Here is a 46,103-nt window from a genome sequence, read left to right as displayed (position 1 = left end):
CGCTGGTCCTCAGCGCGTCGACATCGGTGGTGAGGCGGAGGGAGCGGCGCTCCGGCCGGTCGGCGCGGCGCGGCCCGGTTGCGTGGCGCGGCCCGGCTGCGGGGTGCGACCGGACTGCGGGGTGCGGCCCGACCGTGCGGTCCGCGACGGGCCCCCGCCGGAGCCGTTCCCTTCCGAGGGGCGGGGACGGGGCTCGCGGGAGGGGCGCCGTTCGGCGGACTGCTCGGGGCGCTCCGCGGGCGGCGTCGGGTGGACCGTGCCGGGACGCGGTCGGGGCGTGGTGGGGCGGCGTGCCATCAGGCGCGTTCCCCGGGGTCCGCCTCGAGCGCGGCGAGCAGCGCCGGGGTCGTCTCGACGATGTCTCCGGCGCCCAGCATCAGCAGCAGGTCGCCGGGGCGGGCCGCGGCCGGGACCAGGTCGAGGACCTGCGCGTCGGCGTCGAGGGGGACCACGGCCTCGCCCGCGTGGCCGGTGATGGTCCGGGCGGTGGTGGCGAGGTCGGGGTCCTCGCGGGCGGCGTAGACGGGCATCACCCAGGCGAGGTCCGCGGCCTCGAGCGCGGCGGCGAAGTCCGCGGCGAAGTCGCGGGTGCGGGAGAAGAGGTGGGGCTGGAAGACGGCGAGGACGCGGCCCGGCGTCTCCTGCGCCTCGACGATCCCGCGGGCGGCGTCCAGGGTCGCGGCGACCTCGCGGGGGTGGTGGGCGTAGTCGTCCACGACGGTCACTCCCCCGGCGGTGCCCGCCACGTCGAAGCGGCGGGAGGCGCCGGTGAAGGTGCCCAGGCCCGCGGCGAGGCGGGCGGGGTCCAGGGACGGGTCCGCGGCGACGGTCGCGGCGAGGGCGCCGACGGCGTTGAGGACGTTGTGGTGGCCGGTGACGGCGAGGGACAGGGTCAGCGGGCCGGCGGGGCCCTCGATCTCGACCTCGGCGCCGCGGGCCCCGCTGCGCTCGGCGCGCAGCGTCCACGCGGTGGACTCGGCGGTGCCGTAGCCCTGGACGGCGACGCCCCGGGCCCGGGCCCTCTCGCCGAGGGCGGCGGCGCCGGGGTCGTCCTCGCAGACGACGAGGGTGCCGCCCGGTCGCAGCCGGTCCACGAGCGCGTCGAAGGCGGCGGTCAGGGTCTCGGCGTCGCCGTGGAAGTCGAGGTGGTCGGGCTCGAGGTTGGTCACGACGATCGAGAGCGGGGCGAAGGCGAGGAAGGAGCCGTCGGACTCGTCGGCCTCCACGACGGCGGGGCTGTCCGTGCCGCTGCCGCCGGGCTGCGCCCCGAAGCCGGCGTTGCGGCCCAGATCGGGCACGGCCGCACCGAGCGCCCAGGCCGGGTCCTGCCCGGCGCCGCGCAGCGCGGCGACGGCCATGCCGGTGGTGGTGGTCTTGCCGTGGGTGCCGGCGACGGCGATCAGGTCCCGCTCCCCGAGCAGACCCGCCAGCGCCGCGGCGCGGTGGATCACCGGGATGCCGCGCTCGTGGGCGGCGACGACCTCGGGGTTGTCGGCGCGCACGGCGGTCGAGACGATGACGAGGTCGCAGTCCTCGGCGAGCAGCGCGGCGTCGAAGCCGATCCCGATCCGCGCGCCGGCCTCGCGCAGCGGGGCGATGAACTGGCCGTCCTGGGAGTCCGACCCGCTCACGGCGAGCCCGGCCTCGAGGGCGAGGCGGGCCACGGCGCTCATGCCGGCGCCGCCGATCCGCACCACGTGCACCGAGCGGATGCTCTCCCCCGCCGGCCAGTCCGGCCGGGTGATCACGTCGCCGGGGCGCAGGATCGTGCGGGGTGCGGGGCCGTGAGGGGAGGCGGGAGTCATGGGGTCACGGTATCCGGGCGCTCGGCGCTGCCGGGTCAGGCTCGGCGTGCGACGCCGATCACGACGTCCGCCATCACCTCGGCCGCATCCGTGATGCCGAAGGCGCGCGCGGCCTCGGCCATCGCGCCGCGCCGCTGCTCGTCCAGCAGCAGCGGCAGCACCTCGCTGCGCAGGTGCTGCGCGTCGAGCTCGGCGTCGGGGACCATCAGCGCGCCGCCGGCGGCGACGACCTCCTCCCCGTTCAGCGCCTGTTCACCGTTGCCGATCGGGAGCGGGACCAGCACGGCGGGCAGCCCGACGACCGTCAGCTCGCTGACGGTGCCGGCGCCCGAGCGGGTGAGGGCGAGGTCGGAGGCCGCATAGGCGTCCTCCATGGCGGAGACGTACTCCAGCACCCGGTAGCCGTCCCTCTCGGCGAGGCCGTCGGCCTTGCCGCGGCCGGTGACGTGGAGGATCTGCGCGCCAGCGGCGGTGAAGGCCTCGGCGGCCTCGCCGACGGCGGCGTTCAGACGCTGGGCGCCGAGCGACCCGCCGGTGGCCAGCAGCACGGGGCGCGACGGGTCCAGCCCGTAGCCGCCGACGGCCTCCGCGCGGCGGGCGGCGCGGTCGAGATGGGCGATCTTCTCGCGCATGGGCATGCCGATGCGGCGGGCACCGGGGAGGGTGGAGCCCTCGAAGGCGGTGAGCACGGCGGCGGCGCGGCGGGCGCCGAGGCGGTTCGCGAGCCCCGGGCGACGGTTCGCCTCGTGGATCACGACGGGCAGGCGCTGGGCGGCCGCGGCGAGATAGGCGGGCGGGCAGACGTAGCCGCCGTAGCCGGCGACCACGTCGATCCGTCGCTCGCGCAGGAGGGTGCGCACGGCCTTCAGCGTGCCGGCGAAGCGACCGGGGAAGCGCAGCGCGGCCCCGTTCGGGCGGCGCGGGAAGGGGACCTTCTCGATGGTGACGAGCTCGAGCCCGGCGGCGGGGACGAGGTCCGTCTCGAGCCCCTGGGCGGTGCCGAGCACGATGATCTCGGACTCGGGGCTGCGGCGGCGGATCTGCGCGGCGGTGGCCAGCAGCGGCGAGACGTGTCCGGCGCTGCCGCCGCCGGCCAGGAGGATGCGGGGCGGGGTGGCGGTCATCGGGTCCTCCGGGAGGGACTGGAGGCGCCGCGGCGGCGGCGCGAGGCGGAGCGTCCCGAGCGCGAGGAGCGCCCGGCCTTCGCGGCGCGACCGGCCTTCCCGCGGCGTCCGGCCTTCGCAGGGCGAGCGGCAGGGGCGCTGTCGCGCGGGGCTGGCTGGACGCTGACGGAGCGGCGCACCGCCCCGAAGCGGGCGCTGATCGCCTCCTGCGCACCCGGCTCGCGCCGGGCGAAGGAGAGCAGCAGTCCGAGCGCGGTCATCGAGGCGAGCAGCGCCGAGCCGCCCGAGGAGATGAACGGCAGGGGCACGCCGATCACGGGCAGCAGCCCGGTGACCACCATCATGTTCACGACGGCCTGGCCGAGCAGCCAGGCGCTGATGCCCGCGACGGTGATCTGCATGAAGTGATCCTCGAGCCGGGTGATCATGCGGAACATGATCAGGGCGAGCGCGGTGAACAGCGCGAGCACGCCGAGGGTGCCGATCAGGCCGAGCTCCTCGCCGATGATCGCGAAGATGTAGTCGTCCTGGGCGGCGGGCAGACGTCCCCACTTCTGCCGCGACTCCCCGAGGCCGACGCCCCACCAGCCGCCCTCGGCCAGGCCCATCAGGCCCTGGTCCGACTGATAGCAGGAGTCGCCCTCGCAGATCCCGTGGATCCAGTTCGTGATGCGAGCCATGCGGTTGGCGCTGGTGACGGTGAGGTAGATGATCCCGATGACCCCTGCGGCGCCGGCGAGGGCGAACCACCGACGCGGGATGCCGGCCACCCACATCGCTCCGGCGACCAGCATGGCCATGATCATCATGGTCCCGAGGTCGTGCCCGAGCATCACGAGACCGAGTGCCAGGAGGGCACCGGGAACCAGCGGGAACAGCAGATGCGCGGGGCGGTGGAGCAGCGGCCGTTTGACCGACAGCAGCGCCCCGAGCCACACGGCGAGGGCGAGCTTGAGGAACTCCGAGGGCTGCAGCGTCTGACCGCCGATCATGATCCAGTTCTGGTTGCCGTCCACCGCGACGCCGAGGCCGGGGACGAAGACCAGGCACTGCAGCAGGAGCCCGAGGCCCAGCAGCGGCCAGGCGGCGCGCCGGTAGAAGCCCGGCGGCAGCACCGCGGCGATGATCAGCAGCACGAGCCCCATCCCGGCGAAGGTCCCCTGGCGGACCAGGCCGGCGTAGCCGGAGTTGCCGCGGGAGATGTTCAGGACCGCGGAGGAGGACAGCACCATCACCAGGCCGATGCCGACCAGCATCGCGCCGACGACGATCAGGCCGTAGAAGTCCAGCGCCGGGGAGCGCAGCCAGCTGCCGACGCCCTCGCGGACGCGGCCGGAGATGTTCCCCAGGGGCTGGTCCTCGTCGGGCCGGACGACGGAGGTGGAGCGGTCCGCGGGACGGGTGCCGGGGGCGGACGGGCGGGAGTCGGTGCTGCGACGTGCGTCGCGCCGGGTGTCCTCCATCGTCATGCGTGCTCTCCTGGCAGTCGGGTCACGGCCGCGGCGAACAGATCCCCCCGTTCCGCGTAGTCACGGAACTGGTCGATGGAGGCGGCGGCCGGGGCCAGCAGCACCACGTCCCCTGCGGCGGCGAGGGAGCGTGCGGCCTGCACCGCGTCCTCCATCAGCCGGGTGCGCGCGGCGACGTCGTCAGTCTCGCCCGGATCGATGCGCCGGACGGGGACCTCGGGGGCGTGTCGGCTGAGCGCCTCGGTGAAGGGCGCGGGGTCCAGGCCCAGCAGCACGACGCCGACCAGGCGGTCCGCGGCGGCGGCGACGAGCGGGCCGAGATCGGCGCCCTTGACGTCACCGCCGGCGATCCAGACCACGCGCTCGGCCGCCTGGAGGGAGGCCGCGGCGGCGGCGGGGTTGGTGGCCTTGGTGTCGTCGACGAAGCCGATGCCGTCGACGGTGGCGAGGTGCTGGGCGCGGTGGGCGCCCATGCGGTAAGCGCGCAGGCCGTCGCGGACGGCATGGGCCGGGACGCCGTGCGCGCGGGCGAGCGCGGCCGCGGCGAGGGCGTCCAGGAGCACGTGGGGGCCGGCGCCCTGGGGGCCCAGGTGGGCGAGGTCGGAGAGGGTGGCGAGCTCGGCAGCGGAGCTGCGGCGCTCAGGGTGGAAGGCGCGGTCGACGAGGATGCCGTCGATGATCCCGAGCTCGGACAGTCCCGGGGCGCCCAGCGAGATGCCGACGGCGCGGGCGCCCTCGACGACGTCCGCCTCCTCGACCAGGTGCAGGGTGGTCTCATCGGCGGTGTTGTAGACGCAGGCGGTGCGGACGCCCTCGAAGATGCGTCCCTTGGCGCGGGCGTACTCCTCGGCGCCGCCGTGCCAGTCGAGGTGGTCGGCGCTCACGTTCAGCACCACCGCGGCCTCGCAGTCCAGGTGCTCGGTCCAGTGCAGCTGGAAGCTGGACAGCTCCAGCGCGAGCACGTCGAAGCCCTCGGGGTCCAGGGCCGCCTCGATCACGGGCAGGCCCACGTTCCCGCAGGCGACGGCGCGCAGGCCCGCGGCGCGCAGGATCGACTCGAGCATGGTGACGGTCGTGGTCTTGCCGTTGGTGCCGGTGATGCCGAGCCAGGCGGGGCCGTCGGCGGGCTGCATGCGGCGGGCGAGCTCGACCTCGCCCCACACGGGGATGCCGCGGGCGGCCGCGGCGGCGAGCAGGGGCTGGTCGGGGCGCCAGCCGGGCGAGGTGACCACGAGGTCGATCTCGCGGTCCTCGGGCAGGGCGCGGGTGTGCTCGGCGCCGAGGCGGAACTCCACCCCGAGCACCTCGAGGATCTGGGCGCGCTCGCGGATCTCGGGGGTGTCCGCCCCGTCGACGACGAGCACACGGGCGCCGCGCTGCATGGTCTGGTCGGCGATCGCGTAGCCGGAGACGCCGAAGCCGGTGACGAGGATCCGCAGCCCGGCCACGTCCATCCCCGGCCAGGGGCGCTCCTCGGCGGGGAGGGAGGGGGCGCCGCCCGCCGGGGCGGTCATGAGGCGAGCCTCGGCAGGGCGTCGAGGTAGAACAGGCCCAGCCCCACGCCGGCGAGGATCCCGGCGACGATCCAGAAGCGGACCACGATGGTGACCTCGTTCCAGCCCTTGAGCTCGAAGTGGTGCTGCAGGGGCGCCATCCTGAACACGCGCTTGCCGGTCAGCTTGAAGCTCGTCACCTGGATGATCACGGACAGCGAGATGACCACGAAGAGGCCGCCGATGATCGCGCCGAGGATCTCGGTGCGGGTGACGATGGTCAGGCCGGCGATCGCGCCGCCGAGGGCGAGGGAGCCGGTGTCGCCCATGAAGATCTTCGCGGGCGAGGTGTTCCACCACAGGAAGCCGACGCAGGCGCCGATGATCGCCGCGCACAGCACCGCGATGTCCAGCGGGTCGCGGGTGTCGTAGCAGTGCACCAGCCCCCCGGCGTCGAGGTCGACGCTGCACACCTGCCGCCACTGCCAGAAGCTGATGATCAGGTAGGCGGCGGTGAACAGGATGGTCGCGCCGCTGGCCAGGCCGTCGAGGCCGTCGGTGAGGTTCACGCCGTTGGACCAGGCGGCGACCAGGAAGTTCGCCCAGATCGCGAACAGCAGGAAGCCGACGACCGAGCCGAGGAAGGCGAGGTCGAGCCAGGGGATGTCGCGGACGAAGGAGATGTGCGTGGAGGCGGGAGCGTTGCCGTTCTCGTCGGGGAACAGCAGCGCCATCACGGCGAAGCCGGTCGCGACCAGGAACTGGCCCACCAGCTTGTAGCGGGGGCGCAGGCCCGTGGAGTCCTGCTGGGAGATCTTGAGGTAGTCGTCGAGGAAGCCGACGACGCCGAGGCCCACCATCAGGAAGAGCACCAGCACCACGGAGACGCTCGGCGAGGTCCACAGCACGAGGTGGGTGAGGAAGTAGGCCAGGACCACCGCGAGGATGAGCGCGACGCCGCCCATGGTGGGCGTGCCGCGCTTGGTCGCGTGGGAGGTGGGGCCGTCGTCGCGGACGAACTGTCCGTAGCCGCGGCGCTCGAGCACCTTGATGAACAGCGGCGTCCCGAAGATGGACATGGCCAGGGCGAGCGCCCCCGCGATGATGATCGCGATCATGCATCGTCTCCCGTCTGGTCGGTCCCGGCGTGCCGGTCGAGCGCCTCCACGAGCGGCTGGGCGAGCCAGCGCAGGCCCGCGTCGCGGGAGGACTTCAGCAGCACCGCGTCACCGGGACGCACGGTCCGTTCTAGCACAGCGAGCGCCTCGTCCACGGTGTCGACGTACTCGGACTCACCGCCGAAGCTGCCCTCGAGGCTCGCCCCGTGATGGATCGGTGCCGCGCCGTCGCCGACGACGTAGAGCTGGGAGATGTTCAGCCGCACCGCGAGGCGGCCGATCTCGTCGTGGAGCCGCGCCGCGTCCGGGCCGAGCTCGAGCATCTCGCCGAGCACGGCGATGGTGCGGCGGGTGCGGCCGAGGTGCGCGAGGGTCTTCAGCGCGTGTCGCATCGAGTCGGGGTTGGCGTTGTAGGCGTCGTTGATGACGAGCGCGCCGCCGGCCTCGAGGACCTCCATGCGGTGGCCGGAGGCGAGCGTCGCCCCGTCGAGCGAGGCGGCCGCCGCCGCGGGGTCGACGCCCGCGGCCAGCGCCCCGGCGAGGGCCGCCAGCACGTTCGCGGCCTGGTGATCGCCGAGCAGGTCGGGGCGGACGGGGAAGGTGCCGGAGGGGATCGGGGTGCCGTCGAGGGCGGTCAGCCCGTCGGGGACGACGAGGTCGAAGCCGATGCGGGCACGGTCGTCCAGGGTGAGGTCGGTGCCGCGCACCGTCCCCTCGTGGAAGCCCCAGGTGAGGACCGGGGCGGCGGAGCGCTCGGCCATCCCGGCGACGAGCCGGTCCTCGGCGCTCAGGATCGCGCGGCCTCCGGGGGCGAGCGCCTCGACCAGTTCGCCCTTGGCCGTCGCGATCGCCTCGACGCTGCCGAACTCGCCGAGATGCGCGGAGCCGACGTTCAGGACGAGCGAGATGTCGGGGCGTGCGATGGCGGTGAGCTGGGCGATGTGGCCGATGCCGCGCGCACCCATCTCCAGCACGAGGAAGCGGGTGGATGCGGTCAGGCGCAGCACGGTCAGCGGCAGGCCGAGCTCGTTGTTGAACGTGCCGGCGGGGGCGATGGTCTCCCCGGCGGGGGCGAGGATCGTGCCGAGCAGGTCCTTGGTGCCGGTCTTGCCGGCGCTGCCGGTGACGGCGAGGACGACGAGCTCGGGGTTCTCGGTGCGGGCGCGCTCGAGCTGGGCGCGGGCGAGATCGGACAGGGCGGCGCGCACGTCGGCGACCTGGACGGCGGGCACCCCGCGGTCCTCGGTGACGAGCGCGGCGGCGGCGCCGGCGGTGCGGGCGGCCGCGAGGTAGTCGTGGCCGTCGACGTGCTCGCCGGGGAAGGCGGCGAACAGGTCGCCGGGGGCCGCCTCGCGGGAGTCGATGCGTGCGGTGCCGGTGACGGTCTCGTCACCGGTCGCGCCGCCCACGAGGGTCCCGCCGGTGATCTCGGCGATCTCCCGTGTCGTGATCTGGAGCATGCTCAGCGTCCTTCGTCCATGTCGTCGGCATCGACCCGTCGGGGCGTCGACCGTGCCGTGTGCAGCGCGTCGCGCAGCCGGAGGCGGTCGTCGAACGGATGGACGATACCCCCGATCTGCTGGCCCGTCTCGGCTCCCTTGCCCGCCACCAGGATGGTGTCGGACACGTCGGCCAGGGAGGCGGCCAGCTCGATCGCGGCGCCGCGCCCATCCACCTCGCGGACCTGCGCGTTCGTGTCCTCGGGGATGCCGGCGAGGACCTCGTCGCGGATGCTCGCGGGGTCCTCGGTGCGGGGGTTGTCGTCCGTGACGATGACCACGTCGGCAAGGCGGGCGGCGACCTCGCCCATCCGGGGCCGCTTGGTGCGGTCGCGGTCCCCGCCGGCGCCCATGACGACCACGAGGCGGCGCGTGCCGGGCACGGCGCGCAGGGTGGTCAGGGCCTGCTCGAGGGCGTCGGCGGTGTGGGAGTAGTCCACGATCCCGCGCACCCCGTCGTCGGCGACGAGCTCCATCCGGCCGGGGACGGTGCCCTCGGTCGCGAGGGCCTCCACGACCTCCGGGCCGGAGCGCCCGATCGCGGCGAGCAGCAGTTCCGCGGCGAGGGTGTTGGCGACGTAGTGACGGCCGGGCAGCGCGGCGTGCAGGGTGCGCTCCCCGTCGGGGCCGTGCACGGTGACGGTGCTGCCGTAGCCCTCGGAGCGCGCGGCGACGGCGCGATGGTCCGCCTCGACGCCCGGCAGGGTCGCGTAGGTGGTGACGGGGATCGTCGCCTCGCGGGCGAGGCGACGGCCCCACTCGTCGTCCACGCAGACGATCCCGCGCCGGGCGTGCTCGGGGGTGAACAGCAGGCGCTTGGCCCTGTAGTACTCCTCCATCGTGCCGTGGAAGTCGAGGTGGTCCTGGGTGAGGTTGGTGAAGCAGGCGACGTCGAAGACCACCTCGTCGGCGCGGTGGAGGACGAGCGCGTGGCTGGAGACCTCCATCGAGGCGACGGCGACCTCGTCCTCGGCCATGCGGGCGAGGATCCCGTGCAGCTCGGGCGCCTCGGGGGTGGTGCGCACGGTCGCCACCGTGTGGTCCGCGCCGCGGGCGTCGCGGTAGCTGGTGCCGCTCGTGCCGATCACCCCAGCAGGAACGCCGAGGGCGAGCAGCGTGCGGGTGATCGCGGTGGTGATCGAGGTCTTGCCGTTGGTGCCGGTCACGCCGACGGTCGCGAGACGCTCCGCGGGCCGGCCCTGGACCAGGGCGGCGGCGGTCGCGGTGGCCGCACGGGGGTCGGGGACGACGAGGGCGGGCAGGCCCGCCTCGGCGCAGAGCGCGCTGCCGTCCTCGTCGGTCAGGGCGAGGGCGGCGCCCCGCTCGACCGCCTGGGCGGCGAACCGGGCGCCGTGGGTGACCTGGCCGGGCAGCGCGCTCCACAGATCTCCGGGCTCCACGGAGCGGGAGTCGAGGGTGACTCCGGTCAGGCGCAGGGCGTCATCACCGGGGTCGTGCGGCGCGGCGCCCAGGGCGGAGGCGAGCTCGCCGACGCTCGCGCCGCGGGGGCGGCGCGGGCGGGCAGGCTCGTGCTGGGGCACAGGGGTCTCGCTCATCGGTGTCCTCACCACTCGTTCTCGAGCTGACGGGCGGGCACGCCCGTCGGGGCGATGCCCTGGTTCTGGAGGGCGAAGGTGGTCAGCTCGGAGAACGCCGGCGCGGCCGCCGTCGAGCCGGAGATGAACGTGTTCAGTCCGAAGAGGAACACACCGACCACGATCTCGGGGTCGTCCGCCGGGGCGAAGCCGATGAACGAGGCGGTGTAGGTGCCGTCGGGGACCTGGGCGGTGCCGGTCTTGCCGGCGACCGCGTAGCCGCTCACCGCGGCGCTCGAGGTCTCGTCGTCCACGGCGTTGTCCATCAGCGCCTGCATCGTGGCCGCGGTCTCGCTCGAGACGACACGGGTGCTCTCGGGCTCGCCGAGGGGGCGCACCGAGCCGTCGGCCTCCTTGACGCCGGAGATCAGCGAGGGCTGGACGCGCACGCCGTCGTTCGCGAAGGTGCCCACGGCGGAGACCATCTGGAGGGCGTTGACGCTGTAGCCCTGGCCGAAGGAGGTGGTGTAGCGGGTGCGGCCGGTCCAGTCCGAGGCGGGGTGGACGATGCCGGCGGACTCGCCGGGCAGCTCCACGCCGGTCTTCTCCCCCAGCCCGAAGGCGAGGAGGTAGTCGTGGCGCACCTCGGGGGTGAGCGTCTCCGAGATCTGCACGGTGCCGACGTTGGAGCTGTTCTTCAGCACACCGGCGAGGGTGAGGCGCTGGTCGGGATGGCTGTGCGAGTCCTTGATGCGCTCGCCCTCGAAGTACTTCTCGTAGGGGACGTCGTACTGGGACTCGGGCGTGACGGTGCCCTCCTCGATCGCGGCCGCGATGGTGAAGAGCTTGCCGGTGGAGCCCGGTTCGAAGACGCTCGAGATCGCGCGGTTGCCGAGGTCCTCCGCATCGGCGTCGCCCGGCGAGTTCGGGTCGTAGGTCGGGGACTCCGCCAGGGCCAGCACCTCGCCGGTGCGGGCGTTGTAGGCCACGGCGCTGCCCCCGGTGGCGCCCCACTGCTCGACGGAGCTGGCGATGACCTGCTGCGCCTTCCACTGCAGGTCGCGATCGATGGTGAGCACCACGTCGCTGCCGTCGACGGCGGGGGTCGTCTCCTGCTTGCCGGTGGGGATGATCTGCCCCTGGGCGCCGCGCTCGTAGGTGGTCTTGCCGTCGGTGCCGGCGAGCTCGTCGTCGAAGGAGAGCTCGGTGCCGGCCAGGGCCGTGCCGTCGGCGCCGACGAAGCCGAGCACGTTGCCCGCCACGGAGCCGGCGGGGTAGATCCTATCCGCGACCGGGTCCGCGCCGATGCCGGGGATGCCCAGGGCGATCGCGGCGTCCCGCACGGCGGGCTCCACGTTCTTGCGGAGGTACGCGAAGCCGGCCTCGCCGGTCAGCGCCTCCTCGGTCTCGCTCACGCTCCAGCCGAGCACCGGCGCGAGCTCCCGCGCGGCGGCCTCCACGCCGGTGACCTCGGCGGTCTTCGAGTTCGCGAGGTAGTCGTCGACCTGGGTCTGGTTGACCCAGAGGTCGTAGCGCTGCACGGAGCTGGCCAGCACTGTGCCGTCGCGGTCGGTGATGTCGCCGCGCAGCGCGGGGATCGACCGGGTGACGGTGCGCTGGGCGATCGCCTCCTCGGCCCGGGCGCTCGCGTCCAGTCCCTGCACCCAGACCAGGCGGCCGGAGAGGGCGAGCACGGCGACCAGGACCAGGCTGATCAGGAGGCGGTGACGGGTGGAGGGGTCACCCACGCGCGCCCGCGGGAGCCGGATCGCGCCGCCTCCGGGGCGTGGACGACCAGCACCTCCCGCGGAGCGGGAGGTGCTGGACCGGCCGTTCCTGCGCGATGGCGACATGTGTCAGGCCCCTTCGTTGCCCATGCCGTGGTACTCGGTGGGCTCGTCGTAGATCTGCGCCGGCGGGACCGCCACCTCGGCGGGCACGTCCGCCAGCTCCGGCGTCCCCACAGTCTGCTCCGCCGGGGCCGTCTCGCCGATGATCTGGCCCGTGTCGAGGTCGATGTATGCCGGATCCGACACCGGGACCATCCCGATCTCGCGCGCCTGGCGCTCGAGCTCCTGCGGGGTGCCGAGGCGCTCGTTGGTCTCCTGGAGGCCCTGGCTCTCCTCGGTCAGCCGCTGCGACTGGCCCTGGAGCCGGGTGATCTCGTAGCTCGCATCGGACATCTGGATGTTCATGAACAGCAGCGCGGCGAGGGTCGCGGTGACGATGAGCGTGCACAGCAACGCGAACGGCATCGAGCTGCCGCCGGCCTTCGGCGTGGAGACGACGGTGAGGCGGGGCCGGGCGGTCTGGGCGGTGCGCGTTCCGCGAGCAGGGCGGATCGCGGGCGCATGAACGGCGGACGTGCTGGCCATCTCAGTGTGCTCTCTCGGCGGAACGGGTACGGGTCAATGCTCGCAGTCGGACGGACGCGGCACGGGTATTGCCACTCCGTTCGTCCTCGTCGGCCTGGAGCGCGCCGCGGACGAGCGGGGTGAAGCTGGGCTTGTGCTCCTCGAGCTCGACCGGGAGTCCGGGCGGGGCCGAGGAACGGGTGCGGCGGGTGAAGGCCGTCTTGACGAGACGGTCCTCGCCGGAGTGGTAGGACTCCACCACGATGCGGCCGCCGACGTGGAGGCAGTCCAGCGCCGCCTCGATCGCGGAGGCGAGGATCTCGAGCTCCTCGTTGACGGCGATGCGCAGGGCCTGGAAGGTGCGCTTGGCGGGGTGGCCTCCGCTGGCCTTCGAGGCAGCGGGGATCGCCTTCTCCAGCAGCTCGACGAGCTCGCCGGAGCGGGCCAGCGGCGCGGTCTCGCGCTGCTCGACGATGCGGCGGGCGATCCGGCGGGCGAAGCGCTCGTCGCCGAGGTCGTGGAGGATGCGGGCGATCTCGGCCTCGGGCAGCTCGCGCAGCAGGTCCGCGGCGGTGGGGCCGTCGGAGGTGGCGTCCATGCGCATGTCCAGCGGCGCGTCGACGGAGTAGGAGAAGCCTCGCTCCGCGGTGTCGATCTGGAAGCTGGAGAGCCCCAGGTCCATCATCACGCCGTGGGCACCGGGCAGGTCGAGCTCGGCGAGCACGTCGGGGATCTCGTCGTAGGTGGCGTGGACGAGGGTGGCGCGGTCGCCGACGCCTTCGCGGTCCAGACGCTCCCGGGCCAGCGCGAGCGCCTGCGGGTCGCGGTCGATGCCGACCAGCCGGGCCTTCGGTGCGGCGTGCAGCACGGCGGCGGCGTGGCCGCCCATGCCGAGGGTCGCGTCGATGTGGACCGACCCGGGCTCCTGCAGCGCCGGGGCGAGCAGCTGGACCGAGGTCTCGAGCAGGACCGGAAGGTGCCTCTGCTCGGCCGGCAGGTCGCCGTGCGTGGTGTCGTCCATCTCGCCCCTCCCCTCGGGTCGTGCTCTCGTGCGATGTGCTGCGGTCTCGGTCCGGATGCCGGCCGGCGCCCCCTGGGCGCTGCCGTCCTGTCAGATTCCCCGTCGTTCCCGACCCGCCACCGGGGAAGTTGCGTCGGGGCGGGAACGACGAGAGGTCTCACAGGACGGATGTCCTCGTGGCCGGGCTCAGAACAGGCCGGGGATCACCTCCTCGGAGGTCTCGGCGAAGCCCTCCTCCTTCTGCTCGAGGTAGGTCTCCCAGGCCGGGAGCGACCAGATCTCGAGCCGGTCGAGCGCGCCGATCACGGCGCACTCCCGATCCAGCCCCGCGTAGGTGCGCAGATGGCTCGGGATGGTGATGCGGCCCTGCTTGTCCGGGATGACGTCCTCCGCACCGGACATCAGCACTCGCAGGTAGTCGCGGGTGCGTCGGTCGGTCGTGGGCGCCCGACGGGCCTCCTCGAGCTTCTGGCGGAACTCCATGAGCGGGTACACGGCGATGCAGTGCTCCTGTCCACGAGTCATGACCAGTCCCGAGGCGAGCTCGTCGCGGAACTTGGCCGGGAAGATCAGTCGGCTCTTCTCGTCGAGCTTGGGCGTGAAGGTGCCGAGGAACATCCGCAGCCTCCTTCAGTCGCCGTGACTCGCGATCAGATCTCCATCTCCTCCCAACACGCTCCACTTTACCCCACTAACCCCCACTCGTTGCCACAGGAACGGAGGAATCGGGGCACGAGTGCTGGGTCACTGCAGGTCAGGAGGGTGGAGCGAGGTGGGGGGAATCTCGCGTCCGGGCGTGGTGCGAGGGCGCTGCGGGGTGCAGGATCCCGGCCGACAGCGCGCCCCTCCCCCGCCGCTCCACGACATCTGCGCAGGTCAGCGAGTCGAAGCCTTCGGGGCGGGCGCCCCGGGACCCCGGGTGGAGGGAGATGGAGGACGCCAGTGGAGCGATGTGGGGAGTCGCCGGGAGCGGGGTGGGGACGGGGCCGCGGGAGCGCCGGGGAGCAGGGTGGGGATCGACCGGGCGGCCGGGCCGGGTCTCACCGCGACAGCGCGGTGGAGCGAGGTGGGGGCCGACCGGGCGGTCAGCCGGGGCACCTCGCGACAGGGCTGTGGAGCGAGGTGGGGACCGTCCGCGCGGTCGACGGAGCGGCGGCGGCGCCGATCCCGGGAACGACGAAGCCCCGGCTCGAGGAGCCGGGGCTTCGGGGGATCAGGGGCGGACCGTGGGGTGCCGCAGGACGGTGCGGAGGGGCGGGGCGACCGCGGCCCGGGGCCGGACCGTCAGAGGCGCGGGTCATCCCCCGCGCGCTTCTCCCAGCGCTCCTCCATCTTGCGCATGAAGCTGCCGCCGTCGCCGGTGCCGGGAGCCGTCGGCCCCTGACCGCCGCCGGGACCGCCTCCCGAGCTGCCGGTGCCGGAGGAGGTGCCGCTGGGGCCGGTGATGGCGTAGACCGCACCGGCCACCATGCCGATGAAGGCGATCACGCCGAGCCAGATCGCGGGAAGGGCCACGGCCAGGACGAGCAGGGCGAGGCCCAGCACGACGGCTCCGAGGCCGATCAGGATGCGGCGACCGTTGCGTCGCGGCGGCGCCTTGGGCGCGAAGGCACGTGCGAGGCGCGGATCGTCGGCGAAGAGCTGACGCTCCATCTCGTCGAGCATCTTCTGCTCGTGTTCAGACAGCGGCATGGTCCCGCTCCTTGTCCCCGTCCTCTCGCGCCCTGCGGCGCCCGGTGCACCCGCCGGAGGCCAACAGCCCCGTCGGCGGTTCATCCAGTTTAGAGCGTCTTCCTGAGTTATGGGAACCATCTGTGCGAGGCGCCTCCGCTCACCGTCCCGCCGAAGACTCCCCCGGCGCGGGCGACTCCGTCGGCGGTGCCTCGGCACGCCCCGGCCCGAGGGTGGACCCCCTGCTCAGGCTCGCGCTGCCGAAGCGGTCGCGGGCACGGTCCATCGCGGCCTCCAGATCGGTCCAGCCCGCCGGCCTCGCGCTGAGCTCCGACTGCAGGGACACCCCGGCGGCGGGCTCGAGCTGGGTCGCGCGGACCCCGGCGAGCCGCACCCTGCGCATCGTCGGGCGCTCCCTCTCCCAGAGCGCGACCACGTGCTCCCTCAGTCGTTCGCCGCTCGCGGTGGGCTGGTCGAAGGTGGAGGAGCGGGAGAGCGTCGTGCCGTCGGGGGCGCGGAGCTTGAGCACGACGGTGCGGGAGACGAAGCCCGAGCGGCGCAGCTGCCGGGAGACCTCGTCGGCCATCATCGTGATGCGCCGCCGCACCTCAGCGGGGTCGGTGAGGTCCTCGTCCCAGGTCCGCTCCGTGCCGAGCGACCGGTCCTTCGTGCGGTGGCCGAGCCCGGTGCGGTCGCTGCCGTCGGCGAGCGCGAGGATCTCGGGGGTGCGCGGGCCGAGCGCACGGGCGAGGGTGCTGGTGGGGACCTCCCGCAGCTGTCCGATGGTGCGCACGCCGAGCCGTTCGAGGGCCGCCTGGGCCTTGGGGCCGACGCCGGAGATCGCGCCGACGGGCAGGGGGGCGAGGAACTCGGCCGTCCGGTCGGCGGGGACGATCAGCATCCCGTCGGGCTTCGCCCGGGCGGAGGCGATCTTCGCGACGGCCCGGGAGACCGAGCCGCCCACCGAGCTGGGCAGCGCGAGCTCCTCACGGATGCGTCGCCGCAGCAGGTCGGCGATCTCGACGGGCTCGCCGAAGAGCCGGCGCGCACCGCGCACGTCGAGGAAGGCCTCGTCGACGCTGATCTGCTCGATGTTCGCCACCACGTCCCCGAGGATCCCCATGACCTGGGAGGAGACCTCGCGGTAGTGCGCGATCCGGGGAGGGACGATCACGAGGTCGGGGGCGAGGCGGCGGGCGCTCGCCATGGGCATCGCCGAGCGGATGCCGCGGGCGCGGGCGGGATAGCTCGCCGCGGCGACGACTCCCCGAGCGCCGGCGCCTCCGACGACGACGGGCAGGCCGCGCAGCGACGGATCGTCGCGCACCTCGATGGAGGCGAAGAAGGCGTCCATGTCCAGGTGGAGGATCCCGGGGATCTCCTCCGGTCCGTCCGCCGCGCGGACGGTGCGCGCACCCGTTCCCATCGCCACCTCCCTCGCCGAGGACTGTACCGGGGCGGGCGCGGGGACGCTCAGCCCTCGGACAGCTCCGCGAGCGGGGCGGGCAGGCCCTCGAGGAGCTTCTCGGCGACGCGGTCGAGATGGGCCGCGGTCCCCTCCAGGTGCTGGGCGAGCAGCTCGGGCTCCGGCAGCGCCGAGGCGTCCCGGTCCAGCCGGGTGCGCTCGGCGACCAGGGGGCCGAGCGTCTCCGCACGCCGGGCCTCCTCCCCTCCCAGCCGCTCCAGCGCGATCCACACGTTCAGCGGCAGCGCCCGCCGGCGCTCGCGGTTCGCGCGGGCGACGAGCACCCCGGCGCCGCGGAGCGCGGCGCGGTGCACGAGCTCGAAGGCTTCGCGAGGGGCGACGGGGGCGAGCTCCCGTCCCTGCTGGAGCAGCTGCCGCGCGCGCTCGAGATCGGCCTGGTCCTGGTCGAGACGGGCGAGGAGCAGCCTCAGGGAGCGGGCGTCCGAGCGCAGGACCGTCTCGGGGTGCCGCCCTCCGCTGCGTGCCGTGGTGGTGCCCATCGCGCTCCTCCTCCTGCTCGGTGCTGTTGTCGGTGCCGCCCGTCGCGCGGGGTCCGGCGCCGGCCGGTATCGTCCCGACCTCGTGCCCAGCACGCTAGGCGGAGGGTGTGACGGACGACGCCCGCGACGGCCTGGATGGGGACGGGCGGGGGCTGTGGAGGAGAGGTGGGCCGCACGATCCTCCGCGGCGGAGTCTCCTAGAGTGGTGCGATGCCCCGCCGTGATCGCGCCCCGCGCGCCCCCTTCGACCGCCTCGGCCCGCTGGACACGGCGATCCCCATCTCCACCGGCACCGCGCGGCTCACGGTCGAGACCGACGGCTCGGTGCTGCTGGACGTCAACGGCGTCCCCTCCTCGCACCTGCATCCCGATCCGGAGCACCTGGTGTTCGAGTACATGCGCTGGATGCTGCAGGTGATCGACCTCCATCTCGAGGAGTCCGGCGAGGAGCGCGCCGCACAGCTCGCCCATCTCGGAGGCGGCGGCTGCTCCCTCCCCCGCGCCGTCGCGTCCCGCCACCCCCGTGCACGGCAGATCGTGGTGGAGCTCGACGCTCTGCTGGCCGAGCGGGTGCGGGAGTGGTTCGACCTGCCGCGCTCGCCCCGGCTGCGGCTGCGGGTCGACGATGCGCGCACTGCCCTAGAGGACTGGCGGGAGGACCGCTTCGACGTGCTGGTCAGGGACGTCTTCGCCGGCTCCGTCACTCCGCCCGAGCTGACCGGGCTCGCGGCGGTCCGTGATGCGGCGCGGGTGCTGCGCCCCGGGGGCATCTATCTCGTCAACTGCGCCGCACCGCCCGGGACGCGGCTGCTGGCCGACGAGGTCGCGACGCTCTCGGCGGTCTTCTCGCACGTCGGCGTCATCGCCGAGCCGGCACATCTGACCGGCAAGCGCCGCGGGAACTGCGTGCTCCTGGCCTCGCAGCGACCGCTGCCCGACGGCATCGACCGGGCCCTGCGCTCGGACGCGGTCTCGGTGCGGCTCGCCCGGCGGGACCGGGTGCTCGCCCTGGCCCGGGCCGGGACGGTGCTGGGCGGCGACTGACCCGTCGGCGCGGGTCCCGGCACGGCTGCGGCGCGAGGGCCGCACCGCGAGGGCCGCACGCCACGGGGGACTGCGCGGCGCCGTGCCGTCGACCGCGCCGTCGGACGTGCGGATCATCCCCCGACGACGACGGACCGGGCAGGAGCGCGATGCTCCTGCCCGGTCCGTGGGTTCACGGGCGTTCCGTGGTCAGAGCGGGCGGACCTGCTCGGCCTGCGGGCCCTTGTCCCCCTGGCTGACCTCGAACTCCACACGCTGACCCTCGTCGAGGGCGCGGTAGCCGTCCATGTCGATCTTGCTGTGATGCACGAAGACGTCTGCGCCGCCTCCGTCGATCTCGATGAATCCGTAGCCCTTTTCGGCGTTGAACCACTTGACCGAGCCCTGTGCCATACCTGTCACCTTCTGTGTCGTCCATCATCGATCGCACGACGCGATCGCGGTGCCGCGTGAAGCCGTCCCCCGCCGGAGCGGGTGGCGCAATGGTGCGTGCCGTACTGCTGTGCCGGAGGCACCGTCGACGGACTGTCCTGCTGGAACTGCATCACCGCAACGCGCCCATTCTGACACGACCGTGGCCCGCTTCACACGTCGATGGCGAACACCTGGTCACGAAGACATAACGAACTGTGATCGACGGCCCCCTCGCGAAGGCCCGCGAGGTTCATCCCTCCCGCGTCCCGTCGCCCGGGTCGTCCTCGTGGTCCGCGAGAAAGCGCTCGAAGTGCTCCCCGATCTCCTCGGCCGTGGGCAGGTCCAGCGTGGTCGCCAGAGGAGAGCGGTCCTCCCCCTCGCTCATCGCGTCGTACTGCTCCTCGAGGGCGCTGACGATCTGGTGGACCTCGCCGTTCTGGGCGAGGGTGCCCTGCAGCGCGACGGTCGCGGCATCGGTGAGGTCGCCGAGGTGAACGAGCGGGAGGTCGAGCTCGGCGGCCTCGCTCACCCGACGCAGCAGCGCGAGAGCACCGGCGGGGAAGTCGGTGCGAGTGAGGTAGTGCGGGATCTGGGCGGCGTAGCCCATCGCCGGGTGCCCGGCCCGCCCCAGCCGGTTCTCGAGCAGCGAGCTGAAGGCGGCGGGGATCACGAGCTCGGAGGCGCCCTCCTCGCCCTCGGAGGGATCGGTGCCCGGCGCCGGCGTGGGGCGCGTGCCGGGCCGACCCAGCAGCGAGGGGTCGTTGGCGTGCGCGAACAGACCGATCGGCCGGGTGTGCGGGACCGCCATCGGCACGGCCTGCATGCCCACCACCCGCTCGACCTCGAAGTACTCCACGAGGTCGATGAGCGCCTCGGCGAGCCGCTTCCACTGCAGGTCAGGCTCCGGACCGTCGAGGAAGAGGAAGGGGCGGTCGCTCTCGTCGTACATCAGCCAGAGTGTGATCTCCGGGATCGCCACCTCGGAGAAGGAGGTGCCGTCGAAGGTGGCCTGCGGGCGGGAGCCGCGGTAGTCCAGCAGCTCGTCGGTCTCGAAGGAGACCAGGCGCAGGTGGCGCAGCTCGTCGCGGAGGTAGTCGGCGGCGATGCGGCAGGCGTTGCCGGCGTCGACCATGCCGGGCAGGGCGTGGACGAGCGTGAGTCCGGAACGGGGCACCGCCTCGAGGACCTCGGTCGACTCGAAGCGGTACAGATCTCGGGGATCGCGCATCGGGCTCTCCTCCCTCGCTGCCGTGGAGATGTCGGTGACCTGATGGCACACGCATCCAGGCGGGTCCACCATAATGGACCACCGTGCCTCGCCGACCCCGGGTCCGCCCGGGAGGGCGCGACACGTGGAGCAGCGAACGGAGGGGGCAGACCAGTGGACGGGACCGAGGAGCAGATCGCCCGCGAGGCCGAGGAGCAGGTCGCACGGGAGATCGCACGGGAGCAGGAGTACGCCGATCTCCTCTACGCCCGGGTCGACGAGCTGATCACCCACGTCGAGCGGAACCTCGACCGGATCCAGGGGTCGCAGCAGGCTTCGACCCACCAGAACCGCTCCGAGCGCGACTCCTTCATGGCCCTCTACGAGGACCGCCTGGCCCTGCTGCGCTCCGTGTCCCGCAGCGTCGTCTTCGGACGCCTGGACATGGACGACGCCGCACGCCACTACATAGGCCGGATCGGCCTGTTCACCCCCGAGCGCGAACAGCTGCTGGTGGACTGGCGCGCCCCGGCCGCCGCCGCCTTCTACCGCGCGACCAGCACCGAGCGCCTCGATGTGCGCCTGCGTCGGCACCTGATCAGCCGCGGCCGCACCGTCGTCGGCCTCGAGGACGACGTGCTGGACCAGAGCGTGCTCGAGGACGGGGAGCACGACGTGGTCCTCCAGGGCGAGGGGGCGCTGCTCGCCGCCGTCTCCGGCACGCGCACCGGCCGGATGGGCGACATCGTCGCGACCATCCAGGCCGAGCAGGACCGGATCATCCGCTCCGAGAACCGCGGCGTGCTCGTGGTCCAGGGCGGACCGGGCACCGGCAAGACCGCCGTGGCCCTGCACCGCGCCGCCTACCTCCTGTACACCCACCGCCGACGGCTCGAGCACACGGGCGTGCTGATCATGGCGCCAACCCCCGGGTTCCTGCGCTACATCGAACGCGTCCTGCCCAGCCTCGGCGAGTCCGGCGTCGTGATGATGACGCCGGGAGAGATGTTCCCCGGGGTCGAGACGTTCTCCCACGACGTCGACGACGTGGCGCGCCTCAAGGGCGACGCCGCGATGGCGGAGCTGCTCTTGCGCGCGGTCAAGCAGCGACAGGCGGTCCCCGAGAAGGACGTGAGGCTGCGGATCGACGGCACGCCGCTCGTGCTCACCCGGGACATGCTCCGCGCCGCCCGGCGCGAGGCCCGCGCCACGCACAAGCCCCACAACGCGGCCCGCGCCGTGTTCGTCCGCGCGGCGATGGACCGCCTGGTCGAGGCGTACGAGCGCGCGCTCGTCGCGCAGGGCTCCACGATCGTGCCGGAGGACCGACCGGACCTGCTCTCCGACCTCCGCCACGACCCCGAGGTGAAGCGGCAGCTGAACCTGGCCTGGCTCCCCTACACCCCGCAGGGCTTCCTGCGGATCCTGTTCGCGCGTCCCGACCGTCTGCGGGCAGCGGCGCCGCGCTCCCTCGCCAGTCGGGTCGACCTGCTGGTGCGCCCCAAGGACTCGCCCTGGACGGTCGAGGACGTGCCGCTGCTGGACGAGGTGGCAGAGCTCCTCGGCGAGGACGCCGCCCCGGCCGAGGCGAAGGCCAGGGACGACGCCGAGCGACGCCGGGCGGACGTGGAGTACGCCCGCAAGGTCATCGAGAACATCGACACCTCCGGCATCGTCCGGGCGGAGGACCTCGCCGATCAGGTCGGGCAGATCCGCGACGGCCGCACCCTTGCCGAGCGCGCCTCCTCCGAGCGCTCCTGGACCTACGGCCATGTCGTGGTCGACGAGGCGCAGGAGCACTCCCCGATGAGCTGGCGGGCGCTCATGCGCCGCGTCCCCACCAAGTCCTTCACCGTGGTGGGCGACGTCGCGCAGACCTCCTCCGCCGGCGGCACCGATTCCTGGACCGCGGCACTGTCCCCCTACATCCAGGACCGGCTCCAGGTGGAGCACCTGACCGTCAACTACCGCACCCCGCGCCGGATCATGGACCGCGCGGTCGCGATGGCACAGGCCCGCTCGCTGCCGGTCACCGAGGTCAGCTCGGTCCGGGACGGCGAGGAGGACCCGCTGCTCGAGCAGGCCTCCCCCGCCGAGCTCACCGCGCGCAGCGCCGAGGCGGTGCGCCGCGTGCACGATCGCCTCCCGGGACGGATCGCCGTCATCGCCGCGGCCGAGCGCCTCCACGATCTCGCCGCCGCGATCGACTCCCTCGAGTCCGTGCCGTCGGTAGGCGTCGGCTCGGCGGGCGTCGACGACGAGGTCGCCGTGATGACGGCACAGGACGCGAAGGGCCTGGAGTTCGACATCGTGGTGATCGTGGAGCCGGCGGAGCTGATCGACGCGCACGGCGCGGGCGACCTCTACGTCGCGATGTCGCGCTCCACGCAGCACCTCGGGGTGGTCCACGCCCGGGAGCTCCCGGCCGGCATGGCGGGCTGAGCCCTCCGCCGACGCCCCCGGGTCCTCAGGGTCCCGGGACGGCGATCGGCGGCCGTGGCTTCCCCTCCACGACCGCCGATCTGGTGTGCACCTGGTCGGTGCACGAGGAATATCTTAAGCACAGTCCGACCCCCTCCTGCACCATGTCCAGGAATGTCTCCGGATCCGCGCAGACGGCGGACGGCGCTCAGCCCGTCGCGCCGCCCCCGGTGGTTGCTCCCTGCACCTGGGAGCCCTCGGCGCGCAGCCGCGCGATCGCGGCCTCGAAGTCGTCGAGGGAGTCGAAGTCCTGGTAGACGCTCGCGAAGCGCAGGTAGGCCACGAGGTCCAGCTCCTGGAGCGGCTGCAGGATCGACAGGCCCACCTGATGGGCGTCGATCTCCGCCTGCCCGCTGAGCCGGATGCTCTCCTCGACCCGCTGGGCGAGCAGGGCCAGCTGGTCGTCGCTGACCGGACGGCCCTGGCACGCCTTGCGGACGCCGGAGATGACCTTCGCCCGGCTGAAGGGCTCGCTCACTCCGGACCGCTTGAGGACCGACAGCGAAGCGGTCTCCGAGGTGGAGAAGCGGCGCGAGCAGCTGGGGCACTGACGGCGGCGCCGGATCGTCGCGCCGTCGTCGGACGTGCGCGAGTCGACGACGCGCGAATCGGGGTGGCGGCAGAACGGACAGTGCATCCGCTCAGGGTACCGGCACGACCCCCGCTCAGCGCGAGGCACCCTCCAGCACGGGCAGCTCGAGCTGCTGACCGGCCGTGATCCGGCCGGTGGGCAGGTGGTTGAGGCTGCGGACCTCGTTGACGAACTCGGCCTCGCCAACGCCCTCGGGGGCATGCTCGGCAGCGTAGTCCCAGAGGGTGTCGCCCGCCTCGACCGTGATCACGGCGGGCTGGGCGGGCTCGGTGCCCGCGAGGGCGGCGGGGAGGTCGAGCGCGAGGAGGGCGATCGCGGCGACCGCGAGGCCGAGCAGGAAGGCGACACCCGTGAGGAGGCGCCGGCCGCGGCGGGTCGGCTCGAGTCGAACACGCGGTCGAGCGACGGACTCGCAGGCCTGCTCGTCCTGCCGCGGGAAGGGAAGAACCGTGGCGGTGTGGGTACTCATCTCCGAACTCCTGTTCGATCGAATCTCTGTGCGACTGTAGCCCGCGCCGCTCGCGACACGCAAGAGGAACATCGAACACATGTTTGGCATCCCTCGCGTGCCGCCCTACGCTGGGCCACGAGGACAACGGAACCCGATGGGTCCGACAGACGACGCCAGGAGGCCGCACGATGACGCCGAGCACCCCCAAGCCGACCAGGGCCCGCGGCGATGCGCCGGCCGACGAGCGCACGGCCGGCCTGACGCGTCGCCAACGCCTCGTGCTCGAGACGATCAGCGAGGCCGTCGCCGCGCGCGGCTACCCGCCGTCGATGCGCGAGATCGGCGATGCCGTGGGCCTGACCTCCTCGTCCTCCGTCGCCCACCAGCTGCAGACCCTCGAGCGCAAGGGCTTCCTGCGCCGTGACCCCAAGCGTCCGCGCGCGATGGAGGTCGTGATGCCTGAGGCCGACGACGTCCCCGCCCCGCCCGTGGAGATCGAGCCCGGCGGCAGCTCGGTGAACGTCCCGCTGGTGGGCCGGATCGCCGCCGGCATCCCGATCACCGCCGAGGAGCAGGTCGAGGACGTCTTCACCCTTCCCGAGCGCCTGGTCGGCGGCGGGGACCTCTTCCTGCTGCAGGTGGTCGGCGACTCGATGATCGACGCCGCGATCTGCGACGGGGACTGGGTGGTGGTCCGCTCGCAGAGCACCGCGGAGAAGGGCGATATCGTCGCGGCGATGATCGACGGCGAGGCGACGGTGAAGACCTTCGTGCAGCGCGACGACCACGTGTGGCTGATGCCACACAACCCGGCCTTCGCCCCGATCCTCGGCGACCATGCCGAGATCCTCGGCAAGGTCGTCGCGGTGCTGCGCTCCGTCTGAGCTCCCGGGCTCGCGCTCCGCTGGAGCCCGCGGCGCGTTTCAGGAGCCCGCTGCGAGCCTCCGGAGCGCGCCGAGGGCGACCTCGGGGTCGACCGTCGGCCACAGCGGCGGCATCGATTCGCGCAGGAACGAGCCGTACCGTGCGGTCGACAGACGCGGATCGAGCACGGCGACCATCCCGCGATCCGTCTCTCGCCGGATCAGCCGCCCCGCCCCCTGGGCCAGCAGCAGCGCGGCGTGCTGGCCGGCGACGGCCATGAAGCCGTTGCCGCCGTGCTGGGCGATCCGCTCCTGGCGGGCCGACATCAGCGGGTCGTCCGGTCGGGGGAACGGGATCCGGTCGATGGTGACCAGACGCAGCGAGCGGCCGGAGACGTCCACGCCCTGCCACAGCGTGAGCGTGCCGAACAGGCTCGCGTCCTCGTCCTCGCGGAAGGTGCGCACGAGGTTCGCCATGGAGTCCTCGCCCTGCACCGCGACGGTCAGGTCCAGCCGTGCGCGGACGTGCTCGGCGGCGAGCTCCGCGCCACGGCGCGAGGAGAACAGGCACAGCGCTCCCCCGCGCGAGGCCTCCACCAGCTCGGTGAGGTGATCCAGCATCGCGGGCGAGGGGCCGTCGCGGCCCGGCTGCGGGAGGTGGCGGGCGGTGTAGAGGATGCCCTGGCGCCGGTAGTCGAAGGGGCTGCCCACGTCGATCCCCGCCCAGGCCCCGGAGTCCTCGGCGGCGGGGATCTCGTCCTCGGCGACCCGTCCCCGGCGGGCGAGGCCCACCTCCCCGGCGGCCGGCTCGAAGCGACCGCCGAGAGCGAGCGTCGCGGAGGTCAGCACCGCGGTGCGGTCCTCGAGGATCGCACCGCGCATCGCCGCGGCCACGCTCAGCGGCGCGACCTGCAGCGAGGCGCGGCCGGTCGCCTGCCCGCGGGAGACGGAGACGACGTCGTCCTCGCCCGGGTCGCTCAGGCGCTCGCACACGTCGATGATCTCCTGCAGGTTCGCCCGCACCGTCTTCCGCGCCCCGGCGGAGGAGTCGTCGCCGGCGTCCCTCGCGTCCGAGTGGGCGGTGCGCGCCTCGACGCGGACGTGGCCGACGGCATCGGCGAGCTGATCGGGCAGGTCGCCGAGCACGCGCCCGTCGGGGGCGAGCTCGAGCGCGGCGCGAAGCTCCTCCCCCGCATCGTCCAGCGCGGTCGCCGCGACGCCGAGACCGCGCAGGTCCCGCACCGCGCCGCGCAGCATGCCGGGGTTGAGGACCTCGGTGACGGCGCTGGTGACCCGGGCGGTGAGGTCATGGGCCTCGTCGAAGACGACGACGTCGTGCTCGGGGATGATGCCGTGGCGGTCGAAGGAGTCGATCGCGAGCAGCGCATGGTTCGTCACGACCACGTCCACCTCGCGCGCGACCTCGCGGCTGCGCTCGGCGAAGCAGTCCTGGATCATCGGGCAGGAGGTGCCGATGCACTGGTTCCCGGTGACGGACACCTGACGCCAGGCACGGTCCGAGACGGCGTCCTCGAGCGAGTCCCGATCCCCGGTATCGGTCTCCTCCGCCCACTCCCGCAGACGCTTGACCTGGGTCCCGAGCTTCTCGCCGCCGGTGCGGGAGGGGTCCGAGGACGCCTCGGAGAACAGAGCGCCGGGCTCGATGTCGACCGGATAGCCGCCGGCGATCTTGTGCTTGCACAGGTAGTTCGCGCGCCCCTTGAGCAGCGCGAAGGTCGGGGTGCGCGGCAGATGCGGGGCGAGCGCCTCGGCGAGCCGCGGCAGGTCCTTGCGCACGATCTGGGTCTGCAGCGCGATCGTCGCCGTGGAGATGACCACGGGGCGCCCGGTGACGAGCGCGTGCCGCATCGCGGGCACCAGATATCCCAGCGACTTGCCGGTGCCGGTGCCCGCCTGGACCAGGAGGTGCCGGCCGCCGGACATCGCCAGGTCGACCGCCTCCGCCATCGTCTGCTGGCCGGGGCGGGGCGAGCCCCCGACGGCGGAGACCGCGGCATCCATCAGGTCCGACAGCGGGACGTCGGCCGCCGCCGGGGCGACGGGATGCTCGGGTGCGGTGGTCATCGGATCAGCGTATCCGCGCGGGCACCGGGACCCGCCGAGGCGCACCCCGGTGTGCCCGATCTCCCGATGCCCGGGGCCTCGGTATCCCCGCGGCACCCGCGGCACCGGATCGTCGGGGCTCCGGGGACATCCGTCCCACCGCGGCCTCAGGACGAGGTGCGCATCTCCGCGGCGAGGGTCTCGTCCACGAGGGCGTGCACGCGGGTGCCCTCCATGAGGTGCTCCTCGGCAAGGACCTCCCCGGTGGTGTGGGCTCGGAAGACGAGGTCGCCGCGGGAGTACGGCACGACCAGGTCGACCTCGACCGCAGGGCGGGGCAGACGCTCGGCGATCAGCTCGCGCAGCTCCTCGATCCCCTCCCCCGTGCGGGCGGAGACCACGGCGCTGACCTCGACCTGGCTGCGCAGGCGCGCGATGGTCTCGGGCGCGGCGAGATCGGCCTTGTTCAGCACGACGATCTCGGGGACGTCGAAGCCCTCGATCTCGCCGAGCACGGTGCGGACCGCGGTGACCTGCCCCTCGGGGTCGGGATGGGAGGCGTCCACGACGTGCAGGAGCAGGTCCGAGTCGCCCACCTCCTCGAGCGTCGAGCGGAACGCCTCGACCAGCTGCGTGGGCAGGTGGCGCACGAAGCCGACGGTGTCGGCGAAGGTGAACTCGCGCCCGTCCGGGGTGGTGGCGCGGCGGACGGTCGGGTCCAGGGTCGCGAACAGCGCGTTCTCGACCAGCGCCCCGGCGCCGGTGAGCCGGTTCAGCAGGGAGGACTTGCCAGCGTTGGTGTAGCCGGCGATCGCGACGGCCGGCACCTGGTGGCGGCGGCGGTCGGCGCGCTGCGCCTCGCGTCCGGGGGCCATGAGCCGGATCTCGCGGCGCAGCTTCGCCATCCGGTCTCGGATGCGACGGCGGTCCAGCTCGATCTTCGTCTCGCCCGGGCCGCGAGAGCCCATGCCGGCGCCGGCGCCGCCCACCTGGCCGCCGGCCTGACGGGACATGGACTCGCCCCAGCCGCGCAGACGCGGCAGGAGGTACTCGAGCTGGGCGAGCTCGACCTGGGCCTTGCCCTCCCGGGACTTCGCGTGCTGGGCGAAGATGTCCAGGATCAGGGCGGTGCGGTCGATGACCTTGACCTTGACGATGTCCTCGAGGGCGCGGCGCTGGCCGGGAGCGAGCTCGCCGTCGGCGATCACGGTGTCCGCCCCGGACTCGGCGACGATGTCGGCGAGCTCGGCGGCCTTGCCCTTGCCGAGGAAGGTCGCGGGGTCGGGGTGGGCACGGCGCTGGAGGATCCCGTCGAGCACCTCGGAGCCGGCGGTCTCGGCGAGCGCGGCGAGCTCGCGCAGGCTCGTCTCGGCCTCGTCGGAGTTGCCGGAGGTGTACAGACCCGCGAGGACCACGCGCTCCAGACGCAGCTGGCGGTACTCGACCTCGGAGACGTCCTCGAGCTCGGTGGAGAGCCCGGCGACGCGGCGCAGCGCCTGGCGGTCGGCGAGGTCGTACTGCTCGCCGTCGGCCTCCGAGGAGAAGGTGGTGCCCTGGACGGAGGCGTCGCCGCGGGAGAGGATCCGCTCGGTGAGCGGGTCGCGACGGGGACCGACGGGCGCGGGGTCCTCCGCTGCGGGAGAGTGCTCGACGGCCCCGGTCCTTCCCGTGCTGGTCCCGTCGACGTCGCGGTCGGAATCGGGTTCGGGATGGAAGGCGATGGGCACGATCGGGGCACTCCTCTGGGTCGGGTGAAGCGGTCGTCCCAGAATCCCACGTCCTCTCGTCCGGGTCGAGGGATTTTGCGCTGGGCGGAGCCGGATCACGGTCGGATCACGCCCCGAACGCGGGGGACGGCCAGGATCAGGGCACGGGCCGCTCCGTGCGTCGCCGTGAGGGGCCGGGGCTCCGTATCCTGCGGGGGTGGACGAGCACTACTTCACCGCGAACCCCTCCGCCCCGGACCGTCGATTCCCGCTGCCTGTGCGTCTGGCCGGGCGGGACCTGGACCTCGTCTCCTCCTCCGCCGTGTTCAGCGGGCACGGGCTCGACAAGGCGACGGCGGTGCTGCTGGACCGCCTCGACGAGGTCGCGGAGCCCCCGGAGGGCGGCACGCTCGTGGACCTCGGGTGCGGATGGGGGCCGATCGCCCTGACGGCGGCGCTGCGGCATCCCGGGGTCGAGGTGTGGGCGGTGGACGTCAGCGAGCGCGCCCGCGAGCTGACCGCCGAGAACGCTCGTCGTGCGGGCGTGGAGAACCTGCGGGTTCTCGCGCCGGAGGAGATCCCCGGGGATCTCGCCGTGGACACCCTGTGGTCGAATCCGCCGATCCGCATCGGGAAGCCGGCGCTGCACGAGCTCCTGCGCGAGTGGACGGCGCGTCTGCGGCCGACGGGCACCGCCGCGCTGGTGGTGGGGAAGAACCTCGGCGCCGACCCGCTCGCGCGCTGGCTCGGCGAGCTGCTGCCCGCGCGGGAGGTCGGCAAGGCGGCGAGCGCGAAGGGCTTCCGGGTGCTGGAGATCGGTCCCGAGAGCTGACGGGGCGGCGGCAGCGCTCCCGCTCCGCCGGCGCTCAGGCGTTCAGGCGCTCAGCAGGGTCGTCCCGTCGGCGACCAGCTGGGCGGGGCCGCTGAGCGTGACCTCCCCCTCCTCGGTCCAGCCCACCTCGAGCCGCCCGCCGGGCACGTCCACCGTCCACGGCGTGCGGGACTCGTCCGCGGCGCGCAGCGCCGCGGCGACCGCGACGGCGGCGACGCCGGTGCCGCAGGACCGGGTCTCCCCCACCCCGCGCTCGTGGACGCGCATCGCGACGTGGTGCGGACCGCGCTCGCTGACCAGCTCGATGTTCGCCCCGTCCACCGGCTCCGGGTCCAGGGCGGGTCGGCGTGAGAGGTCGAGGCCGTCGAGGTCCATGTCCGCGGGCAGGAAGGCGACGGCGTGAGGATTGCCCATGTCGACGTCGGTCGCGTCTAGGCGCAGCTCGGCGATCTCGACCGTGCGCGCCTCGAAGGCCGTGCGGGAGGCGCCCATGCCGACGCGGACCTGCCAGGCAGCGCCAGGGCCCGTCGGCCGCTCGAGGATCTCGACGCCGCGCACACCGGCGCGGGTGAGGATCGTGAAGCGGTCCTCGCGGACGTGCCCGGCCCGCTGGAGGTGCGCGGCCAGGACGCGGACCCCGTTGCCGCACATCTCCGCGATCGAGCCGTCGGCGTTGCGGTAGTCCATGAACCATTCGGGGGCGTCGTCAGGGGCATCGATCCCGGCGGCGCGGGAGCGGACGGCGCGGATCACGCCGTCGCCGCCGATCCCGGCACGGCGGTCGGCGAGCGCGGCGACGCGGGCGGCGTCCAGCTCGAGCCGGCCGTCGGGGTCGTCGAGGATCACGAAGTCGTTCTCGGTGCCGTGGCCCTTGGTGAAGGCGAGGGGTGCGCTCATGGCGGAAGCCTACGGCCGGGACCCGACGGCCGCTGTGTCCTGCGCCTCGAGGACGGCGAGCGCTCGCGTGAGGAGGGGGGTGCCGTCCGCGTCCTCGTCCGCGTCGAGCCAGTGCACCCGCGCATCGCGGCGGAACCAGGTGTCCTGCTTGCGGACCAGCCGGCGGGTGCCGGTGACCGTGTCCTGGATCGCCTGGGCGCAGTCGAGGGCGCCGTCGAGCACGGCCAGGCCCTGCTCGTAGCCGATCGCGCGGCGTGCGGTGAGGCCGCGGTCGAGCCCCTGCTCCCGCAGCGCGCGGATCTCCTCGAGCAGTCCGGCCTCGACCATGCGGTCCACGCGCACGGCGATCCGTTCGTGGAGCAGGGCGCGGTCGCGGCGCAGCCCGATCTGCACCGTGGAGGCGTCGGCGTACAGGGGGCGGGGCAGGAAGGCGGTGAAGGGCCGCCCGGTGAGGGCGCCGACCTCGAGGGCGCGCACGATCCGGCGCGCGTCGCGGGGGCCGATGATCCCTGCGGCCTCGGGGTCGCTCGCGGCGAGCTCGCGGTGCAGCGCCTCCGTCCCCTCCTGCGCGATGCGCTGCTCGAGGCGCTCGCGCAGGGCGGCGTCGGTGGGCGGGAACTCGATGTCGTCGAGCACGGCGCGCACGTACAGCCCGGAGCCGCCGACCAGGATCGGGGTCCTGCGCCGGGACCGGATCGCGGCGATCGCCTCACGCGCGTCGCGCTGATAGGCGGAGACGCTGGCCTCCTCGGTGACCTCGAGGACGTCCAGCAGGTGATGAGGCACCCCGGCGCGCTCCTCGGGGGTGACCTTCGCGGTGCCGATGTCCATGCCGCGGTACAGCTGGAGGGCGTCGGCGTTGATCACCTCGCCGTCGAGCTGCCGGGCCAGGGCGATCGCGAGGTCCGACTTGCCCGTCGCGGTCGCGCCCACCACGGCGATCAGCGGCGTGTCCGCCGAGGCGGGGGCGGGGTCCTGCGCGCTGTGCTCCACAGCCCGCACTGTAGTCGTGTGGGAGGTGTCACCGGGCTCCCGGGGGCACGGGCCCTGCCCGGTTCCCCGGTGGAGGGAGTAGGGTGATCGGCGATCCTGGCACGGACACGCCTGCCAGGCCCTACGTCCAACGCCCGAGGTGGGAAGTGACTGCACCGAACGAGTCCCCTGTCAGGACGGACTCGGCCACTGGTCTGGCCCCTGTGAGCATGGCGAGGCTCGAGGAGAGCCTCACGCGCCATGGCTATGCCTTCGTCGAGGACGACGAGCACGCGGAGATCGTCCGCGCGCGCTTCGACGACTACCGCTTCCAGTTCATGCTCACCGGAGAGGGCCTCGGCGTGCTGCAGACCCGCGGCCGCTGGAGCCATTCGGTGGACGTCTCGCGCAAGGTCGAGATGATCAAGCTCTGCAACGAGTGGAACATGAACCGCATCTGGCCGAAGGTCTACGTGCGCCGCGAGTCCGAGGGTCTCCTCGGCGTGTACGGCGAGCTGGCCGCGGACTTCCGCGCCGGCGCCCTCGACTCCCAGATCGACAGCGCGATCAAGTGCGGGCTCAGCACCGTGATCGCCTTCTTCCACAGCCTGGAGGAGCGTCTCGGCGCCGAGCTCGACGACCTCGACACCTGATCCCCGCCTCCGGCGGACCACGGGCCGGGGCCCTTGCGAGCGATCGCGAGGGCCCCGGCTCGTCCCTGTGCGGAGGGTGCGGCCGACGACGGGACCTCGCGCCGACGGCTCAGCGGCGGCGCAGGCTCGGCATCCCGAGGGTGACTGGGCCGGCCGGTGCCGCTCCCTCGTGGCCGGTGCCGCAGGAGCCGCCTGCGTCCAGTCCCTGCACGCCCGCCTCCCAGGCATCGCCGGATCGGGTGCGGCGCACCGAGAAGCGCGGATCCCCCGCGCGCAGGGGCGTGCCCGCCTCGAGGGCGCTGTCGGCGATGAGGTAGTGCGGCGCGGCATGGGTGACCGTCGCGGTGACGAGGTCGCCGGGCCGCGGCCGCTGCGCCTCGGGCAGGTCCGTGGGCAGGGAGAAGTGCACCAGGCGGTGGTCGCGGGCGCGGCCGGAGAGCCGGCGGGTCTCGGCGTCGCGGTCCCCCTCCCCCTCGGCGACGAGGATCTCCACGCCGCGCCCCTCCTGGGCCAGGTTCTCCTCGTGCGCGATGCGGTCCTGGAGGGCGACGAGCCGCTCGAAGCGCTCCTGGACGACCTCCTTGGGGATCTGGTCCTCCATGGTCGCGGCGGGGGTGCCGGGGCGGATGGAGTACTGGAAGGTGAAGGCGCTGGAGAAGCGGGAGGCCTCGACCACCTCGAGGGTGCGCTGGAAGTCGTCCTCGGTCTCGCCGGGGAAGCCGACGATGATGTCGGTGGTGATCGCGGCCTCGGGGATCCGCTCCCGGACGCGGTCGAGGATGCCGAGGAACTTCTTGGAGCGGTAGGAGCGCTTCATCCGGCGCAGCACGTCGTCGGAGCCGGACTGCAGCGGCATGTGCAGCTGGGGCATGACGTTGTCCGTCTCGGCCATCGCGTCGATGACGTCGTCGGTGAACATCGCCGGGTGCGGGGAGGTGAAGCGCACCCGCTCGAGCCCCTCGACGTCGCCGCAGGCGCGCAGCAGCTTCGCGAAGGCGCCGCGGTCCCCGAACTCCACGCCGTAGGAGTTCACGTTCTGGCCCAGCAGGGTCACCTCGATCGCGCCGGAGTCGACCGCGTCGCGCACCTCGGCGAGGACGTCGCCGGGCCGGCGGTCCTTCTCCTTGCCGCGCAGGGAGGGGACGATGCAGAAGGTGCAGGTGTTGTTGCAGCCCACGGAGATCGACACCCACGCCGCGTAGGCGGACTCGCGCCGCGTGGGCAGCGTGGAGGGGAAGACGTCCAGGGACTCGAGGATCTCGACCTGGGCCTCCGCATTGTGGCGGGCGCGGTCCAGCAGCACCGGCAGCGAGCCGATGTTGTGGGTGCCGAAGACGACGTCGACCCACGGGGCGCGCTCGACGATCGCGGCGCGGTCCTTCTGCGCCAGGCAGCCGCCGACGGCGATCTGCATGCCCGGGTTCGCGTCCTTGCCGGGGCGGAGCCCTCCGAGAGTGCCGTACAGCTTGTTGTCCGCGTTCTCCCGCACCGCGCAGGTGTTGAACACGATCACGTCGACCTCGCCGCGGCGCGGGTCCGCTCCCGAAGGGGCGGCGCTGTAGCCGGAGTCCTCGAGCATGCCGGTGAGGCGCTCGGAATCGTGCACGTTCATCTGGCAGCCGAAGGTGCGCACCTGGTAGGTGCCGCGCTGCGGGGCGGGAGCGGTGAGAGGCATAGTGGTCCCAGGGTACGGCGCTCGGGGCGGGCGGGCCCTCAGGTCACAGGGCGGAAACGATCGCCGTGAAGTGACCGTCCCCACTCCGGATCCACCTAAGGTGATCATGACCTGCGGGGAAGCCGACGAGACACAGCTGTCCGCCCGGTGCTCGTTCCCCGGTGACGACCTTGACGAGGAGTAGACATGCGAATGCGACGACGCAGCTTTGCCGCCCTGGGCGCTTCGATCCTGGGAGCCGGTGTGCTCGCCGCCTGCGGCGACGACGGCGGGAGCGGCGGGGGCGAGGGCGGTGCACCCGCAGAGGGCGGCGAGGGCGACTTCGTCACCGACCTGACCTTCGGCACCGGCGGCACCGCCGGCGTGTACTACCCGCTCGGGGGCGAGTACGCGAGCATCTACCAGGACAACATCGAGGGCATCACCGTCAACTACACAGACTCCGGCGCCTCGGTGGAGAACATCGGGATGATCTTCCAGCAGGAGTGGCAGCTCGGGATCGCGCAGTCCGACACCGCGAACGCCGCGGTCACCGGCTCCGCCGACTTCGAGGGGGCGCAGGTCGACAACCTCGGCTGGATCGCCGCGCTCTATCCGGAGGCCGCGCACATGGTAACGCTGACCGAGGCCGGTTTCACGTCCGTGGCGGACCTCAAGGGCAAGCGCATCGCCGTGGGCGACGTCGGCTCGGGCACCCGTGCGGTCTCCGACGCGATCCTGGCCGCCTATGGGATCGCCGAGGGCGACTACGAGCCCTTCGAGCAGGACTTCTCCAGCTCGCTGGATCTCCTGCGCGACGGCAACATCGACGCCTCGATCTTCGTGGTGGGCACCCCGACCGGCTCGCTCGGCGACCTCTCCGCCACCAACGACGTCACGCTGCTCTCGCTCGAGGAGGACACGGCGCAGGAGATCGCCGACGGCTCCCTGTACGAGGTCTACACGATCGAGCCCGGCGCCTACGAGTTCGTCACCGAGCCGCTGACCACGCTGTCCGTCGCCGCGGCCCTGGTCGCGTCGACCACGCAGGTCAGCCCCGAGGTGGCCTACGAGATCACGGCGGCGACCTTCGAGTTCGCCGATCAGATCACTCTCCCGCAGAGCGAACTGATCACACACGACTACGCCCTGTTCGGCCAGGGGGACGTCCCCTTCCACCCCGGCGCCGAGAAGTACTACCAGGAGCAGGGGCTCCTCTGAGATGAGCACTGCCGACACGCCGTCCGCTCCTCGGCGCGAGGACTCCGCGCTCGACGCACCGTTCGATGCGGAGTCCGTGAAGGAGGCCGAGGAGCAGACGGAGGCGCTGCTGAGGGAGCACGACAGCGCGAGCCGCTTTCGCACCGGGCTCGGGGCCTGGGTGTGGATCGTGGGCGGTCTCTCGATCGCGCTGACGCTGTTCCACCTCTACACCGGGGTCTTCGGATCGCGCCCCTCCCTCATCCAGGGCGCGATCCACCTCGGCGGCGCGACCTCCATCATCTTTCTGCTCTACCCGATCAACAGGCGTGTGAGCCTGACCGACGGGGTGCCCTGGTACGACGCCGTCCTGGCGATCCTCTCCCTCGGCGCGAACCTGTACATCGTCATCGAGTACCGGCACCTGACCAGCAACCTGGTGCAGATCATGGGGTTCCGGGAGGTCGACTACATCGTCGCCGCCCTGGGGATCCTGCTGGTCCTGGAGGCCACGAGGCGCTGCGTGGGGCTGCCGATCGTGATCATCGCGTCCCTCGCGATCGCGTATTCGATCTTCGTGTACGGGATGAGCTGGCAGAACTACGCGGTCGGCACGTTCTTCACGGCGCGCTCGGGCGTGTTCGGCACCCCGATCCAGGTCTCCTCGACCTTCATCTTCCTGTTCCTGCTGTTCGCGGTGGTGCTGATCCGCACGAACATCGGCGCCTTCTTCAACGACCTCGCGTTCCGCGTCGCGGGGCGCTTCACCGGCGGTCCGGCCAAGGCCGCGGTCGCCGCCAGCGGTCTGCAGGGCATGATCTCCGGATCCTCGGTCGCCAACACGGTGGCCTCGGGGTCCTTCACGATCCCGATCATGAAGAAGGCCGGGTTCAAGCCGCACGTCGCCGGGGCCACCGAGGCCACCGCGTCCACCGGAGGCCAGTTCATGCCGCCGATCATGGGCGCGGCCGCGTTCATCATGGCGGAGTACACCGGCGTGCCCTATGCGGAGATCATCGTCATCGCGATCATCCCCGCGCTGCTGTACTTCCTCGGCGTCATGCTCTCTGTCCACTTCGATGCCAAGCGCAACGGGCTCGGCGGTCTGCCCGCGTCGATGCTCCCGTCCTGGAAGTCGCTTGCGAAACGGGCGGACCTGATCATTCCGCTGGTGATCATCGTGTGGATGATGCTGGACGGCTTCTCCCCGGCCCGTGCGGCGCTGTGGGGCATCGGCGCGGCCTTCGTGCTGAGTTTCCTGAGGAAGTCGACCAGGCTGGGCTTCGTCGGGATCGTGAAGATGCTGGAGGCGGGCGCTCGCACTGCACTGCCGGTGATCGCCGCCTGCGCCACGGCGGGAATCGTCGCCGGCACCGTGACCAGCACGGGGCTGGGCAGCCGCCTCGGCGGTTCGATCATCGACATCGCCCAGGGCAGCTTCCTGCTGGTGCTGCTGATGACGATGATCGTCTGCGTGATCCTGGGCATGGGTCTGCCGACGACGGCGAACTACGTGGTCACCGCGACCATCGCGGCGCCGATCCTGATCAACAACTTCGAGGTGCCGGTGATCGCGGCGCACATGTTCGTGTTCTTCTTCGGCATCCTCGCCGACATCACTCCGCCGGTGTGCCTCGCGGCCTATGCCGGTGCAGGGATCGCAGGTGCGAATCCGATGAAGACCGGGGTCACGGCGGTCAAGCTGGCGATCGCGGCGTTCCTGATCCCCTTCGTGTTCGTCCTGGAGCCGTCCCTGCTGCTCCAGGGAACGATCGCCGAGCTGGTCCCGGCGCTGGCCACCCTGGTCCTGGGGATGATGGTGATCGCGGCCGGGCTCGCGGGGTACTTCTTCGGGCGGACCAGCGCCCTGGAGCGGGCTCTGCTCCTCATCGGCGGCGTGCTGATGGTCTATCCGCACGTGGTCGTCTCCGTGGCGGGCCTCGTGCTCGCGGTGATCGCCGTGGTCCTGCAGCTCATCAGGCGCCGCGGATCCCGCGGTGACAGCCCCTCGGTGGCTGATCGGGAGGACGCCTCCGACGGGGCGGCCTCGACGGGCTGAGACGGGCTGATCCGGGCCCACGTCCTGCGCGGCGGCGCGCCGTGCGGCGCCCGCCTGCTCAGGCGGCGGGGTCCTCGGCCGCGGCGCGCAGCTCGCCCGCGATCACGTGGACGGCGAGGTCGCCGGGGTAGCCCTTGCGGGTCAGGAGCGCGTCGAGTCGGCGCGAGAGCCTCCGGCGGTGGCTGCCGTCGCGCTCCTCGCGCAGCCGTTCCCGGTCGCGGTGGTCGAGGCGGGAGCGGATCAGCTCGCGGCAGCGCTGCTCTTCGTCGCTCTGCCCGTCCGCGAGAGCGGCCTCGATCAGCTCGGCGTCGACGCGCCGGGCCCCGAGCTCGCGGCGCAGCGCCTCGTCGCCGAGGGCGCGCAACGAGCGGCGCTGCTGGACCCACTCGCGGGCGAAGGCGGCGTCGTCGATCAGGTCGGCGCGGGCGATGCGGGCCATCGTCTCGTGGGCGATGTCCGCGGGGACCTCCCGCTCGGCGAGCCGCTGACGCATCTCCCCCTCGGAGCGACGCCGCGTGGACAGCAGGCGCATCAGGTACCGGCACTCGTGCACGACCTGCTTCTCCCGCGCGCGCTCCTCCTCGCTCTGTTCGACACGCGGCCGCTCGAGGATCTCCCGGGTGCGGGTGGCGAGCTGCTCGGTCACCTGCTGCGCGGGGCTCGTGCGCCGGGCAGGGGCCGCCCCTGGGGAGCTCTGCCGCGGGGAGGCGGTCGCGGACCGGTCCGCGTGCGGTGCTGTGTCCGGGGGCCGCGCAGGGACGTCGTCGGCGCCGACGACCTGCTGGTCGCCGGCGCCGCCGGGGTGGTGCCGAGGAGTCATCGCTCAGATGGTGGCGGGGACGTCCTCGTCGAGGAACTCGTCCTCGCCCAGCACGTCCTCGGCTCCGATCTCGGTCTCGGGGGCGGACTGCTCTGCGGCGTACTTGCCGACTCCGAGGGTGCGCAGGATCTTCTCCTCGATCTCCGCGGCGAGGTCCGGGTTGTCCTTGAGGAACTGGCGGGAGTTCTCCTTGCCCTGCCCCAGCTGGTCGCCCTCGTAGGTGAACCAGGCGCCGGATTTGCGGACCACGCCGTGCTCCACGCCGAGATCGATCAGGCCGCCCTCGCGGGAGATGCCCTCGCCGTAGAGGATGTCGAACTCGGCCTGCTTGAAGGGCGGGGCCATCTTGTTCTTGACGACCTTGACGCGGGTGCGGTTGCCGACGGCGTCGGAGCCGGACTTCAGGGTCTCGATGCGGCGGATGTCCATGCGGACCGAGGCGTAGAACTTCAGCGCCTTGCCGCCGGTGGTGGTCTCGGGGCTGCCGAAGAAGACGCCGATCTTCTCGCGCAGCTGGTTGATGAAGATCGCGGTGGTGCCCGAGGAGGACAGCGCGCCGGTGAGCTTGCGCAGCGCCTGCGACATGAGGCGGGCCTGGAGGCCGACGTGGGAGTCGCCCATCTCGCCCTCGATCTCGGCCTTGGGCACGAGCGCGGCGACGGAGTCGACCACGACGATGTCCAGTGCGCCGGAGCGGATCAGCATGTCGGTGATCTCGAGGGCCTGCTCGCCGGTGTCCGGCTGGGAGACCAGCAGGGCGTCGGTGTCCACGCCGAGCTTCTTGGCGTACTCGGGGTCCAGCGCGTGCTCGGCGTCGATGAACGCGGCGATGCCGCCGTTGCGCTGCGCGTTGGCGACCGCGTGGAGAGCGACGGTGGTCTTGCCCGAGGACTCCGGACCGTAGATCTCGACGATGCGGCCGCGGGGCAGGCCGCCGACCCCGAGGGCGGCGTCCAGCGCGACAGATCCGGTGGGGATGACCTCGACGGGCGGGCGGGTGTCGTCGCCGAGCCGCATGATCGATCCCTTGCCGAACTGGCGGTCGATCTGGGCGAGGGCGTTGTCGAGGGAGGAGCCGCGATCCTTCGCGGTGGACTTGGGGGCGGACTTCGATGCAGCCATGGGGTGTTCCTTCCTGAGGGCCGGGTGGGCCGACGTGGTGACCTTGCGGCCACAGTAGGCGCCGACCCCGACATTCGCCGTTGCCCCGGTGCCCCTGTGGATGACGGGGCGCTGGGGAGGAGAGGTGCTGAGGCGGGCACGATGCCCGGGGACCGACGGACACAGACTACCGAACAGACGTTCGAACTCAAGTCGGCCGCGGGCGTGTCGCGCCGCGTGTTCCGCAGCGATCCTGCGGGGCCGGCGGCGGCGCCGGCCCCGGGGGACGTCAGCGTCGTCGCTGCTCGACAGGGATCTCCCAGCGGGCGGACTCGGGGACCTCCATCGCCTCGCACAGCGCGGTCCACACCGCACGCACGGCGACCCCGCGCTCGAGTGCCTCGGCGGCGGTCAGGCCGCCGACCTCCTCGAGCACGAGGTCGTGGGTGTAGGTGCGGGCCAGCGTCGAGCCGAACACGTGATCGGCCAGCTCCGCGAACTCGCTGCGGCGCACCTCAGCTGGCGCCGACCAGCGGCGCGGTGCCGTCGGCGAGCCCCTCGGGGACCGTGTCCGGGATCGTCACGCGCTCGGCGACCGCGATGCGATCGGAGACCTCGCGCAGGACGAAGGACAGCGGGAGACCGAGGGCGTCGGTCACGGAGACGAGCAGCTCGCTGGAGGCCTCCTTCTGCCCGCGCTCGATCTCGCTGAGATAGCCCAGCGAGACGCGCGCGTCGGAGGACACCTGCCGCAGCGTGCGGCCCTGGGCACGGCGCGCATCGCGCAGCACGTCCCCCAGCTCCTGGCGGTACAGGATCATGGACCTTCCTCCCTTCCTCTGACTCTGGATGAACTTCTCATGCACCTCTGGGATGCGGTACGTCGTCGTCATCACGTAGAGCCCAACGCGTCCTCCCGCGAGGGTGTTCCCCAGAGTGTAGTGGGCCACGTCCGAGGGTTCGCTGAAGATGTGCACGGTGGACGTCGGGGAGGAGAGGACCGCGTCGTCCCCGGCTGATCAGGACTCGGACGGATCGGCGAGCTCGACGGCGAGCTCGTCGAGGGCCGCCTGGACGGCGAGGGCCCGGATCTCGGCTCTCCCGCCGCAGAGACGGACCTCACGGGTGCGGGCGGGACCGCCGCGTCGGGCGATCCCGAGGTGCACCGTGCCCTCCGGCACACCCCGCGCGTCGGGGCCGGGGCCGGCCACTCCGGTCGTGGACACGGCGAGGTCGGCGTCGTACAGCCGCTGCGCGCCCTCGGCCATCGCGGCGGCGACCTGCGCGGTCACCGCGCCGGTGCGCTCGAGCAGCCCGGCGTCCACGCCGAGCACTCGGCTCTTCGCCGCGTAGGAGTAGCAGGCCGCTCCCCCGGCGACGACATCGCTCGCACCGGGCACGTCGACCAGTCGGGCCACGACCGCGCCGGCCGTGAGCGACTCGGCGGTCGCGAGGGACCAGCCGCGCTCGCGCGCCGCGTCGATCACCGCGGCGGCGTCGATCACCGCGGCGGGGGTCCCGCTCATGCCTGCGCGGTCCCCGCCGAGAGCGCCTCACGGCGCAGGCGCAGGCCGTCCTTGAGGTTCACCAGGCCGGACCACACGGTCAGCACCACGGCCAGCAGCACCAGGGCCAGGCCGATCCAGCGCGCCGGGGACCACCACAGCTCGAAGGGGATGAGGCAGAAGGTGATCGCGATGGACTGCACCATCGTCTTCGCCTTGCCGGCCATGTTCGCCGGCAGCGCCCCGTACTTCAGGATGGTGAAGCGCATGACGGTGATGCCGATCTCGCGCACCAGGATCAGCACGGTCATCCACCAGGGGACGTACTCCCACACGGAGAGCATGATCAGCGCCGCGCCCGTGATCGCCTTGTCCGCGATCGGGTCCATGATCTTGCCGAAGTCGGTGATCAGGTTGCGGCTGCGGGCGAGGTGCCCGTCGACGAAGTCGGTGATCATCGCCAGGACGAACACCGCGGCGACGAGCAGACGCCCGCCGACCGAGTCGGGATAGAGGATCGCGAGCACCACCAGCAGCGGCACCATGACGCAGCGCAGCATGGTGAGGATGTTGGCGATGTTCCACAGCGGGACCTCGGCCTCGGGCTTCGTGGTCATCGGTGCTCCTGGGGTGCGGCGGGACGGGATACGAGGGCGGGACGGGGGCGGGACGCTCAGCGGCCGGTGAGGCTCCAGGCGTCCTCGCTCTCCTCGTCGTCCTCGTCGTAGTAGTCGACGGCGGGCTCGGTGCCGTCGTCGGCGAGCGGGTCGCTGCCGTACCGGTCGGCGCTCCCCTCGCCCACGGGCTCGGTCGGCTCGGGGTCGAGGTCGACGGCCTGGTCGGCGCCGTAGGGCTCGTCGCCCTCCCCGCTCGGGGCCTCCTCCCCGCGGATGCGGGCGATTGCGGTGCCGAGCTCGTCGGGGTGGACGAGCACGTCGCGGGCCTTCGAGCCCTCGGAGGGGCCGACGATCTCGCGGGACTCGAGCAGGTCCATCAGCCGGCCCGCCTTCGCGAAGCCGACGCGCAGCTTGCGCTGCAGCATGGAGGTCGAGCCGAACTGCGTGGTGACCACGAGCTCCGCGGCCTGCAGCAGCACCTCGAGATCGTCACCGATGTCGTCGTCGATCTGCTTCTTCTCCGCGACGACGGTGACGTCCTCGCGGTAGTTCGGCGTCATCTGCGTCTTGACGTGGTCGACGACCTTGTGGATCTCCGACTCGTTGACCCAGGCGCCCTGGACGCGCATCGGCTTCGCCTTGCCCATCGGGTGGAACAGGGCGTCACCCTGGCCGATGAGCTTCTCCGCACCGGGCGTGTCGAGGATGACGCGGGAGTCCTGCAGGGAGGAGGTCGAGAAGGCGAGGCGGCTGGGCACGTTCGCCTTGATGATGCCGGTGACGACGTCGACCGACGGGCGCTGCGTGGCGAGGATCAGGTGGATCCCCGCGGCACGGGCGAGCTGGGTGATGCGCTGGATCGAGGCCTCGACGTCGCGGGGGGCGACCATCATGAGGTCCGCGAGCTCGTCGACGACCACCAGCAGGTACGGGTAGGGGGCCAGGCGCCGCTCGCTGCCGGCGGGGACCTGCACCTCCCCGGCGCGCACTGCCTTGTTGAAGTCGTCGATGTGCTTGAACCCGAAGGCGGCGAGGTCGTCGTAGCGGGCGTCCATCTCCTTGACGACCCACTCGAGCGCCTCGGCGGCCTTCTTCGGGTTGGTGATGATCGGGGTGATCAGGTGCGGGATGCCCTCGTAGATGGTGAGCTCCACGCGCTTGGGGTCCACCAGCACCATCCGCACCTCCTCCGGGGTGGCGCGCATGAGGATCGAGGTGATCATCGAGTTGACGAAGCTGGACTTGCCGGCGCCGGTGGCGCCCGCGACCAGCAGGTGCGGCATCTTGGCGAGGTTCGCGACGACGAACCCGCCCTCGACGTCCTTGCCCACGCCCATCACCAGCGGGTGCTCGTTGCGGCGGGCGACCTGGCTGCGCAGCACGTCGCCGAGCGCGACGGTCTCGCGGTCGGTGTTGGGGATCTCGATGCCGATCGCCTTCTTGCCGGGGATCGGCGAGAGGATGCGCACGTCCGAGCTCGCGACGGCGTAGGCGATGTTCTTGTCCAGCGCCGTGACCTTCTCGACCTTGGTGCCGGGCTCGAGCTCGACCTCGTAGCGGGTGACCGTCGGGCCGCGGGAGAAGCCCACCACCTCGGCGGCGACCTTGAACTGCTCGAAGACCTCCTCGAGCGCCCTGACCACCTGGTCGTTGGCCTCGGAGCGGGACTTGTGCGGGGGGCCCTCGAGCAGGAAGGAGGACTCCGGCAGGGTGTAGACCACGTCGCCGGCGAGCTCGAGCTGCTCGCCCGCGCGGGGCAGGTCGCCCATCGGCGGATGCACCAGCTCCGCGGCGTCCTCGGTCTTCTCCGGGGCCGCCGCCGCGGCGGCCGGCACCTTCTTCGCGGGCACGGGGGTGGTGCGGTCCCCGCCGCGGGCCCCCTTGGCGGGCAGCGCCGCGGTGGGCGCCTCGTCGCCGGTGGGGAAGGTCTTGGCGCGCTGGTTCTCGTCCTCGACCACGTCGAAGACCTCGGTCGCGTCCTCCCGGGCGCCGCGGCGGGGGCCGGCGGGACCGGTCTTCGCGGACTTCGCGCCCTTGCCGGCGCGACCCGGCTTCTTCGCGCCGGGTCGGCCCTCCTCGGCCACGCCCTGCTCGAAGGCCTCGTCGCCGACGTAGCCGAACGCCTCGTGGTCCCGCTCGGCCTCCGCGGCCTCCGCCTTCTCCTTGCGGGTGCGGCGACGGGTGCGGACGGCGGGCTGGGCCGCGGTCTCCTGCTCGTGCACGGCCGGGTCGACGCGGCGCGGACGCAGGCCGAAGGCGATGCGCTCCTCGTCCTCCTCCTCGCTGCGGCCGACCATCACGTCGTACACGCCGCGCAGGCGGGAGGGGATCGACTCGACCGGCGTCGCGGTGAGCACGAGGATGCCGAAGGCGATCAGGGCGGAGTGGATGATCACGACGGCCAGCGGCGGCAGCAGCGCCTCGAGCGGCGCGGCCGCGAGATAGCCGAGCACGCCGCCGCCGCGGGCGAGGGCGTCGATGCCGTCGGCCGGGGCGGGCAGGCGCGCCGAGACCGAGGCGATGGCGGAGATCGCGGTGAGCAGCACGGCGATCCCGATCGAGATGCGGGTGTTGGCGCGCACCTGGTCGGGGCGGCGGAACATGCGCATCGACCAGCCGGCGGCCAGCAGCGGGATCACCATTGAGGAGATCCCGAAGGTGCCGGCGACCACGGTGTGCACGGCGCCGAGCACGGGGCCGCTGGACTGCCACCACTCGACCACGGCGACGAGCACCGCGATGAGCATCAGCAACAGCGCGTAGCCGTCGCGCCGCTGCTCGGGCTCGACCTCCCAGCGCTGCACCCCGATGCCGCGGACCATGCCGCCGACCATGCGGGCGATCGCCAGATAGCCGGAGCGCACTGCGCGCACCGGCAGAGGGAGCGTCGAGGGGTCGTTCGCCGCGGCTCCGCGGGTCCGGGAGCTGCCGGAGGCCGAGGAGCGGGACGAGCCTTTCGACGCACGTGCGGGGGAAGACGTACGTGTCGCCATGGTCCCGATGGTACATTCCGGCCCCCGCTCGGCCCGGGAGGCGACCCGCGCGATCCGGTCCCGCGGGGTGCGGATCCCGCCGCCGACAGGGGTTCCGCCCCCGGCGCGCGCCGCGGGCACGTGTCCGGCTCGGCGGGAGGCGGGAGGCTCAGGCCTCGACGACCACCGGGATGATCATGGGGCGCCGGCGCAGCCGCTGGCCGACGTAGCGGCCGACGACCCGCCGCATGACCTGCTGCAGCTGGTACGTGTCGCGGCGGTCGGCCTGGTCGGCGACCGCCTGCTCGAGTGCCTTGACGATGTCGGGCCGGAGCCGGTCGAAGACCGCGTCGTCCTCGGCGACGCCGCGGGCGTGGATCTCGGGTCCCGCGATCAGCGCCCCGGTCTCGGAGTTCACGACCGCGAACAGGGAGATGAACCCCTCGTCGCCGAGGATGCGGCGGTCCTTGAGGTCGGCCTCGGAGATCTCGCCGACGCTCGAGCCGTCCACGTACACGTAACCGTTGGGGATCTCCCCGACCACCTCGGCGATCCCGTCCTTCAGGTCCACGACCTGGCCGTCGCGGGCGAGGACCACGCGCTCGCGCGGCACGCCGGTGGCCTCGGCGATGCGGCCGTTGGCGATGAGGTGGCGGACCTCGCCGTGGATCGGCATGACGTTCCTCGGCCGCACGATGTTGTAGCAGTACAGCAGCTCGCCCTCGCTGGCGTGCCCGGAGGTGTGGACCTTGGCGCTGCCCTTGTGGACCACCTCGGCGCCGAGCGCCACGAGACCGTTGACCACGCGGAAGACCGCGTTCTCGTTGCCGGGGATGAGGGAGGAGGCGAGAATGACCACGTCGCCGGGGCCGACGGAGACGCGGTGGTCGCGGTTCGCGATCCGGCCCAGCGCCGCCATCGGCTCGCCCTGGCTGCCGGTGCACATCAGCACCACCTGCTCGTCGGGCAGGGAGTCGATCCGCTTGACGTCGACGAGCGTGTCCTCGGGGACGCGGAGGTAGCCCATCTCCGCGGCGATGCCCATGTTCCGCACCATCGAGCGGCCCACGAAGGCGACCTTCCGCCCGTGCGCCGCGGCGGCGTCGAGCACCTGCTGGACGCGGTGGACGTGGCTGGAGAAGGAGGCCACGACGATCTTCTGGCGTGCGCGGGCGAAGATCCCCTCCAGCACCGGACCGATCTCCTGCTCGCCGACGGTGAAGCCGGGGACCTCGGCGTTGGTGGAGTCGGTCATGAACAGGTCCACCCCGGCCTCGCCGAGGCGGGCGAAGGCGCGCAGGTCGGTGATCCGGCCGTCGAGCGGGAGCTGGTCCATCTTGAAGTCGCCGGTGTGCAGGACGGTCCCGGCTGGGGTGCTCACGTGCACCGCGAGCGCGTCGGGGATCGAGTGGTTCACGGCCACGAACTCGCACTCGAAGGGGCCGAAGCTCTCGGTCTGTCCCTCCGCGACGGCGAGGGTGAAGGGACGGATGCGGTGCTCGCGCAGCTTCGCCTCGATGAAGGCGAGGGTCAGCTGGCTTCCCACCAGCGGGATGTCGGGCTTGCGCCGCAGCAGGTAGGGCACGGCGCCGATGTGGTCCTCGTGCCCGTGGGTGAGCACGATCGCGGCGACGTCGTCGAGCCGGTTCTCGAGCATGTCGAAGTCCGGCAGGATCAGGTCCACGCCGGGCTGGGACTCCTCGGGGAAGAGCACCCCGCAGTCGACGATCAGCAGGCGGCCCTCGTACTCGAGGACGGTCATGTTGCGGCCCACGTCGCCGAGGCCGCCCAGCGGCGTGATCCGCAGCGTGCCCGGGGCGAGCTCGGGCGGTGCGGGGAGACGGTCGGTGAAGGCGGCGGTCATCGGGGTCTCCTCGGCACTCGGGCGGATCGGGTCAGAGCAGGCCGGCGGCGTCCAGCGCGGCGGAGAGCTCGCGCAGCTGGGTGGCGTCGGCGGGCAGGTGCGGCCCGCGCATCGCGGCGTGCGGCAGCACGCCCTGCAGGTGCAGCGCGGCCTTCGCGGCGACAGCTCCGGGCATCCGGTTCATGACCGCCTCGACCACGGGCACCAGCCGGCGATGGGCCTGGAGGGCGGCGGGCAGGTCGGAGCGGTCCACCGCCTCGACCATCTCCCGCTCGATGTCGCCGGCGATCTGGCTGACCACGGAGACCATGCCGGCCGCGCCGAGCGTCAGCCAGGGCAGGTTCAGCGCGTCCTCGCCGGAGTAGTAGACGAGGTCGGTCTGCGCCATGACGAGCGAGGCCTGCTGGAGGTCGGCCTTGGCGTCCTTCACCGCGACGATGCGCGGGTTCTCCGCCAGGCGCAGCAGGGTCTCCAGCGCCAGCGGGATCCCGGCGCGGCCGGGGATGTCGTAGAGCATCACCGGCAGGTCGGTGGAGTCCGCGATCGCGGTGGTGTGCGAGACGACCCCGGCCTGGGAGGGCTTGGAGTAGTAGGGCGTGACCACGAGCAGCCCGTCGACGCCGACCTCGGCGTGCGCGCGGGCGAGGTCGATCGAGTGGGCGGTGTCGTAGGTGCCGACGCCGGCGACCACGGTCGCCTCGTCGCCGACGGCCTCGACCACGGCGCGGGCCAGGTCGATCTTCTCGACGTCGGTGAGGGTGGGCGCCTCCCCCGTCGTGCCGGAGACGACGACGAGGTCGTGGCCGTGCTCGACGACGTGGGCGGCGAGCGACTGGGCCGCGTCGAGGTCGACGCGGTGGCCGTCCGCGCTCAGCGGGGTGACCATCGCGGTCCCCACCGCGCCGAACGGTCGCGCAGGGCGCTGGTCGGTGCTGCTCATGGTCTCCTCCAGGGGAAGTGCTGCTGCCCGGATCCTAGTGCAGGGGCGGGCCGTGCCCCGTGCCGTCCCGGCACGCGGCGGGTCCGTCGGCGCCGTGCCGCGGCGGGCTCCGACGGCGCGGCCGGCGGCGGCGGGGCGAGG

39 protein-coding genes are annotated in these 46,103 nt (G+C 72.9%); 7 read left to right on the top strand and 32 right to left on the bottom strand.

The window, feature by feature from the left end; translation table 11 throughout:
* Window positions 1-296: 296 nt before the first annotated feature.
* From murC to L3K22_RS13030, 14 genes are all read right to left on the bottom strand, one after another.
* Window positions 297-1,805, bottom strand: a complete 1,509-nt coding sequence (gene murC, locus L3K22_RS13095) for a UDP-N-acetylmuramate--L-alanine ligase (protein WP_263311761.1) — start codon at window positions 1,803-1,805, stop codon at window positions 297-299.
* 35 nt (window positions 1,806-1,840) lie between these two features.
* The gene (gene murG / locus L3K22_RS13090) at window positions 1,841-2,929 is read right to left on the bottom strand and encodes an undecaprenyldiphospho-muramoylpentapeptide beta-N-acetylglucosaminyltransferase (RefSeq protein ID WP_263311760.1); all 1,089 of its coding nucleotides are present in this window, start codon (window positions 2,927-2,929) and stop codon (window positions 1,841-1,843) included.
* A complete protein-coding gene (ftsW, locus tag L3K22_RS13085; RefSeq protein ID WP_263311759.1) occupies window positions 2,926-4,398 on the bottom strand; it encodes a putative lipid II flippase FtsW in 1,473 nt (490 codons plus the stop codon). Before ftsW ends, murG begins: the two co-directional genes overlap by 4 nt.
* A complete protein-coding gene (gene murD / locus L3K22_RS13080) occupies window positions 4,395-5,912 on the bottom strand; it encodes a UDP-N-acetylmuramoyl-L-alanine--D-glutamate ligase (protein ID WP_263311758.1) in 1,518 nt (505 codons plus the stop codon). The genes ftsW and murD overlap by 4 nt, the downstream gene beginning before the upstream one ends.
* Entirely contained in the window at window positions 5,909-7,009 is a 1,101-nt protein-coding gene (gene mraY, locus L3K22_RS13075; RefSeq protein WP_263311757.1) for a phospho-N-acetylmuramoyl-pentapeptide-transferase, read from the bottom strand. Before mraY ends, murD begins: the two co-directional genes overlap by 4 nt.
* Window positions 7,006-8,469, bottom strand: coding sequence for a UDP-N-acetylmuramoyl-tripeptide--D-alanyl-D-alanine ligase (locus L3K22_RS13070; RefSeq protein WP_263311756.1), 1,464 nt, complete (start codon window positions 8,467-8,469; stop codon window positions 7,006-7,008). Before L3K22_RS13070 ends, mraY begins: the two co-directional genes overlap by 4 nt.
* 2 nt (window positions 8,470-8,471) lie before the next feature.
* Window positions 8,472-10,064, bottom strand: a complete 1,593-nt coding sequence (locus L3K22_RS13065) for a UDP-N-acetylmuramoyl-L-alanyl-D-glutamate--2,6-diaminopimelate ligase (protein WP_263311755.1) — start codon at window positions 10,062-10,064, stop codon at window positions 8,472-8,474.
* Between the two features lie 8 nt (window positions 10,065-10,072).
* Entirely contained in the window at window positions 10,073-11,791 is a 1,719-nt protein-coding gene (locus L3K22_RS13060) for a peptidoglycan D,D-transpeptidase FtsI family protein (RefSeq protein WP_263311754.1), read from the bottom strand.
* Window positions 11,792-11,899: 108 nt separating this feature from the next.
* On the bottom strand, window positions 11,900-12,418 hold the full coding sequence (gene ftsL / locus L3K22_RS13055; protein WP_263311753.1) for a cell division protein FtsL: 519 nt from the start codon (window positions 12,416-12,418) through the stop codon (window positions 11,900-11,902).
* Window position 12,419: 1 nt separating this feature from the next.
* Window positions 12,420-13,418, bottom strand: coding sequence for a 16S rRNA (cytosine(1402)-N(4))-methyltransferase RsmH (gene rsmH / locus L3K22_RS13050; protein ID WP_263311752.1), 999 nt, complete (start codon window positions 13,416-13,418; stop codon window positions 12,420-12,422).
* Between the two features lie 186 nt (window positions 13,419-13,604).
* Window positions 13,605-14,036, bottom strand: a complete 432-nt coding sequence (mraZ, locus tag L3K22_RS13045; protein WP_010551419.1) for a division/cell wall cluster transcriptional repressor MraZ — start codon at window positions 14,034-14,036, stop codon at window positions 13,605-13,607.
* 666 nt (window positions 14,037-14,702) lie between these two features.
* Window positions 14,703-15,110 carry an SCO2097 family morphological protein gene (locus L3K22_RS13040; RefSeq protein WP_010551418.1) on the bottom strand — a complete coding sequence of 136 codons (408 nt, stop codon included), beginning with the start codon at window positions 15,108-15,110 and terminating at the stop codon, window positions 14,703-14,705.
* A 139-nt stretch (window positions 15,111-15,249) separates the two neighbouring features.
* Entirely contained in the window at window positions 15,250-16,515 is a 1,266-nt protein-coding gene (dinB, locus tag L3K22_RS13035; RefSeq protein WP_263311751.1) for a DNA polymerase IV, read from the bottom strand.
* A gap of 47 nt (window positions 16,516-16,562) precedes the next feature.
* Window positions 16,563-17,054, bottom strand: a complete 492-nt coding sequence (locus tag L3K22_RS13030) for a hypothetical protein (RefSeq protein WP_263311750.1) — start codon at window positions 17,052-17,054, stop codon at window positions 16,563-16,565.
* Window positions 17,055-17,264: 210 nt separating this feature from the next.
* On the opposite strand from L3K22_RS13030, the gene L3K22_RS13025 reads away from it, so the two are divergent.
* Window positions 17,265-18,098 carry a spermidine synthase gene (locus tag L3K22_RS13025; RefSeq protein WP_263311749.1) on the top strand — a complete coding sequence of 278 codons (834 nt, stop codon included), beginning with the start codon at window positions 17,265-17,267 and terminating at the stop codon, window positions 18,096-18,098.
* 189 nt (window positions 18,099-18,287) lie between these two features.
* Here the strand turns inward: L3K22_RS13025 and L3K22_RS13020 are convergent, their stop codons facing one another.
* Window positions 18,288-18,491, bottom strand: a complete 204-nt coding sequence (locus L3K22_RS13020) for a cold-shock protein (RefSeq protein ID WP_010551414.1) — start codon at window positions 18,489-18,491, stop codon at window positions 18,288-18,290.
* Window positions 18,492-18,762: 271 nt separating this feature from the next.
* On the bottom strand, window positions 18,763-19,740 hold the full coding sequence (locus L3K22_RS13015) for a proteasome assembly chaperone family protein (RefSeq protein WP_062949248.1): 978 nt from the start codon (window positions 19,738-19,740) through the stop codon (window positions 18,763-18,765).
* A 153-nt stretch (window positions 19,741-19,893) separates the two neighbouring features.
* Between L3K22_RS13015 and L3K22_RS13010 the strand changes: the two genes are divergently transcribed.
* Window positions 19,894-22,161: a HelD family protein gene (locus tag L3K22_RS13010; protein ID WP_263311748.1), complete on the top strand. Its 2,268-nt coding sequence runs from the start codon at window positions 19,894-19,896 to the stop codon at window positions 22,159-22,161.
* Window positions 22,162-22,348: 187 nt separating this feature from the next.
* On the opposite strand, the gene nrdR is transcribed toward L3K22_RS13010, so the two are convergent.
* Window positions 22,349-22,837 carry a transcriptional regulator NrdR gene (nrdR, locus tag L3K22_RS13005; RefSeq protein WP_263311747.1) on the bottom strand — a complete coding sequence of 163 codons (489 nt, stop codon included), beginning with the start codon at window positions 22,835-22,837 and terminating at the stop codon, window positions 22,349-22,351.
* A gap of 28 nt (window positions 22,838-22,865) precedes the next feature.
* The gene (locus L3K22_RS13000) at window positions 22,866-23,261 is read right to left on the bottom strand and encodes a LysM peptidoglycan-binding domain-containing protein (protein ID WP_263311746.1); all 396 of its coding nucleotides are present in this window, start codon (window positions 23,259-23,261) and stop codon (window positions 22,866-22,868) included.
* A gap of 170 nt (window positions 23,262-23,431) precedes the next feature.
* Here L3K22_RS13000 and lexA point away from each other — a divergent pair, with 170 nt between their 5' ends.
* Window positions 23,432-24,127 (top strand): transcriptional repressor LexA, encoded by a 696-nt coding sequence (gene lexA / locus L3K22_RS12995; protein ID WP_263311745.1) that lies wholly within the window; start codon window positions 23,432-23,434, stop codon window positions 24,125-24,127.
* Between the two features lie 39 nt (window positions 24,128-24,166).
* Here the strand turns inward: lexA and L3K22_RS12990 are convergent, their stop codons facing one another.
* On the bottom strand, window positions 24,167-26,191 hold the full coding sequence (locus L3K22_RS12990) for an ATP-dependent DNA helicase (RefSeq protein WP_263311744.1): 2,025 nt from the start codon (window positions 26,189-26,191) through the stop codon (window positions 24,167-24,169).
* Window positions 26,192-26,337: 146 nt separating this feature from the next.
* The gene (hflX, locus tag L3K22_RS12985; protein ID WP_263311743.1) at window positions 26,338-27,897 is read right to left on the bottom strand and encodes a GTPase HflX; all 1,560 of its coding nucleotides are present in this window, start codon (window positions 27,895-27,897) and stop codon (window positions 26,338-26,340) included.
* A 196-nt stretch (window positions 27,898-28,093) separates the two neighbouring features.
* On the opposite strand from hflX, the gene L3K22_RS12980 reads away from it, so the two are divergent.
* Complete coding sequence (locus L3K22_RS12980; protein ID WP_263311742.1) at window positions 28,094-28,708, top strand: class I SAM-dependent methyltransferase; 615 nt, start codon at window positions 28,094-28,096, stop codon at window positions 28,706-28,708.
* Window positions 28,709-28,750: 42 nt separating this feature from the next.
* Here L3K22_RS12980 and dapF read toward each other — a convergent pair whose 3' ends face one another.
* Window positions 28,751-29,605 (bottom strand): diaminopimelate epimerase, encoded by an 855-nt coding sequence (gene dapF, locus L3K22_RS12975; RefSeq protein WP_263311741.1) that lies wholly within the window; start codon window positions 29,603-29,605, stop codon window positions 28,751-28,753.
* Between the two features lie 9 nt (window positions 29,606-29,614).
* Window positions 29,615-30,598: a tRNA (adenosine(37)-N6)-dimethylallyltransferase MiaA gene (miaA, locus tag L3K22_RS12970; protein WP_263311740.1), complete on the bottom strand. Its 984-nt coding sequence runs from the start codon at window positions 30,596-30,598 to the stop codon at window positions 29,615-29,617.
* A gap of 209 nt (window positions 30,599-30,807) precedes the next feature.
* Here miaA and L3K22_RS12965 point away from each other — a divergent pair, with 209 nt between their 5' ends.
* Window positions 30,808-31,230: a YbjN domain-containing protein gene (locus L3K22_RS12965; RefSeq protein ID WP_263311739.1), complete on the top strand. Its 423-nt coding sequence runs from the start codon at window positions 30,808-30,810 to the stop codon at window positions 31,228-31,230.
* Window positions 31,231-31,339: 109 nt separating this feature from the next.
* On the opposite strand, the gene miaB is transcribed toward L3K22_RS12965, so the two are convergent.
* Entirely contained in the window at window positions 31,340-32,905 is a 1,566-nt protein-coding gene (miaB, locus tag L3K22_RS12960) for a tRNA (N6-isopentenyl adenosine(37)-C2)-methylthiotransferase MiaB (protein WP_263311738.1), read from the bottom strand.
* A gap of 186 nt (window positions 32,906-33,091) precedes the next feature.
* Between miaB and L3K22_RS12955 the strand changes: the two genes are divergently transcribed.
* Window positions 33,092-34,105, top strand: a complete 1,014-nt coding sequence (locus tag L3K22_RS12955) for a TAXI family TRAP transporter solute-binding subunit (RefSeq protein WP_263311737.1) — start codon at window positions 33,092-33,094, stop codon at window positions 34,103-34,105.
* A 1-nt stretch (window position 34,106) separates the two neighbouring features.
* Window positions 34,107-36,143 carry a TRAP transporter permease gene (locus L3K22_RS12950; protein WP_263311736.1) on the top strand — a complete coding sequence of 679 codons (2,037 nt, stop codon included), beginning with the start codon at window positions 34,107-34,109 and terminating at the stop codon, window positions 36,141-36,143.
* Window positions 36,144-36,201: 58 nt separating this feature from the next.
* On the opposite strand, the gene L3K22_RS12945 is transcribed toward L3K22_RS12950, so the two are convergent.
* The 9 genes from L3K22_RS12945 to dapA all read right to left on the bottom strand — a co-directional run bounded on the left by L3K22_RS12945 (window position 36,202) and on the right by dapA (window position 45,962).
* A complete protein-coding gene (locus L3K22_RS12945) occupies window positions 36,202-36,963 on the bottom strand; it encodes a regulatory protein RecX (RefSeq protein ID WP_263311735.1) in 762 nt (253 codons plus the stop codon).
* Between the two features lie 3 nt (window positions 36,964-36,966).
* Window positions 36,967-38,085: a recombinase RecA gene (gene recA / locus L3K22_RS12940; protein WP_263311734.1), complete on the bottom strand. Its 1,119-nt coding sequence runs from the start codon at window positions 38,083-38,085 to the stop codon at window positions 36,967-36,969.
* Window positions 38,086-38,353: 268 nt separating this feature from the next.
* Window positions 38,354-38,578: a DUF3046 domain-containing protein gene (locus L3K22_RS12935; protein WP_263311733.1), complete on the bottom strand. Its 225-nt coding sequence runs from the start codon at window positions 38,576-38,578 to the stop codon at window positions 38,354-38,356.
* A 1-nt stretch (window position 38,579) separates the two neighbouring features.
* The gene (locus L3K22_RS12930; RefSeq protein WP_263311732.1) at window positions 38,580-38,885 is read right to left on the bottom strand and encodes a helix-turn-helix domain-containing protein; all 306 of its coding nucleotides are present in this window, start codon (window positions 38,883-38,885) and stop codon (window positions 38,580-38,582) included.
* 198 nt (window positions 38,886-39,083) lie between these two features.
* Window positions 39,084-39,590: a CinA family protein gene (locus L3K22_RS12925; protein WP_263311731.1), complete on the bottom strand. Its 507-nt coding sequence runs from the start codon at window positions 39,588-39,590 to the stop codon at window positions 39,084-39,086.
* Window positions 39,587-40,186, bottom strand: coding sequence for a CDP-diacylglycerol--glycerol-3-phosphate 3-phosphatidyltransferase (gene pgsA / locus L3K22_RS12920; protein ID WP_263311730.1), 600 nt, complete (start codon window positions 40,184-40,186; stop codon window positions 39,587-39,589). The genes L3K22_RS12925 and pgsA overlap by 4 nt, the downstream gene beginning before the upstream one ends.
* Before the next feature lie 56 nt (window positions 40,187-40,242).
* Window positions 40,243-43,179 carry an FtsK/SpoIIIE family DNA translocase gene (locus L3K22_RS12915; RefSeq protein ID WP_263311729.1) on the bottom strand — a complete coding sequence of 979 codons (2,937 nt, stop codon included), beginning with the start codon at window positions 43,177-43,179 and terminating at the stop codon, window positions 40,243-40,245.
* Window positions 43,180-43,327: 148 nt separating this feature from the next.
* Window positions 43,328-45,022, bottom strand: a complete 1,695-nt coding sequence (locus tag L3K22_RS12910) for a ribonuclease J (protein WP_263311728.1) — start codon at window positions 45,020-45,022, stop codon at window positions 43,328-43,330.
* A gap of 31 nt (window positions 45,023-45,053) precedes the next feature.
* Window positions 45,054-45,962 carry a 4-hydroxy-tetrahydrodipicolinate synthase gene (gene dapA / locus L3K22_RS12905; protein ID WP_263311727.1) on the bottom strand — a complete coding sequence of 303 codons (909 nt, stop codon included), beginning with the start codon at window positions 45,960-45,962 and terminating at the stop codon, window positions 45,054-45,056.
* Window positions 45,963-46,103 lie beyond the last annotated feature (141 nt).

Origin of the sequence: Brachybacterium atlanticum, assembly GCF_025669985.1 — a bacterium.
Classification (GTDB): Bacteria; Actinomycetota; Actinomycetes; order Actinomycetales; family Dermabacteraceae; genus Brachybacterium; species Brachybacterium conglomeratum.
The sequence above is the reverse complement of the archived record's forward strand: the minus strand, read 5'-3'. Positions and strand labels throughout refer to the sequence as shown.

Bases quoted from the DNA above. Each gene is read 5' to 3' on its own strand.
- murC (WP_263311761.1), bottom strand. From the start codon at position 1,805: ATGACTCCCGCCTCCCCTCACGGCCCCGCACCCCGCACGATCCTGCGC.
- murG (WP_263311760.1), bottom strand. From the start codon at position 2,929: ATGACCGCCACCCCGCCCCGCATCCTCCTGGCCGGCGGCGGCAGCGCC.
- ftsW (WP_263311759.1), bottom strand. From the start codon at position 4,398: ATGACGATGGAGGACACCCGGCGCGACGCACGTCGCAGCACCGACTCC.
- murD (WP_263311758.1), bottom strand. From the start codon at position 5,912: ATGACCGCCCCGGCGGGCGGCGCCCCCTCCCTCCCCGCCGAGGAGCGC.
- mraY (WP_263311757.1), bottom strand. From the start codon at position 7,009: ATGATCGCGATCATCATCGCGGGGGCGCTCGCCCTGGCCATGTCCATC.
- L3K22_RS13070 (WP_263311756.1), bottom strand. From the start codon at position 8,469: ATGCTCCAGATCACGACACGGGAGATCGCCGAGATCACCGGCGGGACC.
- L3K22_RS13065 (WP_263311755.1), bottom strand. From the start codon at position 10,064: ATGAGCGAGACCCCTGTGCCCCAGCACGAGCCTGCCCGCCCGCGCCGC.
- ftsL (WP_263311753.1), bottom strand. From the start codon at position 12,418: ATGGCCAGCACGTCCGCCGTTCATGCGCCCGCGATCCGCCCTGCTCGC.
- rsmH (WP_263311752.1), bottom strand. From the start codon at position 13,418: ATGGACGACACCACGCACGGCGACCTGCCGGCCGAGCAGAGGCACCTT.
- mraZ (WP_010551419.1), bottom strand. From the start codon at position 14,036: ATGTTCCTCGGCACCTTCACGCCCAAGCTCGACGAGAAGAGCCGACTG.
- L3K22_RS13040 (WP_010551418.1), bottom strand. From the start codon at position 15,110: ATGCCGCTGTCTGAACACGAGCAGAAGATGCTCGACGAGATGGAGCGT.
- dinB (WP_263311751.1), bottom strand. From the start codon at position 16,515: ATGGGAACGGGTGCGCGCACCGTCCGCGCGGCGGACGGACCGGAGGAG.
- L3K22_RS13030 (WP_263311750.1), bottom strand. From the start codon at position 17,054: ATGGGCACCACCACGGCACGCAGCGGAGGGCGGCACCCCGAGACGGTC.
- L3K22_RS13025 (WP_263311749.1), top strand. From the start codon at position 17,265: ATGCCCCGCCGTGATCGCGCCCCGCGCGCCCCCTTCGACCGCCTCGGC.
- L3K22_RS13020 (WP_010551414.1), bottom strand. From the start codon at position 18,491: ATGGCACAGGGCTCGGTCAAGTGGTTCAACGCCGAAAAGGGCTACGGA.
- L3K22_RS13015 (WP_062949248.1), bottom strand. From the start codon at position 19,740: ATGCGCGATCCCCGAGATCTGTACCGCTTCGAGTCGACCGAGGTCCTC.
- nrdR (WP_263311747.1), bottom strand. From the start codon at position 22,837: ATGCACTGTCCGTTCTGCCGCCACCCCGATTCGCGCGTCGTCGACTCG.
- L3K22_RS13000 (WP_263311746.1), bottom strand. From the start codon at position 23,261: ATGAGTACCCACACCGCCACGGTTCTTCCCTTCCCGCGGCAGGACGAG.
- lexA (WP_263311745.1), top strand. From the start codon at position 23,432: ATGACGCCGAGCACCCCCAAGCCGACCAGGGCCCGCGGCGATGCGCCG.
- L3K22_RS12990 (WP_263311744.1), bottom strand. From the start codon at position 26,191: ATGACCACCGCACCCGAGCATCCCGTCGCCCCGGCGGCGGCCGACGTC.
- dapF (WP_263311741.1), bottom strand. From the start codon at position 29,605: ATGAGCGCACCCCTCGCCTTCACCAAGGGCCACGGCACCGAGAACGAC.
- L3K22_RS12965 (WP_263311739.1), top strand. From the start codon at position 30,808: ATGGCGAGGCTCGAGGAGAGCCTCACGCGCCATGGCTATGCCTTCGTC.
- miaB (WP_263311738.1), bottom strand. From the start codon at position 32,905: ATGCCTCTCACCGCTCCCGCCCCGCAGCGCGGCACCTACCAGGTGCGC.
- L3K22_RS12955 (WP_263311737.1), top strand. From the start codon at position 33,092: ATGCGAATGCGACGACGCAGCTTTGCCGCCCTGGGCGCTTCGATCCTG.
- L3K22_RS12950 (WP_263311736.1), top strand. From the start codon at position 34,107: ATGAGCACTGCCGACACGCCGTCCGCTCCTCGGCGCGAGGACTCCGCG.
- L3K22_RS12945 (WP_263311735.1), bottom strand. From the start codon at position 36,963: ATGACTCCTCGGCACCACCCCGGCGGCGCCGGCGACCAGCAGGTCGTC.
- recA (WP_263311734.1), bottom strand. From the start codon at position 38,085: ATGGCTGCATCGAAGTCCGCCCCCAAGTCCACCGCGAAGGATCGCGGC.
- L3K22_RS12930 (WP_263311732.1), bottom strand. From the start codon at position 38,885: ATGATCCTGTACCGCCAGGAGCTGGGGGACGTGCTGCGCGATGCGCGC.
- L3K22_RS12925 (WP_263311731.1), bottom strand. From the start codon at position 39,590: ATGAGCGGGACCCCCGCCGCGGTGATCGACGCCGCCGCGGTGATCGAC.
- pgsA (WP_263311730.1), bottom strand. From the start codon at position 40,186: ATGACCACGAAGCCCGAGGCCGAGGTCCCGCTGTGGAACATCGCCAAC.
- L3K22_RS12915 (WP_263311729.1), bottom strand. From the start codon at position 43,179: ATGGCGACACGTACGTCTTCCCCCGCACGTGCGTCGAAAGGCTCGTCC.
- L3K22_RS12910 (WP_263311728.1), bottom strand. From the start codon at position 45,022: ATGACCGCCGCCTTCACCGACCGTCTCCCCGCACCGCCCGAGCTCGCC.
- dapA (WP_263311727.1), bottom strand. From the start codon at position 45,962: ATGAGCAGCACCGACCAGCGCCCTGCGCGACCGTTCGGCGCGGTGGGG.